This window comes from Micropruina sonneratiae, assembly GCF_025972045.1.
Classification (GTDB): Bacteria; Actinomycetota; Actinomycetes; order Propionibacteriales; family Propionibacteriaceae; genus Micropruina; species Micropruina sonneratiae.
Genome location: NZ_JAPDHX010000001.1, coordinates 939089 through 996759 on the forward strand (window position 1 = coordinate 939089; position 57671 = coordinate 996759).

55 protein-coding genes (1 of these 55 cut by a window edge) are annotated in these 57671 nt (G+C 70.7%); 41 read left to right on the forward strand and 14 right to left on the reverse strand.

The genetic code is table 11. From position 1 onward, the window contains the following. From OIE40_RS04695 to OIE40_RS04705, 3 genes are all read right to left on the reverse strand, one after another. Positions 1-275: the 5' portion of an ABC transporter substrate-binding protein gene (locus OIE40_RS04695; protein ID WP_264700482.1), read on the reverse strand. 769 nt of this gene lie to the left of the window's left edge; only the first 275 of its 1044 coding nucleotides appear in the window; it begins with the start codon at positions 273-275; the stop codon falls past the left edge of the window. A gap of 161 nt (positions 276-436) precedes the next feature. After that, complete coding sequence (locus tag OIE40_RS04700; protein ID WP_264700484.1) at positions 437-1138, reverse strand: response regulator transcription factor; 702 nt, start codon at positions 1136-1138, stop codon at positions 437-439. After that, on the reverse strand, positions 1135-1959 hold the full coding sequence (locus OIE40_RS04705) for a sensor histidine kinase (protein ID WP_264700485.1): 825 nt from the start codon (positions 1957-1959) through the stop codon (positions 1135-1137). The genes OIE40_RS04700 and OIE40_RS04705 overlap by 4 nt, the downstream gene beginning before the upstream one ends. Before the next feature lie 524 nt (positions 1960-2483). Between OIE40_RS04705 and rpsO the strand changes: the two genes are divergently transcribed. The 6 genes from rpsO (at position 2484) to sthA (ending at position 9370) form a co-directional block, all read left to right on the forward strand. Then, on the forward strand, positions 2484-2747 hold the full coding sequence (rpsO, locus tag OIE40_RS04710) for a 30S ribosomal protein S15 (protein WP_264700488.1): 264 nt from the start codon (positions 2484-2486) through the stop codon (positions 2745-2747). A 262-nt stretch (positions 2748-3009) separates the two neighbouring features. Next, the gene (locus OIE40_RS04715; RefSeq protein WP_264700490.1) at positions 3010-5205 is read left to right on the forward strand and encodes a polyribonucleotide nucleotidyltransferase; all 2196 of its coding nucleotides are present in this window, start codon (positions 3010-3012) and stop codon (positions 5203-5205) included. Between the two features lie 148 nt (positions 5206-5353). Continuing rightward, the gene (locus OIE40_RS04720; protein ID WP_264700492.1) at positions 5354-6304 is read left to right on the forward strand and encodes a ribose-phosphate diphosphokinase; all 951 of its coding nucleotides are present in this window, start codon (positions 5354-5356) and stop codon (positions 6302-6304) included. Positions 6305-6455: 151 nt separating this feature from the next. Further along, entirely contained in the window at positions 6456-7190 is a 735-nt protein-coding gene (gene dapB / locus OIE40_RS04725; RefSeq protein ID WP_264700494.1) for a 4-hydroxy-tetrahydrodipicolinate reductase, read from the forward strand. A 7-nt stretch (positions 7191-7197) separates the two neighbouring features. Then, positions 7198-7893, forward strand: coding sequence for a DUF2993 domain-containing protein (locus OIE40_RS04730; RefSeq protein WP_264700496.1), 696 nt, complete (start codon positions 7198-7200; stop codon positions 7891-7893). Between the two features lie 73 nt (positions 7894-7966). Further along, positions 7967-9370, forward strand: a complete 1404-nt coding sequence (gene sthA, locus OIE40_RS04735; RefSeq protein WP_264700497.1) for a Si-specific NAD(P)(+) transhydrogenase — start codon at positions 7967-7969, stop codon at positions 9368-9370. Positions 9371-9482: 112 nt separating this feature from the next. On the opposite strand, the gene OIE40_RS04740 is transcribed toward sthA, so the two are convergent. From OIE40_RS04740 to OIE40_RS04750, 3 genes are read right to left on the reverse strand one after another with little or no spacing between them, the layout of a single operon-like run. Continuing rightward, complete coding sequence (locus OIE40_RS04740) at positions 9483-10523, reverse strand: glutathione S-transferase family protein (RefSeq protein ID WP_264700499.1); 1041 nt, start codon at positions 10521-10523, stop codon at positions 9483-9485. Between the two features lie 49 nt (positions 10524-10572). After that, the gene (locus tag OIE40_RS04745; RefSeq protein ID WP_264700501.1) at positions 10573-11868 is read right to left on the reverse strand and encodes an acetyl-CoA hydrolase/transferase family protein; all 1296 of its coding nucleotides are present in this window, start codon (positions 11866-11868) and stop codon (positions 10573-10575) included. Between the two features lie 49 nt (positions 11869-11917). Continuing rightward, on the reverse strand, positions 11918-12454 hold the full coding sequence (locus OIE40_RS04750; RefSeq protein ID WP_264700502.1) for a GNAT family N-acetyltransferase: 537 nt from the start codon (positions 12452-12454) through the stop codon (positions 11918-11920). Positions 12455-12592: 138 nt separating this feature from the next. Here OIE40_RS04750 and OIE40_RS04755 point away from each other — a divergent pair, with 138 nt between their 5' ends. Then, complete coding sequence (locus OIE40_RS04755; RefSeq protein ID WP_264700503.1) at positions 12593-14275, forward strand: ribonuclease J; 1683 nt, start codon at positions 12593-12595, stop codon at positions 14273-14275. A 52-nt stretch (positions 14276-14327) separates the two neighbouring features. Here the strand turns inward: OIE40_RS04755 and OIE40_RS04760 are convergent, their stop codons facing one another. After that, the gene (locus OIE40_RS04760; RefSeq protein ID WP_264700504.1) at positions 14328-15053 is read right to left on the reverse strand and encodes a histidine phosphatase family protein; all 726 of its coding nucleotides are present in this window, start codon (positions 15051-15053) and stop codon (positions 14328-14330) included. 219 nt (positions 15054-15272) lie between these two features. On the opposite strand from OIE40_RS04760, the gene OIE40_RS04765 reads away from it, so the two are divergent. From OIE40_RS04765 to OIE40_RS04785, 5 genes are all read left to right on the forward strand, one after another. Next, positions 15273-16163 (forward strand): neutral zinc metallopeptidase, encoded by an 891-nt coding sequence (locus OIE40_RS04765; RefSeq protein ID WP_264700505.1) that lies wholly within the window; start codon positions 15273-15275, stop codon positions 16161-16163. 121 nt (positions 16164-16284) lie between these two features. Then, a complete protein-coding gene (gene rpmB / locus OIE40_RS04770; RefSeq protein ID WP_264700507.1) occupies positions 16285-16470 on the forward strand; it encodes a 50S ribosomal protein L28 in 186 nt (61 codons plus the stop codon). A gap of 134 nt (positions 16471-16604) precedes the next feature. Further along, positions 16605-16886: a hypothetical protein gene (locus OIE40_RS04775; RefSeq protein ID WP_264700509.1), complete on the forward strand. Its 282-nt coding sequence runs from the start codon at positions 16605-16607 to the stop codon at positions 16884-16886. A gap of 192 nt (positions 16887-17078) precedes the next feature. Continuing rightward, the gene (locus OIE40_RS04780) at positions 17079-19256 is read left to right on the forward strand and encodes an ATP-dependent DNA helicase RecG (protein WP_264700511.1); all 2178 of its coding nucleotides are present in this window, start codon (positions 17079-17081) and stop codon (positions 19254-19256) included. 28 nt (positions 19257-19284) lie between these two features. Beyond that, positions 19285-20172, forward strand: a complete 888-nt coding sequence (locus OIE40_RS04785) for a ribonuclease HI family protein (protein WP_264700513.1) — start codon at positions 19285-19287, stop codon at positions 20170-20172. A 50-nt stretch (positions 20173-20222) separates the two neighbouring features. On the opposite strand, the gene OIE40_RS04790 is transcribed toward OIE40_RS04785, so the two are convergent. Then, on the reverse strand, positions 20223-20657 hold the full coding sequence (locus tag OIE40_RS04790; RefSeq protein ID WP_264700515.1) for a pyridoxamine 5'-phosphate oxidase family protein: 435 nt from the start codon (positions 20655-20657) through the stop codon (positions 20223-20225). A 63-nt stretch (positions 20658-20720) separates the two neighbouring features. On the opposite strand from OIE40_RS04790, the gene OIE40_RS04795 reads away from it, so the two are divergent. The 6 genes from OIE40_RS04795 to rnc all read left to right on the forward strand — a co-directional run bounded on the left by OIE40_RS04795 (position 20721) and on the right by rnc (position 23840). Beyond that, on the forward strand, positions 20721-21299 hold the full coding sequence (locus tag OIE40_RS04795) for an RsmD family RNA methyltransferase (protein WP_264700517.1): 579 nt from the start codon (positions 20721-20723) through the stop codon (positions 21297-21299). After that, a complete protein-coding gene (gene coaD, locus OIE40_RS04800) occupies positions 21296-21781 on the forward strand; it encodes a pantetheine-phosphate adenylyltransferase (RefSeq protein WP_264700519.1) in 486 nt (161 codons plus the stop codon). Before OIE40_RS04795 ends, coaD begins: the two co-directional genes overlap by 4 nt. Continuing rightward, positions 21774-22250, forward strand: a complete 477-nt coding sequence (locus OIE40_RS04805; RefSeq protein ID WP_264700520.1) for an SPFH domain-containing protein — start codon at positions 21774-21776, stop codon at positions 22248-22250. The genes coaD and OIE40_RS04805 overlap by 8 nt, the downstream gene beginning before the upstream one ends. Before the next feature lie 115 nt (positions 22251-22365). Beyond that, entirely contained in the window at positions 22366-22956 is a 591-nt protein-coding gene (locus OIE40_RS04810) for a YceD family protein (RefSeq protein WP_264700524.1), read from the forward strand. Between the two features lie 3 nt (positions 22957-22959). After that, the gene (rpmF, locus tag OIE40_RS04815) at positions 22960-23151 is read left to right on the forward strand and encodes a 50S ribosomal protein L32 (RefSeq protein ID WP_264700526.1); all 192 of its coding nucleotides are present in this window, start codon (positions 22960-22962) and stop codon (positions 23149-23151) included. An 11-nt stretch (positions 23152-23162) separates the two neighbouring features. Further along, positions 23163-23840, forward strand: coding sequence for a ribonuclease III (gene rnc / locus OIE40_RS04820; protein WP_264700528.1), 678 nt, complete (start codon positions 23163-23165; stop codon positions 23838-23840). Positions 23841-23880: 40 nt separating this feature from the next. On the opposite strand, the gene OIE40_RS04825 is transcribed toward rnc, so the two are convergent. Continuing rightward, positions 23881-24864, reverse strand: a complete 984-nt coding sequence (locus OIE40_RS04825) for a TerC/Alx family metal homeostasis membrane protein (RefSeq protein ID WP_264700531.1) — start codon at positions 24862-24864, stop codon at positions 23881-23883. 154 nt (positions 24865-25018) lie between these two features. Next, positions 25019-25636 (reverse strand): TetR/AcrR family transcriptional regulator, encoded by a 618-nt coding sequence (locus tag OIE40_RS04830; RefSeq protein ID WP_264700533.1) that lies wholly within the window; start codon positions 25634-25636, stop codon positions 25019-25021. A gap of 68 nt (positions 25637-25704) precedes the next feature. Between OIE40_RS04830 and OIE40_RS04835 the strand changes: the two genes are divergently transcribed. The 8 genes from OIE40_RS04835 to OIE40_RS04870 all read left to right on the forward strand — a co-directional run bounded on the left by OIE40_RS04835 (position 25705) and on the right by OIE40_RS04870 (position 35541). Then, positions 25705-26982 carry an MFS transporter gene (locus OIE40_RS04835; RefSeq protein ID WP_264700535.1) on the forward strand — a complete coding sequence of 426 codons (1278 nt, stop codon included), beginning with the start codon at positions 25705-25707 and terminating at the stop codon, positions 26980-26982. Between the two features lie 54 nt (positions 26983-27036). Next, positions 27037-28200 (forward strand): NAD(P)/FAD-dependent oxidoreductase, encoded by a 1164-nt coding sequence (locus tag OIE40_RS04840; protein ID WP_264700537.1) that lies wholly within the window; start codon positions 27037-27039, stop codon positions 28198-28200. 32 nt (positions 28201-28232) lie between these two features. Further along, the gene (gene mutM / locus OIE40_RS04845; RefSeq protein ID WP_264700539.1) at positions 28233-29135 is read left to right on the forward strand and encodes a bifunctional DNA-formamidopyrimidine glycosylase/DNA-(apurinic or apyrimidinic site) lyase; all 903 of its coding nucleotides are present in this window, start codon (positions 28233-28235) and stop codon (positions 29133-29135) included. Then, on the forward strand, positions 29132-29692 hold the full coding sequence (locus tag OIE40_RS04850; protein WP_264700541.1) for a GtrA family protein: 561 nt from the start codon (positions 29132-29134) through the stop codon (positions 29690-29692). The genes mutM and OIE40_RS04850 overlap by 4 nt, the downstream gene beginning before the upstream one ends. A gap of 3 nt (positions 29693-29695) precedes the next feature. After that, complete coding sequence (gene smc / locus OIE40_RS04855) at positions 29696-33253, forward strand: chromosome segregation protein SMC (protein ID WP_264700542.1); 3558 nt, start codon at positions 29696-29698, stop codon at positions 33251-33253. Positions 33254-33380: 127 nt separating this feature from the next. Further along, on the forward strand, positions 33381-33620 hold the full coding sequence (locus OIE40_RS04860) for a hypothetical protein (protein WP_264700544.1): 240 nt from the start codon (positions 33381-33383) through the stop codon (positions 33618-33620). A gap of 95 nt (positions 33621-33715) precedes the next feature. Next, positions 33716-34849 (forward strand): signal recognition particle-docking protein FtsY, encoded by a 1134-nt coding sequence (ftsY, locus tag OIE40_RS04865; RefSeq protein WP_264700545.1) that lies wholly within the window; start codon positions 33716-33718, stop codon positions 34847-34849. Positions 34850-34992: 143 nt separating this feature from the next. Beyond that, positions 34993-35541 (forward strand): dihydrofolate reductase family protein, encoded by a 549-nt coding sequence (locus tag OIE40_RS04870; protein WP_264700547.1) that lies wholly within the window; start codon positions 34993-34995, stop codon positions 35539-35541. Between the two features lie 9 nt (positions 35542-35550). On the opposite strand, the gene OIE40_RS04875 is transcribed toward OIE40_RS04870, so the two are convergent. After that, positions 35551-36144, reverse strand: a complete 594-nt coding sequence (locus OIE40_RS04875; RefSeq protein WP_264700548.1) for a hypothetical protein — start codon at positions 36142-36144, stop codon at positions 35551-35553. Positions 36145-36243: 99 nt separating this feature from the next. On the opposite strand from OIE40_RS04875, the gene ffh reads away from it, so the two are divergent. After that, positions 36244-37839, forward strand: coding sequence for a signal recognition particle protein (gene ffh / locus OIE40_RS04880; RefSeq protein WP_264700550.1), 1596 nt, complete (start codon positions 36244-36246; stop codon positions 37837-37839). 119 nt (positions 37840-37958) lie between these two features. Here the strand turns inward: ffh and OIE40_RS04885 are convergent, their stop codons facing one another. After that, on the reverse strand, positions 37959-38654 hold the full coding sequence (locus tag OIE40_RS04885) for a GNAT family N-acetyltransferase (RefSeq protein WP_264700552.1): 696 nt from the start codon (positions 38652-38654) through the stop codon (positions 37959-37961). A 144-nt stretch (positions 38655-38798) separates the two neighbouring features. Between OIE40_RS04885 and OIE40_RS04890 the strand changes: the two genes are divergently transcribed. Together OIE40_RS04890 and OIE40_RS04895 are read left to right on the forward strand one after the other, a co-directional pair. Beyond that, complete coding sequence (locus tag OIE40_RS04890; protein ID WP_264700553.1) at positions 38799-40001, forward strand: amidohydrolase family protein; 1203 nt, start codon at positions 38799-38801, stop codon at positions 39999-40001. 41 nt (positions 40002-40042) lie between these two features. Continuing rightward, the gene (locus OIE40_RS04895; RefSeq protein WP_264700554.1) at positions 40043-41140 is read left to right on the forward strand and encodes a DNA glycosylase AlkZ-like family protein; all 1098 of its coding nucleotides are present in this window, start codon (positions 40043-40045) and stop codon (positions 41138-41140) included. Positions 41141-41433: 293 nt separating this feature from the next. Here OIE40_RS04895 and OIE40_RS04900 read toward each other — a convergent pair whose 3' ends face one another. After that, complete coding sequence (locus tag OIE40_RS04900; RefSeq protein ID WP_264700556.1) at positions 41434-44229, reverse strand: TIR domain-containing protein; 2796 nt, start codon at positions 44227-44229, stop codon at positions 41434-41436. A 425-nt stretch (positions 44230-44654) separates the two neighbouring features. Between OIE40_RS04900 and rpsP the strand changes: the two genes are divergently transcribed. From rpsP to trmD, 4 genes are all read left to right on the forward strand, one after another. Further along, entirely contained in the window at positions 44655-45083 is a 429-nt protein-coding gene (gene rpsP / locus OIE40_RS04905) for a 30S ribosomal protein S16 (RefSeq protein ID WP_264700557.1), read from the forward strand. Then, on the forward strand, positions 45083-45340 hold the full coding sequence (locus OIE40_RS04910; RefSeq protein ID WP_264700559.1) for an RNA-binding protein: 258 nt from the start codon (positions 45083-45085) through the stop codon (positions 45338-45340). Before rpsP ends, OIE40_RS04910 begins: the two co-directional genes overlap by 1 nt. 63 nt (positions 45341-45403) lie before the next feature. Beyond that, positions 45404-45919 carry a ribosome maturation factor RimM gene (gene rimM / locus OIE40_RS04915; RefSeq protein WP_264700561.1) on the forward strand — a complete coding sequence of 172 codons (516 nt, stop codon included), beginning with the start codon at positions 45404-45406 and terminating at the stop codon, positions 45917-45919. After that, positions 45916-46626 (forward strand): tRNA (guanosine(37)-N1)-methyltransferase TrmD, encoded by a 711-nt coding sequence (gene trmD / locus OIE40_RS04920; RefSeq protein WP_264700563.1) that lies wholly within the window; start codon positions 45916-45918, stop codon positions 46624-46626. Before rimM ends, trmD begins: the two co-directional genes overlap by 4 nt. A 146-nt stretch (positions 46627-46772) precedes the next feature. Here trmD and OIE40_RS04925 read toward each other — a convergent pair whose 3' ends face one another. Next, on the reverse strand, positions 46773-47240 hold the full coding sequence (locus OIE40_RS04925) for a helix-turn-helix transcriptional regulator (RefSeq protein WP_264700565.1): 468 nt from the start codon (positions 47238-47240) through the stop codon (positions 46773-46775). An 80-nt stretch (positions 47241-47320) separates the two neighbouring features. On the opposite strand from OIE40_RS04925, the gene OIE40_RS04930 reads away from it, so the two are divergent. From OIE40_RS04930 to OIE40_RS04965, 8 genes are all read left to right on the forward strand, one after another. Continuing rightward, positions 47321-47872 carry a hypothetical protein gene (locus OIE40_RS04930; RefSeq protein ID WP_264700566.1) on the forward strand — a complete coding sequence of 184 codons (552 nt, stop codon included), beginning with the start codon at positions 47321-47323 and terminating at the stop codon, positions 47870-47872. Positions 47873-48101: 229 nt separating this feature from the next. Then, positions 48102-49859 carry a siderophore-interacting protein gene (locus OIE40_RS04935; RefSeq protein WP_264700568.1) on the forward strand — a complete coding sequence of 586 codons (1758 nt, stop codon included), beginning with the start codon at positions 48102-48104 and terminating at the stop codon, positions 49857-49859. Between the two features lie 214 nt (positions 49860-50073). Next, a complete protein-coding gene (locus tag OIE40_RS04940) occupies positions 50074-52125 on the forward strand; it encodes an APC family permease (protein ID WP_413774464.1) in 2052 nt (683 codons plus the stop codon). Positions 52126-52242: 117 nt separating this feature from the next. Continuing rightward, positions 52243-53070, forward strand: a complete 828-nt coding sequence (locus OIE40_RS04945; protein WP_264700572.1) for a polysaccharide deacetylase family protein — start codon at positions 52243-52245, stop codon at positions 53068-53070. A gap of 120 nt (positions 53071-53190) precedes the next feature. Then, a complete protein-coding gene (locus tag OIE40_RS04950) occupies positions 53191-53856 on the forward strand; it encodes a succinate dehydrogenase cytochrome b subunit (protein WP_264700573.1) in 666 nt (221 codons plus the stop codon). Positions 53857-53948: 92 nt separating this feature from the next. After that, positions 53949-55970, forward strand: coding sequence for a fumarate reductase/succinate dehydrogenase flavoprotein subunit (locus OIE40_RS04955; protein WP_264700689.1), 2022 nt, complete (start codon positions 53949-53951; stop codon positions 55968-55970). Beyond that, positions 55967-56728, forward strand: a complete 762-nt coding sequence (locus tag OIE40_RS04960; protein WP_264700575.1) for a succinate dehydrogenase/fumarate reductase iron-sulfur subunit — start codon at positions 55967-55969, stop codon at positions 56726-56728. The genes OIE40_RS04955 and OIE40_RS04960 overlap by 4 nt, the downstream gene beginning before the upstream one ends. 152 nt (positions 56729-56880) lie before the next feature. Further along, a complete protein-coding gene (locus OIE40_RS04965) occupies positions 56881-57519 on the forward strand; it encodes a MarC family protein (protein WP_264700577.1) in 639 nt (212 codons plus the stop codon). Positions 57520-57671 lie beyond the last annotated feature (152 nt).

Sequence of the window (57671 nt, forward strand, 5' to 3'; positions counted from 1 at the left end):
GGGCCGCCGTGCCACACGTCGAACTCGGGCGACGCCTTGGCGGCGCCGAGGCGGGCCACGGTCTCACCGGAACTGAGCCGGACGAAGCTGGTCGGAATGCCTGTCTTGGCCTGGAACGCTTTGGTCCACGCGTCACAGACCTCCTCCATGGCGCCGCAGGCGACGGTCAGCTTGTCGCTGCCGCCCTGCTGGCCCTCCTCGACGGCGCAGCCGGCCAGGCCCAGGGAAAGGGCGGCCGCGGCTGCGGCGATCCTGATCGTGCGGGTTCGCTTCATGTGTGTCTCCTTCGTCACCCGGGGCAGCACTGCCCCTCCTCCGGCACCCTAGGGCGGGCCCCAGCCGTGGTCGGTCACGGTTCGGACGCAGATGGTCACCGTTGTGTGACGTTGTGACGAGCCGGGACGCCGTGGCCGGCGGACAGCACCGGCCCGTGACGTCAGCGGGGGACCAGCCGGTAGCCGCGGCCGTGGTCGCTGAGGATGTGCCGGGGGTTGTGCGGATCGTCGCCGAGCTTGCCGCGCAGCCGGTAGACGGCGGTCCGCACGGCGTGTCGCCCGCCGCGCTGGCCGGACGCCTGGCCGAGCGCCCCGCTCAGGTCGGCCCAGCCGACGGTGCGCCCGGGCTGCTCGGCGAGCGTCCACAACAGCTTGAACTCCGACGGCGACAGGTGCAGGTCGCGGCCGCCGCTGAGCGCGCGCGAACGGGCGGCGTCCAGGTGGAGCTCGCCCACGGTGCGTTCGGTGCCGGACGCAGTGGCCGGCCCCGCGGCGGCGCGGCGCAGCACCGCGCCGATCCGCAGCACCAGTTCGCGCGGGCTGAACGGCTTCACCACGTAGTCGTCGGCGCCCGCCTCCAGTCCCCGGACGCGGTCGCCGTCGGCGCCCAGCGCGGTGAGCAGGATGATCGGCAGGTCGGACGCCTCACGCACCCTGCGGCACAGTTCCACGCCCGACATCGGGCCGGGCAGCATCACGTCGAGCACCACCAGCGCCAGCGGTTCGGCGCCCACCAGCTGCCAGGCGCTCTCGGCGTCCGACGCGGTGCGCACCTCGTACCCGGCAGCCTCGAGCGCGAACGTCAGCAACTCGAGCATCCGCGGCTCGTCGTCGACGATCAGGATCCGCCGGCCCACGCTCATGGTGCCTCCACCCCTTCCCGGCCGGCACCGTCGCCGCCGCCGGCCCGTAGTGGCAGGAAGGTGAGAATAGCGGTGCCCTTGGAGCTGATCGTGTCGACCAGGCAGCGGCCGCCGTGCAGTTCGATGATCCGTTTGGTGATCAGCATGCCGAGACCGTGCCCGGTGGCGGACTTGCCCTCCAGCGTGCGCCTGAACAGGTCCCGCTTCTGCTCGCCGGTCATCCCGCCACCGTCGTCGCTGACCACGATCAGGACACCGTCCTCCATCGTGCGGACGCTGACCGTGACGTGCGCGTCGTCGCCAGCGTGCCGCAGCGCGTTGGTGACGAGGTTGATCAGGGCCTGGCGCAGCAGGCCGCTGTCGGCGTACACCCGCGGGGGAGCGCCCCGGGCCGACAGGGTGATCCGGCCCGGGTGCAGCCGTCGCAGGTCGCTCACCACGTCGAACGCCAGCCGGCGGACGTTGACGCTGCTCAGGTGCAGGGTGAACAGCTCGGCGTCGATGCGGGCATCGGCGAGCAGGTCCTCGGCCAGTTGCACCATCTCTCCACTCTTCACCCCGATCGTGTCCACCAGAGCCCGCTGCCGTTGGGTGAGCTCACCGGTGGCGCCGTCCTCGAGAAGTTCGCAGGCGCCGGCGATCAGCGCCAGCGGCGTCCTGACCTCGTGGCTGAGCACGCTCACCCGGTCGGCGCGCTGCTGGGCGAACTCGCGCCAGCGCTGGTTCTCGACGCTGAGCGCGGCGGCCCTGCGGTGCTGGCGCAGCGCGACGACGCAGGCGAGCACGACGGCGAGCGCGAGTGCCGCCGTCGCCCAAGCCATGGGGCCAGTCAACCTCACCGACGCCGGACGGCGGAACTTCCGTGCATGCAGGGCGGGCCCGCTTGAGCGCCGACGGCACGCTTCGGGAGCGACGCTGGTCGTGGCTGAGTTGTGGCGCCGCAGCAGTGCGCGTCACCGGGGAAGGCGTGCCGACCAGTTCCCGGACATCGCTGGCCAAGCCGGGATGACGGTTCCGTGGGGCGCCGCAGGATCCCCGTCATCCCGCCGAACGCCGGGATCTCCGGACCCGAACCGGGCCCAGCCATCGCCTGCGGTGCGTCGTCGATGCGGCGATCCGGCTGGCGCTTCCGGTGTTTGTCGTCCTCGAACTCGCCAGGCCCATCGCCGCTGACCGTGTCGTGACAGCACGGATTTCGGCATCCCCGATGCCTGCGGTAAACTCCGTTGTTGGCGTCAGGACGCCCGCGGACTCGAAAGAGCAGCCCAGCGATCTTCCCAGGAAATCGTGCCAACGGCAGGGTTGCGCCGCGCAACGGGAAACCGAGAGGAGAGCAGCAACCTTCATGGACGCTGATCTGAAGAAGAAGACCATCGAAGAATTCGCCACCAAGCCGGGTGACACGGGTTCGCCGGACGTGCAGATCGCACTGCTCACCCGCCGGATCGCCCACCTGACCGAGCATCTGAAGGTGCACAAGGGCGATCACCACAGCCGTCGTGGGCTGATGCTGCTGGTCGGCCAGCGCCGCCGGTTGCTCAACTACGTCGCCAAGCAGGACGTCGAGCACTACCGCGAACTGATCGCGCGTCTCGGCCTGCGTCGCTGAACTCAGCAGGGGAGTGGCTGGTGCCACTCCCCTGACAGCTTTCCCGGCCGGTTCGGGGTCTCGGAGAATCGAGCCCGGCCCAGCCGGCCGCCACAACTGAACAGATTTCCACCACCGTCCACCGCGCGAGGTCACGTGAATCGTCGGTCCTCGGTAGTGGCTCTCGGGTCGCAAGCCCCGCGGGCCTCGATCGAAGACCGGGTTCAAGCGCCGATGCCGGCCGTTTCGCCGCAGCGGTGGGACAACCCGAAAGGAGGTCCCCGTGGAGGGACCCGATCTGCAGTACACCGAAGCCGTCATCGACAACGGCTCGCACGGTAAGCGCGTCGTCCGTTTCGAGTCGGGCCTGCTGGCCCGCCAGGCGAACGGTTCGGCCAGCGTCTATCTGGACGGCGACACCATGCTGCTGTCCGCCACCACGGCGTCCAACAACCCCCGCGACGGCGTCGACTTCTTCCCGCTGACCGTCGACGTCGAGGAGCGGATGTACGCCGCGGGCCGCATCCCCGGCTCGTTCTTCCGTCGTGAGGGACGCCCCGGCGAGGCCGCCATCCTGGCCTGCCGGCTCACCGACCGTCCGCTGCGCCCCTGCTTCGTGAAGGGCCTGCGCAACGAGATCCAGGTCGTCATCACCGTGATGGCGCTCAACCCCGAGGTGCTCTACGACGTGCTGGCGATCAACGCCGGCTCGGCGTCGACCACGCTCGCCGGCCTGCCGTTCACCGGCCCGGTCGGCGGCGTCCGCGTCGCTCTGATCGGCAACGACTGGGTCGGCTTCCCGACCGTCACCCAGCTCGAGGACGCCACCTTCGACATGGTCGTGGCCGGCCGGGTGCTGCCCGACGGTGACGTGGCCATCATGATGGTCGAGGCCGAGTCGACCGAGCAGACCTGGGATCTGGTCCGCTCCGGCCGCACCGCCCCCACCGAGGAGGTCGTGGCCGCCGGTCTCGAGGCCGCCAAGCCGTTCATCAAGGCGCTGTGCGACGCGCAGTCCGAGCTGGCCGCCAAGCTGCCCAAGACCGTGGAGAGCCTGCCGCTGTTCCTCGACTACCAGACCGACGTCTTCGACGCAGTCGCCGCCGCCGGCACCGAGCGGCTCGGCCAGGTCATGTCGATCGTCGGCAAGCACGAGCGTGAGGTGTCCACCGAGAACCTGCTCGCCGACCTGCACGCCGAGCTCGACGGCCAGTTCGCCGGCCGCGAGAAGGAGATCACCGGCGCCTACCGGGCGCTGACCAAGAAGGTCGTGCGCCGCAAGACGCTGACCGAAGAGGTCCGCATCGACGGCCGCGGGCTGCGCGACATCCGGACACTGTCCGCCGAGGTCGGCGTCCTGCCGCGGGTGCACGGTTCGGCGCTGTTCATGCGCGGCGAGACCCAGATCCTGGGCGTCACCACGCTGAACATGCTCGACATGGAGCAGAAGATCGACTCGCTGGCGCCCGAGACCACCAAGCGCTACATGCACAACTACAACTTCCCGCCCTACTCCACCGGTGAGACCGGCCGGGTCGGGTCGCCGAAGCGGCGTGAGATCGGCCACGGAGCGCTCGCCGAGCGTGCCCTGGTGCCGGTGCTGCCCAAGCGCGAGGAGTTCCCCTACGCGATCCGTCAGGTGTCCGAGGCGCTCGGCTCCAACGGCTCGACGTCGATGGGTTCGGTGTGCGCGTCCACCCTGTCGCTGCTGAACGCGGGCGTCCCGCTGAAGGCGCCGGTCGCCGGCATCGCGATGGGCCTGATGAGCGAGGAGATCGACGGCCAGATGCGCTACGTCGCGCTGACCGACATCCTCGGCGCCGAGGACGCGCTGGGCGACATGGACTTCAAGGTCGCCGGCACCCGTGACTTCGTCACCGCCCTGCAGCTCGACACCAAGCTCGACGGCATCCCCGCCGACGTGCTCGGCTCCGCGCTGCTGCAGGCCCGCGAGGCCCGGCACACCCTGCTCGACGTGATGGGTGAGGCGATCGACGTCCCTGACGAGATGTCGCCGTTCGCGCCGCGGATCATCAGCATCAAGATCCCGGTCGACAAGATCGGTGAGGTCATCGGCCCCAAGGGCAAGATGATCAACCAGATCCAGGACGACACCGGCGCCAACATCTCCATCGAGGACGACGGCACCATCTACATCGGCGCCGACAACGGCGAGTCCGCCGACGCGGCCCGGTCGATGATCAACGCCATCGCCAACCCGACGATGCCCGAGCGGGGCGAGCGCTACCTCGGCACGGTCGTCAAGGTGATGAACTTCGGCGCCTTCGTGTCGTTGCTGCCCGGCAAGGACGGACTGCTGCACGTGACCAAGCTGCGCGCCCTCAACGGCGGCCAGCGGGTCGAGAACGTCGAGGACGTCGTCAGCGTCGGCCAGAAGATCCAGGTCGAGATCTCCGACATCGACGATCGCGGCAAGCTGTCGCTGATCCCGGTGGTCGAGGAGACCGTCGAGGCCTGATCCGCCCGATCACCACGAACCCCCGTCACCTGTGTGGTGGCGGGGGTTCGCTGCGTCCGGCGCCGCCCGGGTCTGTGCGGACGGCCGGGGCGACCAGCCTGCGGCGTCGGCACGGGTCGCGGCTGGGGCTGGGCTAGCATCGCCCAACGTGACCGACGACATCACGGTTTTCTCAGGTTCGGCCCATCGCGAGTTCGCGGACGAGGTGTGCGAGCTGCTCGGCATCGATCTCGCACCCTCGGTCACCACCAGGTTCAGCAACGACTGCCTGCAGGTGCACCTGGACGGCAACTGCCGCAAGCGGGACGTGTTCATCATCCAGCCGCTGGTCCCGCCGGTGCAGGAGAACCTGGTCGAGTTGTTGTTGATGCTGGACGCCGCGCGCGGGGCCTCCGCCGGCCACCTGACCGTTGTGATGCCGCACTACGCCTACGCCCGCAGCGACAAGAAGGACGCCCCGCGGATCTCGATCGGGGCCCGGCTGGTGGCCGACCTGCTGCACAAGGCCGGCGCCCAGCGGGTCGTCACGATGGCGCTGCATTCGCCGCAGGTGCACGGCATGTTCGAGATGCCGGTCGACCACCTGAGCGCCAACCACGTGCTCGCCGAGCACTTCCGCACCAACGGCGACCTGTCGAACGCGGTGGTGGTCTCGCCCGACTTCGGCAACGTCAAGGAGGCCAGCCACTTCGCCCGGCTGCTCGACCTGCCGGTGGCGGCCGGTGCGAAGCGGCGGCTCTCCGACGACCGGGTGGTGATCGACTCGATCGTCGGTGACGTGGCGGGCAAGGACGTCATCGTGCTCGACGACGAGATCGCGACCGCCGGTTCGCTGGTGGAGCTGTTCGACAAGCTGCGCGAGCAGCGGGTCAACTCGATCACCGCCGCCTGTGTGCACGGCCTGTTCACCGGCCCGGCGGTCGAGCGGCTGAACGCGCAGGGCGATCTCAAGGAGATCGTCTGCACCAACACGGTGCCGCCGCGGATGGCCGAGGGGCTGGAGAAGCTCACCGTGCTGTCGGTGGCCCCGCTGTTCGCCGAGGCCGTCCGACGCATCCACAGCGGCGAGTCGATCTCGTCGCTGTTCGATGCGCCCTGACGACCCGCCTCCACACCGACCTACCGCTCGCCCAACTACCGAGCGCTCGCAAAGCTTCGCGAGCGCTCGGTAGTTGGGCGAGCGGCCAAAGGGGGACGGCGGGTGGCGGCCGCTCAGTAGGGTGGGGGATCCAGGTACCCAGGAGGAGTCGATGAAGGTAGCCGTGTTCGGGGCCCGCGGACGGATGGGCGCCGAGGTGGTCAGGGCCGTCGAGGCCGCAGACGGGCTGGAACTCGTGGCGGCGGTGGACGCCGGCGACGACCGGTCGGCGGTCGAGGCCGCAGAGGTCGTGGTCGACTTCACCCACCCGGACGCCGTGATGGACAACATCGAGTGGTGTACGACTCGCGGAATCCACGTCGTGGTCGGCACGACCGGGTTCACCGACGAGCGGCTGGCGAAGGCCGAAGAACTGGCCGAGGCCGGCGGTGTCGGGGTGCTGGTCGCGTCCAACTTCTCCATCGGCGCGGTGCTGATGATGCACTTCAGCGCCCAGGCGGCGCGGTTCTTCGAATCGGTCGAGGTGATCGAGCTGCACCACCCGAACAAGGCCGACGCCCCCTCGGGTACGTCGTCGACCACCGCGGGCAGGATCGCCGCGGCCCGGGCGGAGGGCGGACTGGGCCCGGTGCCGGACGCCACCGCGCAGTCGCTGCCGGGCGCCCGCGGGGCGGACGTCAACGGCATCCACGTGCACAGCGTCCGGTTGCGCGGGCTGATCGCCCACCAGGAGGTGCTGTTCGGCGGCGAGGGCGAGACCCTGACGATCAGGCACGACTCGCTCGACCGGGTGTCCTTCATGCCGGGCGTGATCGCCGGGGTCCGGGCGGTGCCTGGGCTGGCGGGCCTCACGGTGGGCATCGAGTCCGTCCTCGGGCTGAGCTGAGCACACCATGAAGCGCTTCAGGTGGGTGTTCATCGTCGTGGCGGTGGTGGTGCTGGTTCTGGTGGCGGCCGAGTTCGGCGTCCGGGCGCTGGTGCAGTCCCAGGCCAGGCAGGCCGTCGCCGGCCTGGAGGACATCACCCTCGAGCAGCCCACGCTCGACCTCGGCGGGCCTTCTGTGTTGCTGGCGCTGGTGCAGGGCCGCTTCGTCGACGTGTCGGGGACGGCGTCCGCGGCCGAGGTGCCGTTCGAGGAGCACACGGTGCCGGTGCGGGCGATCAGCTACCGGGCGTCCGACATCCGGCTGGTCAGCACCAGCGAGGCCGTGATCGGCACGCTCGGGCTCACCGGAACGCTGCCCTGGAAGGGGTTGAGCGAGATCGCCGGGCTGCCGATGGCCGACGGCGGCGACGGCCGGGTGCTGGTGACCTACACCGTCGACCTGCTGGGTGAGAACGTGCTGCAGATCGGCATCTCCAGCGTCCCCGTCCTCGACGTCGGGGCGCAGCAGGTGGACCTCACCCAGTCCCGCATCGACGTGGCCGGCATCGAGCTCAGCGAAACGGTGTCGCAGCAGATCATCGACCGCGTGGTGAAACCCATCTCGCTGGCCGCCGACGAGCAGGTACAGGCGACCGGCATCGCCGTCGAGCCGGACGGCCTGGTCGTCGACCTGCTCGCCACCGAACTGCCGGTGCGCCGCTGAGGGAGGTCCGGCGCCATTGCCGTCACCCCTTGTCGGGGTGGATGATCGGCGCAGCCGCGCGGACGGAGGCGCCATGCAGTACGACTACGACCTGCTGGTGATCGGCAGCGGCCCGGGCGGACACCGGGCAGCCATCGCCGCGGCCAAGCTCGGACGGCGGGTCGCCATCGTCGACCGCCGGCAGATGCTCGGCGGGGTGTGCATCAACACCGGAACGATTCCGTCCAAGACGCTGCGCGAGGCTGTGCTGTACCTCACCGGCATGGCGCAGCGCGAGCTGTACGGGGCGTCCTACCGGGTCAAGGACGAGATCACCATCGCCGATCTCACCGCGCGGACCCAGCACGTGATCGGCCGCGAGACCCAGGTGATCCGCAATCAGCTGCTCCGCAACCACGTCGCCCTCTACACCGGTGACGCCTCGTTCATCGACCCGCACACCGTGCTGGTCGAGGGGACCGATCACCACACGGTGAGCGCCGGCAGGGTGGTCCTCGCCCCCGGCACCGAGCCGGCGCGTCCGGACAACATCGAGTTCGACGAGGTCAACGTCGTCGACTCCGACGGCATCCTCGATCTGCAGAAGGTGCCGGGCACCATGGTGGTCGTCGGCGCCGGGGTGATCGGCATCGAATACGCGTCGATGTTCGCCGCGCTGGGCACCCGGGTCACCGTCGTCGACTCCCGGCCCACGATGCTCGACTTCTGCGACGCCGAGATCGTCGAGTCGCTGCGCTTCCACCTGCGCGACCTGTCGGTCACCTTCCGGTTCGGCGAGACCGTGGAGAGGGTCGAGAAGAGCGAGCACGGCACCGTCACCACGCTCAAATCCGGCAAACGCATCCCCGCCGAGACCGTGATGTACTCGGCCGGACGCCAGGGCGCGACCCAGGCGCTCGGGCTCGAGAAGGCCGGACTCGAGGCGGACGCGCGGGGCCGGATCGCGGTCGACGAGCATTTCCGCACCACCCAGCACCACATTTATGCGGTCGGCGACGTGATCGGCTTTCCGGCGCTGGCCGCCACGTCGATGGAGCAGGGCCGGCTGGCGGCCATGCATGCGATGGGGGAGAAGCCCGGTCAGATCACCCCGCTGCAACCGATCGGCATCTACACGATCCCGGAGATCTCCTACGTGGGACGCAGTGAGGACGAGCTGACCGGCGAATCGGTGCCGTACGAGACCGGCCTGTCCCGCTACCGCGAACTGGCCCGCGGGCAGATCGTCGGCGACTCCTACGGCATGCTCAAGCTGCTCGTGCATTCCACCGAACGGACGCTGCTCGGCGTCCATGTCTTCGGCACCGGCGCCACCGACCTGGTGCACATCGGCCAGGCGGTGATGGGCTGCGGCGGCACCGTGGACTACCTGGTTGACACGGTGTTCAACTATCCGACCTTGTCGGAGGCGTACAAGGTGGCTGCCCTGGACGCCACCAACAAGCTGCGGGCGCTGCGCCGCTTCGACGTGGCGTAGTGGGTTCGCCGTCATCCCGGGCTTGCCCCGGGATCTCGGGAACAGAGGAGCGAGATCCCGGCGTTCGCCGGGATGACGAGGGCTGGTCGAGCCTATTGAGACCCCTGAGCCGTCAGCCGACCTCAAGCGGGTTGGGCACTTCCTCGCCGGGACGGACTGGGCCGGGCGGCGTTCCGTCGCCGAACGGACGCCCACCCAGCTCCTCGCGGCCGTGCGGGCTCAGCCACCCGGACAGGTCGGGCCCGTCGGGCACGATGCCCAGCGGGTTCAGGTCGGTGTGCACGATGTAGTAGTGCTGCTTGATCTGCACGAAGTCGACGGTGTCGCCGAACCCGGGCGTCTGGTAGAGGTCGCGGGCGTAGCCCCACAACGCAGGCAGCTCGGCCAGCTTCGACCGGTTGCATTTGAAGTGCCCGTGATAGACCGGATCGAACCGCGCCAGCGTGGTGAACAGCCGCACGTCCGCCTCGGTGATCGACTCACCCATCAGGTAGCGCTGCCCGGTGAGCCGTTCCTCGAGCCAGTCCAGCGCCGTCCACAGCCGCTGGTAGGCGCTGTCGTAGGCCTCCTGCGACCCCGCGAAGCCGCAGCGGTAGACGCCGTTGTTGACCTCGGTGTAGACCCGCTGCATCACCTCGCGCATCTCGTCGAGCCGGTCGGCCGGCCACAGGTCGGGGGCGCCGTCGCGGTGGAACGCGGTCCACTGGGTGGAGAAGTCCTCGGTGATCTGGGCGAAGTCGTTGGTGACCACCTTGCCGGACGCCACCTCGACGATCGCCGGCACCGTGATGCCGCGCGGGTAGTCGGGGAATCGCTTCAGGAAGGCGTCCTTGAGCTTGTGGATGCCCAGGACGGGGTCGACGCCGCCGGGGTCGAGGTCGAACGTCCACGAGTCGGCGTCGTGCGTGGGGCCGGGCATCCCGACCGACAGCGCGTCCTCCAGCCCCAGTAGCCGCCGCACGATCAGGGTCCGGTTCGCCCACGGGCAGGCCCGGGCCGCGATCAGCCGGTAGCGGCCCGCCTCGACCGGCCACTCGTCGTCCGCCGACGGCCGGGCGACGATCCGGTCGTTGATGTAGCGGGTGTCGCGGGTGAACTCCTGGCCCTTGGTCGAGTACACCCCACCCTTGCCGTGCTGGGAATCGTCGGTCATGCCTCCACCGTAGGCGGGCGGGCCACGTTGCGGCCACTGCGTGGGGGCTTCACCAGACCCGCAGCTCCTTCGCCTGCTCGGTGAGCTGGTCGCGGAAGGCCGGATGCGCGATGTCGATCAGGGCCCGAGCGCGCTCCCGCACCGACCGGCCCCGCAGCCTGGCTACACCGAACTCGGTCACCACGTGGTCGACGTCGTTCTTCCCCGTCGTGATCGGGGTGCCGGGCAGGTGTGTGGCGACGATCCTGCTGATCGTGTCGCCGCGCGCGGTGGCCGGCAGCACGATGATCGACTTGCCTCCCTTGGAGGCGTTCGCGGCCCGGACGAAGTCGACCTGCCCTCCCGGCCCGGAGAACGGACGCCGGCCCAGCGACTCCGAGGCGCACTGCCCGAAGAAGTCCACCGCCAGGGTGCCGTTGATCGAGTGCAGGTTGTCGTTGCGGCTGGCCACGAACGGGTTGTTGGTGTAGTCCACCGGGTGCATCTCCAGGTCGGCCCGGTGATCCATGAACTCGTACAGCCGCGCCGAGCCCAGCGCGAAGGTGGCGATCAGCTTGCCCGGATGGAAGTTCTTGCAGGCATTGGTGATCACCCCGGCCTCGACCAGCGCCAGGGTGCCGTCGCCGAGCATCTCGGTGTGCAGGCCCAGGTCGTTCTTGGTCATCAGCTGCTTCACCACGGCGTCCGGAATGCCGCCGATGCCGATCTGCAGCGTGGCGCCATCGGGGATCAGATCGGCGACGAAGCGGGCGATCCGCACCTGGGTGTCACCGATCGCCGAGGGCGGCAACTCCACCATCGGCGCGGTGCCGTCCACGACCGCGGCCACCTGGCTGAGATGGATGTGGCAGTTGCCCTCGGTGAACGGCAGCGCCTGGTTCACCTCGACGACCACGGCGCGGGCCCGTTCCACGGCCGCCAGCGTGTAGTCGGTGCTGACACCGAGCGCGAACCGTCCGTCCGGGCTCATCGGGGACACCTGGGCGAACACCACGTCGCACGGCATCAGCCCCTGCCGGATGAGGGTGGGCACCTCCGAGAAATGGGCCGGCACCCAGTCCACCCAGCCCTCCTCGGCTCCTGTCCGGGTGGCGGCACCCAGGAACGGCGAGGAGTGCCGCACGTGGCCGGCGTGGGCGGCAGCCAGATAGGCGTAGCGGCCCAGTCCGAGAAGCTGCGAGACGACCACGCCACGCAGCTGGTCGATCCGCTCCGACAGGGCGGTGAGCAGGGCGGGTGGTTCGCCCGCGGCGATCGGCACCACGATGGTGTCGCCGTCGCGGACGAGGTTGACGGCCTGGGCGGCGTCGGTGCGGAGCCGATCCAGGTCGGTTCGGAAAGACATCGTCGTCCTCCTTCGTAGGGGCCGTACCCCCGGCCCGGCGGGTCCCGGTTCAGCCCGAGATGTCAGTGTGCAGCCGCACCAGCTTGAGCCGGGTCGTGTCGTCGTCGCTGCCGACCTCCTGGTGGCCGCCGTCCGCGCCCCAGCCGGCCTCGGTGAGGAAGCGCCGCAGCACGTCGTCGGTGGACCGCACCCACCAGCTGGCCCGCACGAACCCGTCGGCGCGCAACGTGTCCACGCAGGCGTTCAACAACCGCGATCCGTGTCCCGAGCGCTGCGCCTGCGGGTCGACGGTGAACTCGGCGACCATGCCGTCGGCGCCGGGTTCGGCGTCGGGATCGTCGCTCGGACCGACCGCGGCGAAACCCACCACGCGCGAGTCGGCGACGGCCACCAGCACCCGGAACTGGGCCAGCGGCGGCCGCTGGATCGCACCCTGCCAGGACGCCGTCATCGACGCCAGGTCGACGGTGCCGAGCACCGAGTCGGCCACCTCGGACGGAAACTGCTGCGTCCAGCTGCGCCGCTGCACCGCCGCGATCTGCTCGGCTTCGACAGGCAGGGCGAGACGGACGGAGTCAGCGATCACCCGCTCATGCTAACCGTCGGCCATCACCGCCGGGCGGCTTCGGGCAGCGGCACCCATCCGGTCCGGGCGCCGGGCGGGCGGCGGCGTCCGGTCCCGGCAGGGGAGCCGCCCGGCGGGCCGTCCCGCTAGGGTTACGACGTGCGAGAGTCTCTACGAACCCCCCCGGCCCTGGCCAAGGACACGCTGCGGATCGTCCCGCTCGGCGGCCTGGGCGATGTGGGCCGCAACAGCACCAGCTTCGAACTCAACGGCCAGCTGCTGATGGTCGACTGCGGAGTGCTGTTCCCCTCCGACGACCACCCCGGCGTCGACCTGATCCTGCCCGGCCTGCACCTGCTCGAGGAGCGGTTCGACGACATCCAGGCGCTGGTGCTCACCCACGGCCACGAGGACCACATCGGTGCCGTGCCCTACCTGCTGCGCCGGCGTCCCGACATTCCGGTGATCGGTTCGCGCCTGACCCTGGCGCTGGTGCGCGAGAAGCTCAAGGAGCACCGGCTGCGCGACGTGCACCTCAAGGTGGTCAGCGAGGGTGCCCGCATCCGGGTCGGCGAGTTCGACTTGGAGTTCTTCGCCGTCAACCACTCCATCCCCGACGCCCTGGCGATCGCCATCCGTACCCCTGCGGGCCTGGTGCTGCACACCGGCGACTTCAAGATGGACCAGTTGCCGCTCGACAACCGGCTGACCGACCTGCGCGGCTTCGCCCGGCTCGGTGAAGAGGGCGTCGACCTGTTCATGGCCGACTCGACCAACGCCGAGTCGCCCGGCTTCACCACCCACGAGCGCGACATCGAGCCCGCCATGGAACGGGTGTTCTCCCAGGCCAAGCAGAAGTTGATCGTGGCCTGCTTCGCCTCGCACGTGCACCGCGTCCAGCAGGTGATGGACGCCGCGGTGCGGCACGGCCGCAAGGTCGTCTATATCGGCCGCTCGATGGTGCGCAACATGACCGTGGCCCAGGAACTCGGCTACCTGAAGGTGCCGAAGAACACGTTGATCGAGCTGCGCCAGCTGCAGGACTACCCAGACGACAAGGTCGTGATGATCTCCACCGGGTCGCAGGGCGAGCCGCTGTCGGCGCTGTCCCGGATCTCCAACCACGAGCATCCCGTGGTGCAGGCCGGTCCCGGCGACGTGGTGCTGCTGGCGTCCTCGCTGATCCCCGGCAACGAGAACTCGGTGTACCGGGTGATCAACGGGCTGGCCCGCAACGGCGTCACGGTCGTGCACAAGGCCAACGCGCTGGTGCACGTCTCTGGGCACGCCTCGGCGGGCGAGCTGCTGTACTGCTACAACCTGATCAAGCCGCGCAACGCGATGCCGGTGCACGGCGAGATCCGGCACCTGATCGCCAACGCCGACCTGGCGGTCAAGACCGGCGTACCGCGTAAGCGGGCGCTCGTCGTCGAGGACGGCGGCGTCGTCGACCTGGCCGACGGCAAGGCCGAGGTGGTCGGACGCCTCGACTGCGGCTACATCTTCGTCGACGGCTCGACGGTGGGCGAGATCGGCGACGCCGAGCTCAGTGATCGCAAGATCCTCGGCGCCGACGGCTTCATCAGCGTCGTGGTGGTGGTCAACCTGCACTCGATGAGCCTGGTGTCCGGCCCCGACATCCACGCCCGCGGCTTCACCGAGGACAACTCGATCTTCGACGAGGTCAAGGGTCAGGTCGCCCAGGCGATCACCGAGGCGATGGCCGACGGCTCCGAGGACGTCCGCAGCCTGCAGCAGGTGGTGCGCCGCACCGTCGGCCGCTGGGTCAACAACACCTACCGGCGGCGGCCGATGATCCTGCCGGTGGTCGTTTCTGCCTAGGCCGGCCGCCCACCCGCGCCGGCACCGTTCGCGCCCCGTCGGACCCCCGCGGTCAGAATCCTGCCGCCACGGACTCGACGAGCCGCCAGCCGGACTCCTGGGAACGAAGCACCACCAGGCCGGTGGGGGCGAGTTGCACCTCGGCCGCGTCCGGGACCCGCAGCGCGATCCAGCAGCGGATCGCCTCGCCGTGGCTCACCACCAGCGCGTTGCTGCCGGCTGCCACCACCGCGGCCAGGGCGGCGTCCATCCGGGCCAGGAACTCCGTCCCCGACTCGCCGCCGGGTATCCGTGCGTCCAGCTCACCCTGCAGCCAGCGCCCCTCGACGGCGAGGAAGTCCTCGGCCACAGCACTGACCGGGAGGCCTTCGAACTCGCCGGCGGTCACTTCGGCCAGGCCGTCCAACACGGTGACCGGCAGGCCGGTGGCGGTGGCGAACGCGTCCGCGGTCTCGCGCGCGCGGGCCAGCGGTGAGCTGACGATGAGGTCGAATCCGCGTCCCACCAGGCCGGACGCCGCCCGGCCGGCCTGGGCGTGACCGGCCTCGGTCAGTCCCTGGCCCGGTACGGCCGTGCTCAGGATTCCCGCGACGGATGCGATCGACTCGCCGTGCCGCAGCAGGCTGACCGTGGCGGTGTCGGTCGCCGACCGCGAGATGCCGGCCGAGGTCCGGGGGGCGTCCGGGCCGGCACAGCCGGTGACGAGGACGAGGCCGCCGAGCAGCACGGCGCGGCGTGACGGGCCAACGGCTCTCCGGCCCCGGTCGGGTGGTGTCACGGCGACAGGATAGGCAGGCGCCGACGTCGGCGGCACCGGTGTGGGCGGGTCGATGATTCCGCGGCGGGTGGCAGTTGTACCCATGCCTCGCCGGCGCTGTTGACGCGCCGGGGGCGGTGGTATTGGGTATCCGCTACGAGGGCGGGGTGTGGGGGCACCCCTGGCGGCAAAGAGGCTGCAAAATGCCCGGTCGCCACGCTCGAACGGGGGGAGGGTCCTGTGCGTCTCCATGTGTTCTTTGCCGCCGTAGTGGTGGTCATGGTCGCCGGCTGCAGCCAGCCGGCAGGCTCGACGGCGACGAGCCCGACAGGGCCCGCCGCGAGTGTCACGGCGTCCGCAACACCGCCGCTGGCGGAGGCGACCGGCCGCGCCGAGGTGATACTTCCGCAGGGGTCGGAGAGTCCGACGGCCTGCGATCCGGGGGAGTTCGCCGACAGCAGAGGGATCTGCCTGCCGTGCCAGGACTACGAGGGTTGCTTCACCAGCGCCACCGACATGTCCTACTTCTACAACGTCGGCATCGGGCTGATCGAGAACTACAGCCAGGACGCCTTCGGCAAGCGGCTCGACCCCGACAAGTGGTGGTACGTGCAGACCGGGGTGACCGGGCAGGAGCCCTGCACGAAGGCCGGAGGAGGCCTGGCGACGTACACCGACCGCTCCTACGAGTACTGTCCGGTCGATCGCGCGGTCTACGTCGGCGAACAGAGCATGTGGGCCTACTACTCCACACAAGGCGACGCAGCACCGATCGTCGGCCTGGCCCACGAGTGGGGGCATCATCTGCAGGAGCTGGCGGGCATCAGGACCAGGAGCGCGAGCCGGAGCGCCGACACCCTGGCGCAGGAGATCCAGGCGGATTGCGTGGCGGGTGCCTGGGCGGGCTGGGCCAGGACCAACCAGGTGCTGAACGAGTCCGACGACCTCGCCGACATCGCCGCACTGATGAAGGCGGTCGCCGACTACGGCCCCGAGCGCCAGCACGGTGACCTGACCGAACGCGTCCAGGCGTTCGACAACGGCCTGGCCAACGGCATCGTCGCGTGCAACGCCTACGTCGACTGGACGCCGCTGGTGACCGATGCGGGACCGGTGTCCGTGCTGCCCTGAGGGCGTCCGCTGCCGGCCCCGGCGCCCGCCCAAGGCGTCCGATTATGACTCCCAGTGGGCTCTCGGGTATTGTTGGACGGTCCCTGATGGGGCCGAAACCCAAGCAATCGAGGAGTTACCAGTGGCTGCCGTGTGTGACATCTGCGCCAAGGGCCCAGGCTTTGGCCACAACGTGCCCTGGTCGAAGAAGAAGACCAACCGTCGGTGGAACCCGAACATCCAGCGCGTCCGCGCCGTGGTCGGGGGAGCGCCGAAGCGGCTGAACGTCTGCACTTCGTGCCTGAAGTCCGGCAAGGTCACCCGCTGACCTGACCGGCACGCTGAGGACCCGCCACCGGCGGGTCCTTTTGCTGTGCCCCCAACACCGCAGCCGTCCGGGCCGGCGCCCGCGTCGTCCGCCCGCGTCCTGGGCCTCCCGCACCGCCCGGATGGCGGTTCTGGGTGGACGAGCCGGGCGTCGCCCACGTCGTCCGGGTGCGGAAGGTGGCGAACTTCCTGGTCGAGGACGCCCGGCTCGACCTGGACCCCGCCGCCGAGGCGGCGATCGGGCTGGCCGGGGGGACTGCTCCCGGCACCGAGCTCGTTCTGGAGCTGTTCCGTGCCCGGCACGGCGGGCTGTGGGTCGGCGGAACGTTCGTGGTGACCGACGCCACGGTGAAGTTCCACGCGAACGCACTCAATCGCCTGGTCCAATCGGGCAGCCTCGACGTCGTGCTGCGCTGAACGACATCGGTGCGGTCCACCACGTCCCCGCCTTCGGCACCGACATCGTCGTCCTCGACGTCGGCCACCAGCGGGCCAGGGCACGGATGTGGGGCGCCCAGCAGGTGGTGCGCATCCTCAACGGGATGCAGGACGCCGCGCGCTGAGTGGCCTGGCCCGCCCCTGTCGGTGGGCCCGGCTAGGGTTCCGACCATGGCGCAGTGGCAGACGCAGGCATTCCGCGAACTGCACACCCCGGTCGCCGACGTGTTGGGTGCGCGCACCGCGAAGGATCTCGAGAAGCTGCGCATCCGCACCGTGGGCGACCTGCTGCGGCACCTGCCGCGGCGCTACCTGTCCGGCACCGAGCTGACCGATCTGGCCACCATCGAGCAGGGCGAGCACGTGGCGGTGATGGCGAAGGTCAGCCGCACCCAGGTCGTGCACGGGGGCCGCAACCGGCCCAGCCGGCTCGAAGTCACCCTCACCGACGGCCAGGGCTACCTGGCGGTCACCTTCTTCGGCCGCGAACACCTGGTGGAGTACTGGCAACGCGAACTCGGCAAGGGCGTCCGCGGCATCTTCGTCGGCAAGGTGGGGCAGTTCCGCGACCAGCTCCAGCTGACCCACCCCGAGTTCGTCATGCTGGACGCCGCGGGCGCGATCGTCGGCTCGTCGGAGAAGAAGCAGCTGATCGCCACCATGAGCCGCACCGCCCTGGTCGGCATGTATCCGGCGACGGCGAAGCTGCCCACCTGGAAGGTCGCCGAATGCTGCCGGCTGGCGCTGGCCACCCTGAGCGGCGCCGACGACCCGTGGCCCGACTGGGTGCTGGACGCCGCCGACCTGATGCCGCTCGCCGACGCGTTCGCCGCCGTCCACCAGCCACGCTCACTCGCCGAGGCGGAGGCCGGCGCCCACCGGCTGCGTTTCGACGAGGCGTTCGCCACCCAGCTCACCATGGCCTACCGGCGCGCCGACGCCTCCACGCACACCGCGGTGCGGCGTCCGGTTCGTGCGGGCGGCCTGCTCGACGCGCTGGACGCCCGGCTGCCGTTCGCGCTCACCGACGGTCAGCGGGCGGTCGGCGACACCCTGTTCGCCGAACTCGACCGGCCGCGTCCGATGCAGCGGCTTTTGCAGGGTGAGGTCGGCTCGGGCAAGACGGTGGTGGCGCTGCGCGCCATGCTGGCGGTCGTGGACGCCGGGGGGCAGTGCGCCCTGCTGGCGCCCACCGAGGTGCTCGCCCAGCAGCACTACGCCACGATCCGGGCGCTGATGGGCGACCTGGCCGGCGGGGGACTGCTGGGCGCCCCGGAGGGCTCCACCGACGTGGTGCTGCTGACCGGGTCGATGCCGGCGGCGGCCAGGCGCGAGGCGTTGCTGCGGGCGGCCTCGGGCGAGGCGGGCATCGTGGTCGGCACCCACGCGCTGCTCAACGAGAAGGTGCAGTTCGCCGACCTCGGCTTCGTCGTGATCGACGAGCAGCACCGCTTCGGCGTCGAGCAGCGCGGCGTCCTGACCGACAAGGCGTCCGCCCGGCCGCACGTGCTGGTGCTCACCGCCACCCCGATCCCACGGTCGGTGGCGATGACCATCTTCGGCGACCTGGACATCTCCACGCTGGCCGAGTTGCCGGCCGGGCGGCAGGTGATCGGCACCGTCGTGGTCGATGCGGCGCGGCGTCCGGCCTGGGTCGAGCGGGCGTGGCAGCGGGTCGCCGAAGAGGTCGCCCAGCACCGGCAGGCGTTCGTGGTGGTGCCCCGGATCAACTCCAGCGACGAGGGCACCGGGGTGGTCGACCTGGCCGACCAGTTGCGGGCCGGTCCGCTGGCCGGGGTGCGCGTGGGCGTCCTGCACGGCCAGTTGGCCGCCGACGCCAAGGAGTCCACGATGGCCGCGTTCGCCGCCGGTGAGCTCGACGTGCTGGTCGCCACCACCGTCATCGAGGTGGGCGTCGACGTGCCGAACGCCACCATGATGGTGATCTGGGACGCCGAACGGTTCGGCATCTCGCAGCTGCACCAGCTGCGCGGCCGGATCGGTCGGGGCGAGCATCCCGGGGTGTGCCTGCTGGTCTCCTCGGCGGTCGAGAACGACACCATCCGTGAACGGTTGGACGCCGTGGCGGCCACCAACGACGGCTTCGAACTGGCCGAGCTCGACCTGATCCAGCGCCGTGAGGGCGATGTGCTCGGGGCCGAACAGTCGGGGGCCCGCTCGAGCCTGCGTCTGCTGAGCGTGCTCGAGCACGCCGACGTCATCGCCCAGGCCAAGACGATCGCCGGACGGGCGGTCGAGCGCGACCCCGGCCGCACGACGCCCGGCTTCGTCGACGCCGTGCTGGCCACCGAGCAGTTGATGAGCGGGGACTTCCTCGAGTTGAGCTGACACCGGGGAGCTCTGGCACGATGAACCGGTGACGCTGATCGCCGCCGCAGACGGATCCGCCCTCGGCAACCCCGGCCCGGCCGGGTGGGGCTGGTACATCGACGAGAACCGCTGGGCCAGCGGCGGGTGGCCGCGCGGCACCAACAACATGGGCGAGCTGACCGCCGTGCTCGACCTGCTGCAACAGACGGCGGGCGTCGAGGAGGAGCTGCTGATCTACTGCGACTCGGTGTACGCCATCAACTCGATCACCAAGTGGATGCCCGGCTGGAAGCGCAAGGGGTGGCGCAAGGGCGACGGCAAGCCGGTGCTCAACGTGGACATCATGAAGGCGCTGGACGCCGCGATGCAGGGCCGGCGGGTCCGGTTCGAATGGGTCAAGGGACACTCCGGCCACGACCTCAACACCGAGGCCGACCGGCTCGCGAACGCCGCCGCCGTCGCGTTCAAACAGGGCCGCACGCCTGATGCCGGCCCGGGGTTCGGCAACTCGCCCTCCAGCGCGGCCACCGGGCGCTCGACGGAGAGTCCCGGGTACGCCGACCAGCCGGACCTGTTCGGCACACCCCCCGACGAGGCGTCCGACCTCGACCGGGTGGTGGAACTGGAGCGGTCGCTGCTCACCGACGAGGTGCGCACCGACCCCGCGGCGCTGGCGGCGCTGCTGCACGAGGACTGGTGCGAGGTCGGGCGGTCCGGCCGGCTCTGGAACCGTGACGAGATGTTGGCCGAACTGGGTCCGCTGGCCGAACCCGTCGAGTTGGAGCCGCTGTCGGCATCCCGGCTGGACGACGCCTCGATCCTGCTGGTGTGGCGGTCGCGCAGCCCGCATGGCACTGCGCTGCGCAGTTCGCTGTGGATGCGTGAGGGTGGCGACTGGCGGCAGCGCTACCACCAGGGCACCGACGAGAGCTGACCCGCCCCGGATCGCCGGCCCCGAGCCTGGGACGGGCAGCGCCCGCCAGGTCAGGACGCCGTGTCGAACTCGTCCGCCGGCTCGTCGCCGAAGGTGAACCGGCGTCCGTTGATCTCGTCGACGTTGATCCTGATGTGGTGGGTCTTCACCGTCGGTACCCACGAACGCAGCGGCAGGCCCTCCAGCCGGTCCAGTTCGTCGGTCTCCTCGACCGCATGCGCACGGCCCTTGGCGACGACACTCCAGCCTTCGCCGTTGGCCCACCCGTCCGCCTCGAAGGCGACGGTCGCGTTGGCGGTCAGCTGCAGCAGCTTGGTGCCTGCCGCCGTCTTGAACACGATGCTGCGACCGTCGAGGGTGAAGTTCACCGGAAAGATATCCGGCTGCCGGTCGATCACCGTCGCCAGCCGGCCCACGGTTGTGCCGCCCAGGGCCTCCCAGGCGTCGTCCTCGCTCAGCTTGCGGATGGGGCTGTCAGAAGTCATGCCCTATTCTGTCACTCCGGCGCCGCCCCACCGAGGGCGGCCACATCGGCTAGCGTCGTGGCCATGTCGCGCGTCATCGCCGGTAGCCGCAGGGGGCATCGACTTCTCGCCCCGCCCGGCGACCTCACCCGGCCCACCTCCGACCGGGTCCGGGAGGCCGCCTTCGGCGTGCTGGCGTCCGAACTTGGCCGGGTCGGCGAGCCCGAGTCGATGCTGGCCGGGCTTGCCTTCTTCGACCTCTACGCGGGCTCGGGGGCGGTGGCGATCGAGGCGGCCAGCCGCGGTGCCGCTCCGGTGGTGGCGGTCGAACAGGACCGCCGCGCACTGCAGGCCATCCGCCGCAACGTGGGCGAGACCGGCCTCGCCGTGCGGGTGGTGGGCGGCAGCGTCGAGAAGTACCTGGCCGGGACGCCGTCGCCGGTCGACCTGGCCTGGCTCGACCCGCCCTACCGGGTGCCCGGCGAAACCGTCGCCGCGGTCGTCCAGCGACTCACCGAGGGCTGGCTGACCGACCGGGCCGTGGTGGTCGTCGAGCGCTCCAGCCGGCGCGGCGAGTTCGACTGGCCCGCCCGGCTGGGCGATCGTTGGGAACGTCGCTACGGTGAGACGACGCTGTACTTCGCGACGGAAGGTGACCGATGAGGGCCGTCTGCCCCGGTTCGTTCGACCCGATCACGCACGGTCACGTGGACATCATCACCCGCGCGGCGGAACTGTTCGACGAGGTGATCGTCGCCGTCGGCCGCAACTCCGCCAAGAACTACCTGTTCGACACCGACGAACGCGTCGAACTGGCCGCTGCGGCGGTCGCGGGCGTGGCCGGCGTCCGGGTCGAGGTGCTGTCCGGCCTGCTGGTGGACTTCTGCCGCGACCGCGGGGCCGGCGTGGTGGTGAAGGGGCTGCGGTTCGCCTCCGACTTCGACTTCGAGCTGCAGATGGCGCACATCAACGGCTCGCTGACAGGACTCGAGACCGTGCTGCTGCCGGCGTCGGCGAAGTGGGGCACCCTGTCGTCCACCATGATCCGCGAGGTGGCCTCGCTGGGCGGCGACGTGTCCGCCTTCGTCCCGGCCCTGGTCGCGCAAAGGATCGACGAGAAGAAGAGGGACAACTCCAATGGCTGAATCCAGCGCCGACCGGCTCGACGCCCTGCACACGATGGTCGAGCAGGCGAAGGCGGTGCCGATGTCGGCGTCCTGCATGATCAACCGCGCCGAGGCGCTGGCGCTGATCGAAGCCGCCCGCGACGCCGTTGCCGGCGACCTGGCCGAAGCCCGTGAACTGGCCGAGCGGACGCCGCCGGAGGTGCAGCAGGCGCGACAGGAGGCCGAGCGCGTCCTGGCCGAGGCCCGCGAGCGGGCCGACCAGCTGGTCGAGGAGTCCGCGGTGCTGGACGCCGCCCGCAGCCGTGCCGCTGAGCTCGAGCAGCAGGCGGGCGCCGACGCCGAGGGTCTGCGGCGCGAGGCCGACGTGTTCGTCGACGGCCGGATCGCGGCCTTCGAGGCCGGCCTACAGAAGACGCTCAGCCAGGTGCAGACGATGCGCGCCCGGCTCGCGGCCCGCTCAGGGCTGGACGCCGGCGACGCCCGCTGAGCGACACGGCCCGGCCAGCACCCCAGGGCGAGCCCCATGGCCCCACGCGCGCGGCCGGGCGAACCACCGCCGATTGGCGCCTTCGCGCAGCGGCCGGTAAAGTGTCCCTTCGGTCATGACTATGTTCAATCGCCACCCAGATCCCCGCTCCGGGCTCGTTATCGACACCCATGAGTTGGGCCGACGGGTCGGCGCCATGAAGGAGATCCAGCGGGTCGCCGAGGCGCCGGAGGGGATCGGCATGGACGTGATCGGGGTGCCACCCGGTTCCCCCGTCGACCTCGACCTTCGGCTCGAGTCGGTGGTGGAGGGGGTGCTGGTCACCGGAACCGCCGAGGTTTCCTTGCAGGGGCAGTGCGCACGCTGCCTGGAACGGATCGACTCCGCTGAGGAGGTCGATCTCCAGGAGCTGTATCTGTACCCGGACAAGGAACCCGACGACGACGAGGCCAGCCGGATCGAGGACGAGTTGATCGACCTCGAGCCCCTACTCAGGGACACGGTGGTGCTCGACCTGCCGTACACGCCAGTGTGCCGGCCGGACTGCGCAGGCCTGTGTCCCGAGTGCGGGGCCAACCTGAACGCGGATCCCGACCACGCGCACGACGACAGGGTCGACCCTCGCTGGGCCGGCCTGTCGGGCTGGGCGGCGGACCCTGACGACGACAATGAACAGGCCTCGCAGCAGGCCGAGAGCAAGGAGTGAGCCGTGGCCGTTCCCAAGCGGAAGATGTCCCGGAGCAATACCCGGCACCGCCGTTCCCAGTGGAAGGCCGCCGTGCCCACCCTGGTGACCTGCGCCAACGCGGCCTGCCGCGCCAAGCACCTCCCGCACACCGCGTGCCCCGCGTGCGGCCAGTACGGGCCCCGCGCCGCCCGGCGTCAGATTCTCGAACCCTGACGAGAGCGGCGATGAGCCGCATCCAGGACCTTCTCGACGAGCTGGGGATCACGATTGATCCCCAGCTCTTCGAGCTTGCCCTGGTGCATCGCAGCTACGCCTACGAACACGGCGCGATACCGCACAACGAGCGGCTCGAGTTCCTCGGCGACTCCGTGCTCGGCGTCGTCGTCACCGCGCACCTGTACCTGCGGTTCCCCGACCTGCCCGAGGGCCAGCTGGCGAAACTGCGCGCCGCCGTCGTCAACGCGCACGCCTTGGCCGACGTCGCCCGCGACCTGCAGCTGGGTCCGCTGCTGAAGCTGGGCAAGGGTGAACTCGCCACCGGGGGTGCCGACAAGTCCTCGATCCTGGCCGACGCGTTCGAGGCCGTCCTGGGGGCGTTGTACCTGTCCGCCGGCCGGGACGCCGCGGACGCCTTCGTGCACACCCTGTTCGACCCACTGATCGAGACCGCCAGCGGCCTGGGCGCCGGACTGGACTGGAAGACCAGCCTGCAGGAGCTGTGCGCCACGCTCGAGATCGGCGTCCCGACCTACGCGGTGACCGAGTCCGGCCCCGACCACGACAAGCGTTTCGAGGCAGTCGCCGTGATCGGCGAGCGGACGTTTCCGAGCGCGGGCGGTACGTCGAAGAAGCAGGCCGAGCAGGGTGCGGCCAAGGCCGCCTTCCATCAACTGAACGCCTGAGCCACCCGCCGTACGACCTCCCGGAACCGGCTGAACCGGCTCAGGCCACCGCGTCCGGCTCGCGGTCGCGCTCGCGCCGGTTCGCCCACAGGCTGGTGCAGATCACCACGGCGAGAATGCCGACGATCACGGCCAGCGAGGCCAGGGTCGGCACGACCGGCACCCACTCCCACAGCCCGTGCGCCCAGTGCAGCATCAGTTTCACCCCGATGAAGCCGAGAATGGCGGCCAGCCCGAAGCCCAGGTGCACCAGGGCCGACAGGGCGCCGGCCAGCACGAAGTACAGGGCCCGCAGGCCGAGCAGGGCGAATGCGTTGGTCGCGAAGACCAGGAACGGGTCGCCGGTGATGCCGTAGACGGCGGGCACCGAGTCGACGGCGAAGACGATGTCGGCGGCCAGGATGGCGATCACCACCAGCGCGAGCGGGGTGAGCGCGCGGCGTCCGTTCTCGACCACGGCCATGGCGGTGCCGCGGTAGTCCTCGGTCACCGGGACGAAGCGGCGGACCAGCCGCACCGACCGCAGTTCGGACACCTCCACGACGTGCTCGCCGCCCTTGATCGCGTCGGCCAGCATCTTGACGGCGGTGGCCAGCAGGACGAGCCCGAACAGCAGGAACGCCCAGGAGAAGCTGGAGATCAGCTGGGCGCCCAGCGCAATGAACACCGCCCGCAGCACCAGGGCGCCTGCGACGCCGAACAGCAGCACCCGTTGCTGCAGCTTCTTCGGCACGGCGAAGGCCGCCAGCAGCAGCATGAAGACGAACAAGTTGTCCACCGACAGCGTCTTCTCGACCAGGTAGCCGGTGTAGTACTCCAGCCCGCGCTGGTCGCCGTGTGCTGTCCACACCCAGACGCCGAACGCCAGCGGTAGCGCGATGTAGAACGCCGACCAGCCGATCGCCTCGCGCATGCTCACCTCGTGCGGGCGACGGGTGATGACGAAGTCCAGAACCAGCAGCAGCAGAACTGCGCCGATGGTGAGTCCCCAGGCCAGGGGGGTGCCGATAGAGGTGAGTTCCATGCGTGGGGTGTCCTCAGCGTGTAGTCGTTGAGGTCTCCTTGGCCGTGGCCTCCCACCCGAGGCGCCGGTGGCGCCGTACTGACCGGATGAGACGAGAAGTACTCCCCTCAGACACGAACTGTACCGGACGCTGACACGACACCAAAAGGCTCCCTCAGCCGGCCAGGTGGGAGGAGTACTCCTGCCAGCCGCCGTCGAGCAGGCCGAACGCCGCCTCGAGGGTCTCCAGCGGTGTCTCGCTCGCGCCGGCCAGCAGCTGGACCTGCAGGACGAAGCGGGCGTAGGTCCGGATCTGTTCGGTCGGCTCGGTCAGCCCGAGCTCGGACGCGATGGCGCCGGCGAGGGCGTCCTCGTGACGCAGCCACATCTTGGCCGCATAGTCGCCCAGCGCGGGGGTGGCGTCGATGAAGGCCATGAACTCGCGGCGCCGGACGCCGTCCGGATCCTCCGGTGGCAGCACGTCGGCCCGGTAGGCGTCGAGCAGGGCCTGCGAGATGGACACCCCGGGCGCCCTGTCGCGGACGATGCGGACGAGATGTTCGCGCTGCTCGTCGTCCTCGTCGAAGACCAGCGCCTCCTTCTGGGGGAAGTGGGCGAACACGGTGGTGGGGGAGACGTCGGCGGCGTCGGCCACCTCGCGAATGCTCACGTTGTCGAAGCCGCGCTCCATGAACAGCCTGGTGGCCGCGTGTGAGATCGCGGCCCGGGTCGCCGCCTTCTTGCGCTCCCGGCGGCCCAACGGTTCGGCGGGGGAGGTCGTCGTCGAGGTCACGCACTCACTATAGCGAAATCGCTACGAGTTCGTATTGATTTTAAAACTGGTACGAATACAGTTATGGCGTGACTTCACCTATTTCGTCCTCGGCGCGTCCGCGTGGTTCGCGGCGCGCCTGGGTCATGCTGATCGCAATCACCATGCTCAACGTCGTCGGCATGACCGTGGTGCTCCCTGTGCTGCCCTTCGTGGTGGCCCGCTACGTCGGTGATCAGTCGCAGCTCGCGATGTGGGTCGGCGCCCTCGAGACCGTCAATGCACTGTGCGCCTTCCTGGTCGCGCCGTTGTTCGGCGGCCTGTCGGATCGCTACGGACGCCGTCCCGTCATCGTGCTGGCCGCGTTCGGTGCGGCCGTCGGGTTCGCCACCTTCGGCGTCGGCGGATCCATCTGGGTGCTGCTGGCGGGCCGGGTCATCCAGGGAGTGACGGCCGGCGACATGCCGGCCCTGTTCGCCTACGCCGCCGACATCACTCGCCCCGAAGACCGGGCGAAGCGGTTCGGCCTGCTCGGCGCGCTGTCGGGGATCGGCTTCATGGTGGGCCCCGCCCTGGGCGGCCTGCTCTCCGTGGTCGACCTCGACCTGCCCGTCTTCGTCACCGCCGGCATCGCCACGATCGTGGCAGTGCTGAGCCTGTTCCTGCTGCCCGAGAGCCTCAGGCCCGAGAACCGGACCGCCTCCCTCGAACTGCACACGCTGCATCCGGTCCGGGTGTTCCGCACCGCCTTCTCCCGCCCCGACCTGCGGGGCCTGCTGCTGGCCGTCGTGCTGGTCGGCCTGCCGTTCGGCATGTTCGTGAACAACGTCAGCGTGCTGGCCCTCGACCAGGTGCACTGGAGCGCGACCGAGGTGGGGCTGCTGACCGCGGGGGTGGGCGTCCTGGACATCGTGTTGCAGGGCGGTCTGATGCAGATCCTGCTGCCGCGCATCGGTGAGCGTGGGGTGATCATCGCGGGCGTCGTCGCCCAGGCGGTGGGCATGTTGGCACTGGCCCTGGTGGCGTCCGTGGTGGCGCAGCCCTGGCTGCTGATCGTCGGCACCCTCGCGCTGGGCGGCGGGCAGGGCCCGGCCACGGCGGCCTTGGACGGCGTGGTGTCCCTGCAGGCCGGCGACGACGAGCAGGGTTGGGTGGCCGGCGTCCTGCAGTCGCTCAACACCGGTCTCAATGTCGTCGCGCCCCTGCTGGCCGGCGTGCTGTACACCACGCTGACCCGCTCGACGCCCTACTGGCTGGGCTTCGCCATGGTCGCCGCCGCGGTGCTGCTGCTGACCCGGCTCCGGTTCCCGAGCCCGGCCGGGCAGCCACTCTCCGACACGGTGGCGACCGACGCCCTCCCCGGCTGACTCTCACCGTTTACGGCCCTGTTGTGCCGCCCGGAGGCGGTACAGGATGGGGTGATGGACAGCATCGTCATCCTGGGCGGCGGACTGACCGCCGCCAACGCCGTCGAGACCCTGCGTGAGGAGGGTTTCGACGGGCCGGTCACCGTGGTGGCGGCAGAGCCGCTGCTGCCCTACGAACGGCCGCCGCTCTCCAAGGACGTGCTGCAGGGCGCAGCCGAGTTCGAGGTACTGCACGACGCCCATTGGTACGCCGAACGCGAGGTGCGGGTGCTCACCGGCATCGAGGCGTCCGGGCTCGACCTGGAGGGGCGGGTGGTCGGCCTGGTCGGCGGCGACGAGCTGCACTACGACCGGCTGTTGATCGCCACCGGCGCCGAACCGCGGCTGCCGGACCTGCCAGGGATCGACCGGGTCCGGGTGCTGCGCACCCGCGCCGACGAGCAACTGCTGCGTTCCGGCCTCACCGAGGGAACCCGGCTGGCGATCATCGGCGGCGGTTGGATCGGCCTCGAGGTGGCGGCCTCCGCACGCCAGGCCGGGGTGGACGTCACCGTGCTGGTCCGCGGCGAGGCGCCGCTGGCCGGCGTGCTGGGGCCGCGCCTGGCCGGTCACCTTGCCGACCTGCACCGCGGGCACGGTGTCGAGGTGCGCACCGGCGTCCAGACCCTGGCCGTGACCGGCACCGGGGTGGCCACCTCACAGGGCGAGATCGGTGCCGACGTGGTGCTGGCCGCGACCGGGGTGCGGCCGAACACCGCGCTCGCGGAGACATCCGGGCTGGCGGTGGACGACGGCATCGTCACCGACGCGGCGCTGCGCACCTCCGACCCCCACGTGTGGGCGGCCGGGGACGTCGCCCTGGCGCTGAACACGGCGCTGGGACCGCTGCGAATCGAGCACTGGGACAACGCCATCCGGCAGGGCAAGCTGGCCGCCCGGTCGATGCTCGGCCAGGACGTCGGCTACGACTGGCAGCCGTACTTCTTCACCGACCAGTTCGAGTTCTCGATGGAGTACGTCGGCCACTCCTCGCCGGCCGACACCGTGGAGCTGCGCGGCGACGTCGAGGGCAACGAGTTCATCGCGTACTGGCTGGGCGGCGCCGACGGGCGCACCGTGACGGCCGGCATGAACGTCGGCATCTGGGACGTCAACGACACCCTGCGGGACCTGATCGGCAGCAGCGTCAACCCGGCCGAGCTGACCGACCTGCGCTGAGCGCCCGCTTCGGGTGGTGACAGAATCACCGGGTGCCCGAGCTGCCCGAAGTCGAGACCGTCCGCGCCGGTCTGGCCGCCATCGTGACCGGACGCCGGATCGAGCAGGTCACCGTGCTGCACGCCAGGCCGGTGCGCCGGCACGTCGGTGGGCCGGGCGACTTCGCCGCCGCCCTGGCCGGGCGCACCTTCGACGATCCGCGCCGGCGCGGTAAGTACCTGTGGCTGCCCTTCACCGACGGCGACGCCCTGCTCGCCCACCTCGGCATGAGCGGCCAGTTCCGGCTGGACGCCGCCGACGCCCCGTTGCTGCCCAACACTCGCGTGCTGTTCGACCTGGCGCCGCCACCGGTTGGCCCTCTCGACACCACGGTGGCGCCGTCACTCAACCAGCTCCGCTTCGTCGACCAACGGATGTTCGGCGGGCTGTCGCTCAGTCCGGGGGGCGCCGACCTGCCCGCCGAACTGGCCCACATCGGCCGCGACCTGTTCGACCCGGACTTCGACACCGCCTCGGTGGTGGCGAGGATCCGTCGCAAGCGCTCCGGCATCAAACGGGTGCTGCTCGACCAGACGGTTACCTCCGGCATCGGGAACATCTATGCCGACGAGGCGCTGTGGCGGGTGAAACTGCACTACGACACCGCCGCGGACTCGCTGCGCCCCGCCCGCATCCGTGAACTCCTGGACGCCGCCCGCACCGTCATGGCCGAGGCGCTGGCCCAGGGCGGCACCTCGTTCGACTCCCTCTACGTCAACGTCAACGGATCGTCGGGCTACTTCGGCCGGGCGCTCGCCGTCTACGGCCGGGAGGGCCTGCCCTGCCTGCGGTGCGGGCGTGCAATCGTGCGGGAGGCGTTCATGAACCGTTCGTCGTTCCGCTGCCCGTCGTGCCAGCGGCGTCCGCGCGCCGCGACCTATAGGGTGCCTGGGTGACCACCGCCGGCCCCTTCTACCGCCGCTACGCCCACGTCGGCCGGCAGTTCCTCAAGTTCGGCCTGGTGGGTGGCGCCGGTGTCGTGGTCAACATGGTGGTCGCCATCATCATGAACAAGGCCAACGGCGGCACCGTCAACGCCCAGAACATCCTGTTCAGCATTCCCGGCACCCCCTACAACGTCCGGTTCACGGTGTTGGTGTGGGTCGTCGGCTTCCTGGTCGCCAACCTGTTCAACTTCGAGTTGAACCGGCGCTGGACGTTCAAGGCGGGAAACGCGGCACCGTGGTTGAAGGAGTTCCTGCCCTTCCTCGCCGTCGGCAGCGCCGCGGCCCTGGTCGGAATCTTCATCAAGGTCGGCTTCACCAATCCCACCTCGCCGATCTACCTGCCGTACCCGTGGTTCCACGAGGACACCGGCCTGCAGTCACGCGAGTACTGGGCGCAGTTGCTCACCATCGTCATCACCACGCCGATCAACTTCCTGGTCAACAAGCTGTGGACGTTCCGTTTCGTCCGTAACCGTCACGCGGACTCTGTCGACACCATCGGGTAGCCCATGCATCTGAAGTCCCTCACCCTGCGCGGTTTCAAGTCGTTCGCCTCCACCACCAGCCTCGCCTTCGAGCCCGGCATCACCTGCGTCGTCGGCCCCAACGGCTCCGGCAAGTCGAACGTGGTGGACGCCCTGAGCTGGGTGATGGGCGAGCAGGGGGCCAAGTCGCTGCGCGGCGGGAAGATGGAGGACGTCATCTTCGCCGGCACGTCCGGACGCGCACCGCTGGGCCGGGCCGAAGTGACCCTGACCATCGACAACACCGACGGCGCCCTGCCGATCGACTACACCGAGGTCACGATCAGCCGCACCATGTTCCGCTCCGGCGGCTCGGAGTACGCGATCAACGGCCACACCGCCCGCTTGCTCGACGTGCAGGATCTGCTGTCCGATTCCGGCATCGGACGCGAGATGCACGTCATCGTCGGACAGGGCCAGCTCGACTCGATCCTGCAGGCCACCCCCGAGATCCGCCGCGGCTTCATCGAGGAGGCGGCCGGCGTCCTGAAGCACCGCAAGCGCAAGGAGAAGGCGCTGCGCAAGCTGGAGGCGACCGCCACCAACCTCAACCGGCTGGGCGACCTGCTGGCCGAGATCCGTCGCCAGCTCAAGCCGCTCGGACGCCAGGCCGAGGTGGCCCGCAAGGCGGCGGTCATTCAGGCCGAGGTCCGCGACTCGCGGGCCAGGCTGATCGCCGACGACTACCTGCAGGCCAGCCTCGCCCTGGAATCCGACCTCGCGGCCGAGGCCGAGGTGAAATCGCGCCGGCGCTCGCTCGAGGCCGACCTGGACGCCGCCCGCGCCGCCGAGGCTCGGGCCGAGGCCGCCAGCCGCGAATCGCTACCGCGGCTGAACGCCGCCCAGGAGACCTGGTACGGCCTGGCGGCATTGCGGGAGCGGCTGGCGTCGACGGTGACGATCGCCGGCGAGCGGGTCCGCAACGCCGAGGCCGCCGGCGACGGCGACCGCCCCGGCCGCGATCCGGAGCTGATCGAACGCGAGGCCGCCGAGATGCGCGCCGCCGAGGAGAAGCTCAACGTCGAGGTCGGCCGGGCGGCCGAGGCGCTGGCCGAGGCGACCGCGGCCATGCAGTCCGCCGAGGCCGCCCACGACCGGGCCGAGAAGACGTTCGCCGCGCAGCAACGCGCGATCGCCGACCGCCGCGAGGGTCTGGCCCGGCTCACCGGCGAGGTGAACACGCTGCGCAGCCGCACCGAGGCGGCCGGCGCCGAGATCGAGCGACTCGTCGCCGCCCGCGACGACGCCCTGGGCCGCTCCGCGGAGGCCACCCACCGGTTCGCCAGCCTGGAGACCCGCCTGGCCGGGGTCAGCGAGGGCGAGTCCGGCCTGGACGACGCGTACGAGGCCGCCGCCCAACAGGTCGAGCAGCTCGAGGAGGCGATCGCGCAGGTGCGGGCAGTCGAGGCTGCGGCGCAGACCGAACGGGCCTCATTGGCGGCCCGACTGGACGCCCTGTCGCTGGGTCTCGAACGCAAGGACGCCTCCGCGGCGCTGCTCGCCGCGGGCGAGGCCGTCGGTGGACTGCTGGGGTCGGTGGCGACCCTGATCGGCGTCCGGCCCGGCTACGAAACCGCGATCTCGGCCGCGCTGGGCTCGGCCGCCGACGCGGTCGCGGTCACCGGCCTGGACGCGGCGATGACCGCCTTCGGGCACCTCAAGGCCGAGGACCTGGGCCGGGCCGGACTGCTGCTGGGTGGTTCGGCCGAACCGAACGAGTCGCCCTGGCCGCCCTTGCCCGACTCGGCGAACTGGGCCGTCGACGTGGTCGACTGCGACGAGGGCGTCCGGCCGGCGATGGTGCGGCTGCTGCGCAAGGTCGCCGTCGTGGACGACCTGCCCGGGGCGCGGAGCCTGGTCGCCCAACTGCCCGACGTGACGGCGGTGACCCGCGAGGGAGACGTGCTGAGTCAGTGGTTCGCGTCGGGTGGTTCGGGCGCCAAGCCGTCGCTGATCGAGGTACAGGCCGCGGTCGACGAGACGAAGGCGCGGCTGGGCACGGCCCAGGCCGACCTCGAGCGGGCCAGGTTCGCGCTCGCCCAGCGCGAGGGCGAACTGGTCGAGGTCCGCGAACAGGCGGACGCCGCCCTGGCCAGGCTGCACGAGTCGGACGCCCAGCACGCCGCGCTCGCCGAGGAACTGGCCGCACTCAGCCAGACCGCCCGCGCGGCGCAGGCCGAGGCGCAGCGGTTGGAGGCGTCCACCGAAGCTGCGCAGGCGACGCGTGAACAGAACCGGGTCGCGCTGGCCGAGTTGGAGGCCCGGCTGGAGCTGGCGTCGGTGCAGACCGAGGTCACCGAGGCCGACCCGGCCGAGCGCGATCGTCTCGGCGACCTGGCCCGGCTGGCCCGCGGAGCCGAGATGGAGGCGCGGCTGGCGCTGCGCACCACCGAGGAGCGGGCCCGCGCGGTTGCCGGACGGGCGGAGTCGCTGACCAGGGCCGCGGCCGCCGAGCGGCAGGCGCGGCAGCGGGCGGCGGCCCGTCGCGAGCAGCTGCGCCGCGAGGCCGCCGACGCCCGCGCGGTTGGGGCAGCGGCGACGTGGCTGTTGGGCCGCGTCGAGGCGTCCCAGGAACTGGCGCAGGCGGAACGATCCGCCGCCGAAGCGGCCAGGCTGGCCGCCGAGGGCGCCCTGACCGACGCCCGGCGCCTGGGAAGGGAGCTGGCCAAGCAGTTCGAGGAGCTGGTCGATCACGCCCACCGCGACGAGCTGGCCCGCGCCGAGCAGCGGTTGCGGCTGGAGGCGCTGGCCGAGCGGGCGATGGTCGAACTGGGACTCGACGTCGAGGTACTGGTGGCCGAGTACGGACCGGACCAGCTCATCCCGGTGCTCACCGCCGAGGACGGTTCGGCGCTCGGCCCCGACGACGAACAGCCGGCACCGGTGCCGTTCGTGCGCGCCGAGCAGGAGAAGCGGCTGCGGGCCGCCGAGCGCAACCTCGGCGTCCTGGGCAAGGTGAACCCCCTCGCGCTGGAGGAGTTCGACGCGATGCAGGAGCGGCACGCCTTCCTCGCCGAGCAACTCGACGACCTGCGCAAGACCCGTGACGACCTGGCCGGCATCATCGACGACGTGGACGCCCGGGTGCAGGAGGTGTTCGCGGCCGCCTACGCCGACGTCGAGCAGGCGTTCGAGCAGTCCTTCTCGCGGCTGTTCCCCGGCGGTGAGGGTCGCCTGGTGCTGACCGAACCGGGGCAGTGGCTGACCACGGGGGTCGACGTCGAGGCACGCCCGGCGGGCAAGAAGGTGAAGCGGCTGTCGCTGCTGTCGGGCGGCGAGCGGTCGCTGGTCGCCGTGGCCTTCCTGGTGGCGCTCTTCAAGGCGAGGCCGAGCCCGTTCTACATCCTCGACGAGGTGGAAGCGGCGCTCGACGACACCAACCTGGGCCGGCTGCTGGAGATCTACGAGGAGCTGCGGGAGAACTCGCAGCTGCTGGTGATCACCCACCAGAAGCGCACCATGGAGATCGCCGACGCCCTCTACGGGGTGACCATGCGCGCCGACGGGGTGTCGGCGGTCATCTCCCAGCGGCTCCGGGACTGACCCCCGTCATCCCGGCGAACGCCGGGACCTCGTGCCGGCGCGGGCGGACGCGGTGGCTCACCCTGCGTCGTGGCGTCCGGCGCCCCGAAGCGGGTGAGGCATACTGGAGTGGCTCTAGGAGGTACCCGTGGCAGTCGCCCTACTCGTGATGGTGGTCATTCTCGCCATCGCCATCGGCATCGTCGCGATCGTGGCGATGGGCATGCAGGGCGCCGGCCGTGACAGGGTGCCCGAGTTGGCCAATGTGATGGCCGAGACCGCGCGGCATCTCAACGGCGACGCCGAGCCGCCGCAGGGCCTTGTGGAGTTCTTCGAGGAGCTGCCCGACCCGCGTCGCAGCGCGTCCTCGGCCAAGTCCGCGGAGTAACGCCGAGCGAGGCCGGTGGCCGCCGAGCGGCTCGGCCACGGATCACCGGAGCGGCCCGCGAAAACGCCCGGTCGGATCGCCCCTAGCATGAGGGCGTGGATCTGCTTCAGCTTCTGATCATCGGTGTACTGGGCTTCGCGATCGTCGTCGCGGGCACCATCTTCCTGGCCAGGCGGCGCATGCTGCCCCCCTCGGAGCCGCGCCGGCAGTTGCCCGAGGAGCCGGCGCCGTCGGAGCCGGCCGGCGAACCGGCGGCCGACCAGCCCGCGGCGTCCGCACCGGCGACGCCCACGCTGGAGCGTCCCGAGGCACCGACCACCCGGATGGCTCGGCTGCGTCGTCGGCTGGCCGGCAGCAACAACCCGCTGGCGCGTGGGCTGTTGTCGATCCTTTCGTCGGACCGGCTGGACGCCGAGGTCTGGGACGACTTCGAGGCCACCCTGATCACCTCCGACCTGGGCGTCGGTCCCACCCAGGAGCTCGTGGACGCGCTGCGCAGCGAACTGGCGATCGAAGGGGTGGGGGACGCGGGCCGCGCCCGTGACGTGCTGCGCCGGGAACTGCTGCAGCTGGTCAACCCCGACTTCGACCGCACCCTTGCCGTCGACGGCGCCGACGGCAAGCCGGGGGTCGTGCTGGTGGTGGGTGTGAACGGCACCGGCAAGACCACCACCATCGGCAAGCTGGCCCGGGTTCTGGTCGCCGAGGGAAAGTCCGTCGTGCTGGGTGCCGCCGACACGTTCCGTGCCGCCGCGGCCGACCAGCTGCAGACGTGGGGCGACCGGGTCGGCGTGCCCACCGTCCGCGGCCCCGAGGGCGGAGACCCAGCCGCCGTGGCGTACCAGGCCGTGCAACGCGGCCTCGACGAGGGCGCCGACGTCGTGGTCGTCGACACCGCCGGACGCCTGCACACCAAGACCGGGCTGATGGACGAGCTCGGCAAGATCAAGCGGGTCATCGAGAAGCTGGCCCCGGTCACCGAGGTGCTGCTGCTGATCGACGCCACCACCGGCCAGAACGGGCTGATCCAGGCCCGCGTGTTCGCCGAGGTGGTGCAGATCACCGGCATCGTGCTGTCCAAGCTGGACGGCTCGGCCAAGGGCGGCATCGTCGTCCAGGTGCAGCGCGAGCTCGGCGTCCCGGTGAAACTGATCGGCCTCGGTGAGGGTGTCGACGACCTGGTGCCGTTCGACGCCGCCGAGTTCGTGGACGCGCTGCTCACCGACTGAGCCCGCTCCATCCCCGTCCGTCGGCGCTCGGGCCGACGGTTCGCTGCGGTCGACCTGGTGTACCGGCGTGGTCTGGGCCGCCGGGGTGTGCCGAAGCGCCGCGCCGCGCGCCACGATCGGCACCAAGCGACGAAGGACGCCCCATGAGACTGGTCATCACCCAGAACATGACCGCCGACGGTGCGGTCGAGATGCTCGACGGCTGGTTCGACCCGAGCGTCTCCGACGAGGAGCTGGCTGCGGAGCAGCGCAGGCAGGACGAGACCTGCGATGCCGTCCTGCTGGGCAGGCAGACGTTCGAGGATTTCCGGGGCTACTGGCCCGATCAGGTGGGCAGCGACACCACCGGCGTCGCGGAGCAGCTGAACCGGGTGGCGAAGTTCGTGGTCTCCAGCACCCTGGCCGATCCGCAGTGGCGCAACAGCACCGTGCTCGCCGGCGACCCCGTCGAGGAGGTCGGCCGGGTGAAACAGTTGTCCGGCAACGACGTGGTGCTCACGGGCAGCATCTCCCTGGCGCACCTGGTGATCGCCCAGGGGCTGGTCGACGAGTTCCGGATGTTCGTGTACCCGGCCGTGCAGGGTCGTGGCCGGCGCTTCTTCCCGGAGGGCTATGCGGCGTCGCTGGAACTGATTGACTGCCGCCGGTTCAGCTGCGGGGTGACCTACGTGGCGTATCGGCCCGTCGGCTGACCGGGCCGCTCACCTGCGTCGCAGCAGCAGCCACGCGATGAAGGCCGGGACCAGGACCATCAGCAGTTGGCCGACGACGTAGCCGAACAGGTAGGCCGCGTCCGCGCGTGAGGGACCGTTTCCGTTGGCGGTGGCGGCGAGTGCCGCGAGGGCCATGATCCCTGCGATGGCGGCGAAGATGGTGCCCAGCACGATCTTCCAGACGGGCCGGCCCGGTGGCGTCCGGGGTGCGCCGTAGGGGGCGACCGGGCCGTACGGTGACGGGGGCTGCTGACCGTAGTGGACGCCGTCCCCGGTCGGCCCGGCGAGGCCGGCGGGTTCAGGCCGGCCGTACGGGTCGTGAACTGCGTTCGGGGTCTGGCCGTAGCCGTCCTGCCCGTAGGGCGCCTGGCCGGACGGTGCCTGGCCATAGACGTTCTGCCCGTACGGGCCCTGGCCGGACGGTGCCTGCCCATACGGTGCCTGCCCGTACGGTGCCTGGTAGGTGGCCGGCGGCTGGGCCCCGGCGTCCGGTTGGCCCGGGTCGCCCGGAGCGTCCCAGGCTCCCCGGCCGGAGCCGTCGTGCGGCGGCTGGCCCGGGGCCGGCGGGTACTGCTGCGACATGTTTCCTCCTGCTCGGTCAGGCGCCAGTGTAGGCAGTCCGACGTCCCCGATCACGGCCGGTAGGATGTCCCGGGTACCCCGAGTGCGTGAGGAATTTCGTTGTTCGACACCCTGCAAGACCGCCTCTCCGAGGTCTTCAAGAACCTGCGTGGCAAGAGCAGGCTCTCCGAGGCCGACATCGACGCGACCGCACGTGAGATCCGGTTGGCGCTGCTCGAGGCCGACGTCAACCTCGGCGTGGTCAAGGAGTTCATCGCCAACCTGAAGGCGCGCGCCCTGGGCGCCGACATTCACAAGGCGCTCAACCCCAGCCAGCAGATCGTCAAGATCGTCAACGAGGAACTGATCGAGATCCTCGGCGGCGAGGCGAGGACGCTGCGCTTCGCCAAGCGCCCCCCGACGGTGATCATGCTGGCCGGCCTGCAGGGTTCCGGCAAGACGACGCTGGCCGGCAAGCTCGGCCTGTGGCTCAAGGGCCAGGGCCACTCGCCGTTGCTGGTGGCCGCCGACCTGCAGCGTCCCAACGCGGTGAACCAGTTGCAGGTCGTGGGGGAGCGCGCCGGCGTCCACGTCTACGCGCCCGAGCCGGGCAACGGTGTCGGTGACCCGGTGCAGGTGGCCCGGACCTCGATCCTGCACGCCATGAGCAAGCTGTACGACGTGGTGATCGTCGACACCGCCGGCCGGCTGGGCATCGACTCCGAACTGATGCAGCAGGCCGCCGACATCCGCGGGGCGGTCAACCCCAACGAGGTGCTGTTCGTGGTCGACGCCATGATCGGCCAGGACGCCGTCAACACGGCCCAGGCGTTCGCCGACGGCGTCGGCTTCGACGGCGTGGTGCTGACCAAGCTCGACGGCGACGCCCGCGGCGGTGCCGCGCTGTCCATCGCCAAGGTGATCGGCAAGCCGATCATGTTCGCCTCCAACGGCGAGGGCCTGAAGGACTTCGACGCCTTCCACCCCGACCGGATGGCTTCCCGCATCCTCGGCATGGGCGATGTGCTGACCCTGATCGAGCAGGCCGAGAAGACCTTCGACGCCGAGCAGACCGCCAAGGCGGCCGAGAAGCTGCTCGGGGGTCGCGGCGAGTTCGGCCTGGACGACTTCCTGCAGCAGATGCAGGCGGTACGCCGGATGGGCCCGCTGTCCAAGATCCTCGGCATGATGCCCGGGATGGGCGGCATGAAGGACCAGATCAACAACATCGACGAACGCGAGATCGATCGGCTCGAGGCGATCATCAAGTCGATGACGCCGGCCGAACGGGCCAACCCCAAGATCCTGGACGGCTCCCGCCGCAGCCGCATCGCCAAGGGATCGGGCACCACCGTCACCGACGTGAACTCCCTGGTCAACCGCTTCTTCGAGGCGCGCAAGATGATGCAGCAGCTGGGCGGGCAGATGGGTGGCGGCATGCCGGGCATGCCCGGCCTGCCCGGCCCGCGCCGGCAACCCGCCCGCCCCGCGAAGGCCAAGGGACGCGGCAAGGGCGTCTCGGGCAACCCGGCCAAGCGGGCCGCCGGCCCGGCCGCGGCGCCCGCCGCCCAGCAGCAGGAGTGGAACCCGGCGGACGCCTTCGGTGTCGGTGCGGGCAAGCAGTCCGATGCCGATCTGGCCAAGGCGCTCGGCGACTTCCAGCTTCCGCCCGACCTACAGAAGATGTTCGACCAGAAGAACCAGGGTCCGCGCTGAGAAGGTGGACCGCAAGAACCGTCCCCTCGGCCCTGCGGACCGGGGGGACGGTTCTTTTCGGTCCGCTTCCGGACCGGCGGGACGGTTCTCGCCGTCCCTGGACAGCGCCTCGACCGCTCTCAGTCGGTTGCGAAGACGCGGACCGCAACCTGGACGCCCGCGCGGGTGAAGCCGAGCCGGCGGGCCAGTCTCGCCGACGCTGCGTTGCCGGCGCGGGAGCGCCACTGCGCGAGCCTGCCGGACGCGATCGCCTCGGCCACCGCCCGCGCGGCCGCGGCGTCGGCGAACCCCCGTCCCCGCGACGCCGGCGCGGCCAGGACGCCGAGGTGGGCCAGGTCTCCCCATTCGGCGTACCCCGCAGCGGCCGCCGCCCGGCCGTCGTCGTCCACCGCGACCCATAGCTCGGGCATCGACTCCAACCCGCTCTCGGTCCAGTCGTCCTCGGAGCAGGCTGCCCGGAGCTCGTCGAGCTCGGCCGCGGTGGCCGGGTGGGTCGGCTGCTGCAGCGTGGGCGCGGTCGCCGTCTGGTTCCACGAGCCGTTGAACCACAGGTCGGCGGTGCCGATCGGCTCGCAGCCGACCTCTGCCAGAGCCGAGGCCAATGCGTCGGCGTCGACCGGCACCGCAGGTTCCAGCACCCGCAACTCCTGAGCAAGCCCGGGCGGGCAGACCGCCACCCACGCCTCGCCGAGGGCGACGACCACCACACTGTCCAGGCCTTCGCGCTCGCGCACCGTGACCGCGTCGCCGGCGAAGTCCTCCGCCGGCACCCGCAAACGCTGCGCCCACGCGGCGGCGACGCGTGCCCGATCCATGCCCTCACCCTACGGACCGGCCGCCGCCCGAAACACGCTTGGTCGGGCACCGTCTTCTTCACCCGAGGCGGCCCAGGTGTCGCAGGCGGGACGGATCGCCCGGCACCGCCCGGATGGACCGTTGGCGAGTGCCATGATCGACTCATGACCCACAGCCACAGCCACGACATGCCCCCCGGCCTCGGGCCGCTGACGTCGCTGACCCACACCCACGACGGGCACACCCACACCCACGTGCGGGCCGAAGTGCCGGCCGGGCCGCCGCAGCGGCTGCACCTCGCCGGCGTGATCCTGCCCGAGGGTGAGCACCGCGACCTGTGGCTGCACGACGGGGTGATCAGCTTCGAGCCGGTCGCCGACGCGATCACCATCGCCACCGACGGCTGGATCATGCCGGGGCTGGTGGACGCCCACTGTCACGTGGGCCTCGAATCGCACGGGGCGGTGAGCGAAGAGCGTGCCGAGCAGCATGCGATCACCGACCGCGAGGTTGGCACCCTGCTCATCCGCGACGCCGGTTCCCCACTCGATACCCGCTTCCTGCAGGATCGTGAGGACCTGCCCACGATCATCCGGGCCGGACGCCACATCGCCCGCCCCAAGCGCTACTCGCGGAACTTCGCCGAGGAGGTGGAGCCCGACGAGCTGGTGGACGAGGTGGTCACCCAGGCCGAACGTGGGGACGGCTGGGTCAAGATCGTGGGCGACTGGATCGACCGGGACGCCGGCGACCTGACTCCGCTGTGGCCGGTCGACGTGGCGAAGGCGGCCATCGAGGCGGCCCACGAGCACGGCGCCCGGGTCACCGCGCACTGCTTCGACGAGCGCTCGGTGAGTGAACTGGTGGAGGCCGGCATCGACGGCATCGAGCACGGCACGGGGCTCGACGACGAGACCATCGCGGCCATGGCCGAGAACGGCACCTCGCTGGTGCCGACCATGGTCAACCTGGAGAACTTCCCGACGTTCGCGGCCGCCGGTGAGGCCAAGTTCCCGCGCTACGCCGCCCACATCATGGCGCTGTACGAGCGACGGTTCGAGACGATGGGCAAGGCGGTGGACGCAGGCGTCCCGGTCTTCGCCGGCACCGACGCGGGCGGCGTCCACGGGCACGGGCTGATCGCCGGCGAGATCGAACTGCTCGCCAAGGTGGGGGGCAACGACTTCGCCCTGGGCGCTGCGTCCTGGAACGCGCGTCGCTGGCTGGGTCACCCGGGCATCGAGGAGGGCGCGCCGGCCGACATCGTGGTCTTCGCCGACGACCCCCGCACGAACATCTCGGTGGTCCGCGAACCGGTGCTGATCATCCTCAACGGTCGCGTCGTGGGCGGTTCGGCGGCGTCCTGACCCGGGTGGCCTGCAATGGAACCGTCCCCTAGCGTCGACGCATGGAACCGCACCGGTTGAGCCGGACCGACGCGCGCCGGATCGCCGTCCGCGCGCAGTTGCTGGACGCCGAACGCCCGGCCCTGGTGGCCGAGGTCGTCGACGAACTCACCGTGCTCAACATCGACCCCACCAACGCCATCGCCCCCAGCGAGGACCACATCCTGTACAGCCGGCTGGGGGCAGGCTACGAACCGGCACACCTGGTCGAGGCGTTCGAGGACGTCCGGAGCGTCTTCGAATACGACGGCATGTACCGCTCGGCCGCAGACCTGTCGCTGTACCGGGCGATCATGCGGCGTCCACTGAAGTACCAGCAGACGCGCGACTGGATGGCCGCCAACGAGCGGTTCCACCACGACGTGATCGCCCTGATCGCCGAGCGCGGCCCGGTGCCGACCGGTGAGATCCCCGACACCGCGCAGCAGGCCTGGGGTTCGACCGGCTGGACCAACAACCGCAACGTCACGCAGATGCTCGAGATCCTGGTGCGGCTGGGTGAGGTCGCGATCGCCGGCCGCCGGGGCCGCGAACGACTGTGGGAGCTCGCCGAGCGCTGGTACCCGGCCACCGAACAGGTCCCGGACGCCGAGGTGGACGCCCGCCGCAGCGAACGACGGCTGGGAGCGCTCGGGCTCGCCCGCAGCAAACAGACCGAGGTGCCGCTGGAGCGGATGGACGTCGGCGCCGCCGGCGAACCTGCGGTGGTGGAGGGCGTGGACGGCGTCTGGCGGGTCGACCCGGTGGGATTGGCCGAGCTCGGCCGCCCGTTCGAGGGCCGCACCGTGCTGCTGTCGCCGTTCGACCGGCTGGTCTTCGACCGCGCCCGCGCCGAGGCCATCTTCGGCTTCGAGTACGTGCTCGAGATGTACAAGCCGGCAGCCAAGCGACGCTGGGGGTATTTCGCCCTGCCGATCCTGCGCGGCGACGAACTCATCGGGAAGCTGGACGCCAAGGCCGACCGCAAGAAGGGCGTGCTGAACGTGAACGCCGTGCACCGCGACACCGACTGGTCCCGCGCGGCCGAGCACGACGTCCGGGCCGAGATCGTGGCGCTCGCCGACTGGCTGGGGCTTGAGCTCGTCGAACCAGGCGAGTGAGGGCGGCCTGCGTCATCCGGGTCTCGACAGGCCCTACCCGCAACACTCCTCCCCGGCCTGCCCCGAATCTGCGCCGGGTCCCAGGGGCTGGCCTGACGCCACACCACCCCGAGTCCCGGCAGGTCGTTCTCAGCAACGCCCACTGGTTTCGAGAAGGGCGACTGCTTTCATGTCACAACACGAAAGTAGCTTCGGTTCCTGCCAGTAGTCGGCGTTGCAGAGAACGACCGCCTCCTGTTCGCAAGGGCATGATCGGCAGGATCGACCGACGCCAGGCTCGGCCGGCGATCGGGTCAGCGGCAGGACAAGTCCTCCGGCACCGCACCGCCGACCAGGGTGCGCCAGTCGTCGGCGCTGAGGTTCCCGCCCGAGGTGCGGCAGGCGGTGGCGACCAGCGACTCCGGGTCAAGCCGGGTCGACACGGCGCGGCCGGACGCGCTGTCGTCGCCCTTCGCCTCGAACACCATGACCAGCGCGGACGCGTCCGGGCTCAGCGTCACCCCGTGCCGGACGGCCTCCCAACCCGCGGGTAGCGCCACCGTCCCCAGCAGCGTCTCGGCCGCTGCGTCGTACAGTGCGATGCCGAGATCGGTGGGGATGGCCACCAGACCGTCCGCCTCGGACATCGCACCCGTGGTCTGCACGGTGAAGCGGCCCGGCAGCTGCCGCTGCAGAGCCCCGGTGAGTGGGTCGCGGCGTTCGATGGTTCCCGAGTTCTGTCGGACCCACAGCGAACCCCGGGCGAACAGCGTCCGGCTGACGTCCTGACCGGGCTCGGCCAGCGTGAACCGGTCCGCTCCCGTGGCCGCGTCGACCACCCGCACCCCGGTCAGGCCGTCCTGCGGGGTGAACGCGACGCTCGCCAGGTCCTCGCTGATCGCCGCGTCGAACCAGTTCGCCTCTCCCGGCGGAACCGTCACCTCGGCCAGCAGTGCGCCGGTCCGGAGCTCGTAACGCCCGATGTGGCCGTCCGCTCCGACGACCAGCACGGTGTTCTGGTCGCCGGAGACCCGCAGGTTCACGATCCGGTCATCCGGACGCCCGATCGCCCAGCCGACCACGCCGTCGGGCAGACCGGGCAGGACACCGCGCAGGGTGCCCTCGGACGCGCCCGGGGTGACCAGCAGGACCGTCCCGTCCGGCAGCCACACCGGCGGGGCGAACTCCCCGACCAACTCACTCGGGTGGTACTCGGCCAGGAGGAAGCCTGAGCGCCCCGGCACGCCGCCGATGCTGAGCCTGCTCCGCTCGCCGTCGCGCACCGCCATCGTCGTGCCGTCCGGCGACACCGCCACCGTCGGCGACCCGCAGGCCGTGCAGGAGCCGGCCAGGTCGAGCGGCGCCATCGCCGACGACCGGCCGATCGCGTCCGGGTCCCACAGGCTCAGGTCCGAACCGGACGCGGCAACGAGACGAGCGTACCGGCCGAGGAACAGCAGGCCCCCTGCATTGACCTCGGTGGTGCCGACGAAGACCCGGGGCGGGTCGGCCGAGTGGCCGTAACCCGCGGGATCGCTGGTGGCGCGGACCTTGGCCAGGTGGATGCCGGACGCATCGGCGACCGCCAGCAGGGTGCCGTCGTGGTTCAGCGCGGATGCGGTCTCATTGGCCATCGGCACGACCGCGTAGCGCTCCGGTTCATCCTGGTCGGTATGCACGCGCCACACTCGCACCTCACTGGACCCGTTCGTGGCGGTGGCGAAGCGGCCGTCTGCGGAGATCCGGCCGGCAATCGGGCGGGCGCCGTAGAAGATGACGCCCTCGGCCAGCAGGTCGAAGGCTGGAAAGCTCCGGGTCTCGGAGTGGGGACCGGCGAGCAGCACCTGATCGTTCCCGATGAACTGCAGCGTCAGCGTGCTGTTGTTGTCCGCCTCGGCCGGGTCGGGCACGGTGCGTTGGCTGCGGGCCGCCAGGTCGACCAGCGTCACCATCGACGACTCACCGGTACTGGCCACGATGATCCCGGAGCCGGCCGGGTTGACGGCGACCAACTGCGGTTGCTGGCCCTCGGGTAGGGCGACACTGCCGAGCTGGTCGCCGGTCGCGACGTAGACGCCGGTGCCGTCGACGGCGGCCACGATCGTGCCGTCGTCACTGATCCCGACCTGGCGGATTCTCTGCGGCATCGTGAACCGGGCGATCGGTGCGGCGGCGGCGACGTCCCAGCTGAACACCTGTCCGTCGGCAAGCCCGACCGCGACGAACCGCCCGCTGCCGGATGACTCGACGCTGGTGATCGCGGCCGGGAAGGTCAGGAACCGGCGCAGCGCCGGGCTCGCCAGGCCGGCCCTGAGCAGCGCGGCCCTGGTCTCCGCCGTCGGGTCGGTGCGGTAGGCCTGAGCGGCCAGCAGCTGGGCGCGGCGCAGGTCCCGGCTGAGCAGCGAATCCGACGTGGCGCCCAGTTGTCTCGCCAGCAACGCGTTCGCCTGTCGCAGCACTTCGTTGCGTTGGGCGATGGCCAGGACGCTCGCCACGATCGCGGCGATCAGCAGCAGCGACAGGGTCCCGATGGCCGCCCGGGCCAGCCGCCAGCTGCGCTTGTGCTGGGCGACGTCCTCACCCAGCAGCTCGTCGCGGGGGATGCCGCGGATCGCCGAGGCCAGGTCGGCGACCTTTTCCTTGAACCGCGGGTCGGACGGCCCCGACGACCCCGGCGCGTCGAACCAGCTCAGGTCCGTCCACCGCGGCTCCTCCCGGAACGCGCCGCGCAGCGGAGCGGGCACGCAGTCGGTGGCCGCGGAGAAGTCGTTGCGGACGCGGTCCCAGCCCAGCGTCCCCTCGTCGTGCACCAGCAGGATGCCGGCGGCGTCCTTGTGCCGCAGCCACCATCCGATCTCGTTGGCGACGTACTCGGAGCGCGCCGCGGCGGGGGAGAGCAGCACCACCAGCCAGCGCGCCTCACGCAGGCCCTCTTCGATCGTGGACCACAGCCCGGGGTTGGCCGACATCGACGAGTCGTCGCGGAACACCCGTACGGTCCGCAGCCGGTACCACGGCTTGGCGAAGGTCTGGATCGCGGTTTGCAGCTTCTGCGCCTCCAGGGTGGACGCCGAACGCGCGTAGGAGATGAAGGCGTCCCACTGCGCCATCGCCGACCTCCCCCCGATGGGCTGGCGGCAGGATAGCCGAGGGGTTGCGGCCGCGGGTATGGCGTGGACGGCTGGTGGCCGACCGTGCCCGCCCCCCGCCCTCCCAACCACCGAGCGCTCGCGAAGGTTGGCGAGCGCTCAGTAGTTGGGCGAGCGCGGAGGACCGGCGCCGCCCCAGGTGACGAGATAGCGTCGGTGGGCGGGCGTCGGAGACTGCTCCGCGCAGTGCGCCCAGCCGCCCGGTTCGCGGATTGCGGGCCCGTTCTGGCACAATGTCAGGCGCGTCGTCCGCGTCCGGTGCCCTCTCAACGCCGGTCCGTGCGATTCACCCGAGGCCCGTGCCCATTCCCCACAGTGGGGGCTGGCTTCACCCGTCCAGCCTGGCAGTCGTTGCCCAGGCTTTCCCACAGGAGAACTCCACACACGTGGCTACCAAGATTCGTCTGAAGCGGCTCGGCAAGATCCGCTCCCCGCACTACCGCATCGTCGTCATGGACTCGCGCACCAAGCGCGACGGCCGGGCGATCGAGGAGATCGGCCTCTACCAGCCGAAGAGCGACCCGTCGGTCATCCAGATCAACTCCGAGCGGGCCCAGTACTGGCTCGGTGTCGGCGCCCAGCCCACCGAGGCCGTCGTCGCCATCCTGAAGCGCTCCGGCGACTGGCAGAAGTTCACCGGCGACGCCTCGCCGGAGGGCATCGACCCGCAGCCCGAGAAGGCCGACAAGGTCGCCCGGTTCAACGCCGCGCTGGCCGAGGCCGACGATCAGCCCTCGACGGCCGCGATCAGCACCGGCAAGAAGAAGGCCGCCGAGGCTGACGAGGCCGAGGCCGAGACCACCGACGAGGCCTGATGATCGCCGACGCGTTGGAGCACCTGGTCCGCGGACTGGTGTCCAACCCCGACGACGTCCGGGTCTCCGACTCCGACCGGCGCCGGCCGCGGACCCTCGAGGTCCGCGTCCACCCCGAGGACATCGGCAAGGTGATCGGTCGCCAGGGCCGCACGGCCAGCGCTCTGCGCACCGTCGTCGGCGCCCTCGCCGGGCGTGAGACGATCCGCGTCGATTTCGTCGACGTCGACCGGCGCCAGCGTTCCCGCCGCCGCTGAACCATCGATCGATCGGACGCCCCTGAGCTCGCTCGGGGGCGTCCGGCATTCCAGGAGGACGTCATGAGCGACAGCGTCGAGGTGCTGGTCGGCACCATCGGTCGCCCCCACGGCCTGCGCGGCGACCTGACGGTCCGGTTGTCCAGTGACTACCCCGACGAGCGCTTCGCGCCCGGCGCGACCCTGAACACGGGCGAAGCGGGCGGCGCGAGCCTCGAGGTGGTCGCGAGTCACTGGCAGGGAGACGTCCTGCTGGTCAGTTTTCGTGGCTACACCGACCGGTCCCGGGCCGAGACGCTGCGCGGCACCGAGTTGTGGGCGAGCGTCGAGCCCGGCGAGGACGCCGAGGGCGACTTCCACGACGCCGCGCTGGTCGGGTTGGCGGTGCGGGTCGGCGGCGCCGACGTTGGCCGGATAGCCTCGATCGTGCACAACCCGGCGCAGGACCTGCTCACCGTGCGGACGCCGTCCGGCGACTTCCTGGTGCCGTTCGTGTCGGCCCTGGTGCCGGTGGTCGATCTGGCCGGCGGCTTCGTCGAGGTGGTCGACCTGCCCGGACTGTTCGAGGAGACCCCATGAAGCTCGACGTCGTCACCATCTTTCCCGAGTACTTCGCGCCACTGCAGCTGTCGCTGGTCGGCAAGGCGATCAACAAGGGCCTGCTCGACATCGCGGTGCACGACCTGCGGCGCTGGACGCACGACCGGCACCGCACCGTCGACGACACCCCCTACGGTGGGGGCCCCGGCATGGTGATGAAGCCCGAGCCGTGGGGTGAGGCCCTGGATGAACTGCTCGCCCAGCCCGAGGTCGAGCACGACCAGCCGGTGCTGATCGTGCCCACGCCGTCCGGGACGCCGTTCAACCAGGCCATCGCCGCCGAGTGGGCCGCCGAGCGTCGGCTGATCTTCGCCTGCGGACGCTACGAGGGCATCGACGCCCGCGTCGTCGAGCATGCGGCGTCGCGGATGCGCACCGCCGAGGTCAGCCTCGGTGACTACGTGCTCAACGGCGGCGAGGTGGCTGCCCTGGCGATCATCGAGGCTGTGGTGAGGCTGCTGCCCGGCGTCATCGGCAACCCCGAGTCGCTGATCGAGGAGTCGCACGCGCCCGGCCAGGACAACTTGCTGGAGTACCCGGTCTACACCAAGCCGGAGACCTGGCGCGGGCTGGACGTCCCCGACGTACTGCTGTCCGGGCATCACGCGCAGGTGGCGACCTGGCGCCGGGAGCGCGCCGTCGAGCGGACCCGCGAGCGGCGTCCCGACCTGCTGCCGGACGCCTGACGATCACGGCGGACCGTGGGAAAGGTTCCGGCGGTCCAGAGGTGGACTGTGGGGACGGTTCCCTCGGTCCGGGCGCGGACCGGGAGAACCGTCCCCTCGGTCCGGATGACGCTCAGGCGGCCAGCCCGAGGCGTACACCTTCGGGGTCACCCCGAATAGCGACGGAACGCCAGGATGAACCCGTTCGCGCTGGTGAAACCGACCTGTTGGGCGACCACCGACACCTTGCCGTCACGAGCCAGCAGCTCCACCGAGGCGTTGATCCGGGCCCGCGTCCGCCACTCCGAGAAGGTCAGCCCGGTCTCGGCCAGGAAGGCGCGGCGCAGGCTGGTCGGGCTCGTGTAGAACGTCTCCGCCCACTGGGTGACGGTGCGCGGGTCGTCCGGCGACGCCAGCAGCACCCCGGCCACGGCGTGCGGCACGGTACTGGTCGGGATCGGCAGCGGGACCTGTCCGGCGTCGCCGACCAGCTCGTCGAACAGCTCCCGGCCGGCCTCGGCGTCGTCCAGCCGCTCCCGGAGGTGCGCGAGCAGCATCCGTCGCCGTCGCTCGGTGATCACCACCTCGGTGCACTGGGTTTCGGGCAGCGAGAACCGGGACGCCTCGAACAGCACCGGCGCCAGTAGGCGGTCGGCGTCGAAGGCGCGACGCTGGCGCTCAGGTGGTGCGCACGTCCCTCGGCCCAGACCACCGCATGACCCAGCGGCGCGTACACGAGCAGGCGCTCGGCGTGCACGTGCGGCTCGGGCCCCCACGCCCCGAACTCGGCGTCGAGGTCGGTGCTGCGCTGTTCGTGACCGCGGCCCTGGTGTACCTGATCGGCACCCGCTCCGGCGTCGCCGGTGGTGCTGGCCATCGTGCTGTTCGACCTGACCCGACGCTCGGCCTGGTGCTGGCGGGCGCGGCGGTGGCCGCCTGCCTGGCCTCGGTGACGACGCTGCTGGTGACCGGCCGCTCGTCGGTGCTGGCCGAGGTGTTGCCCTTCCTGCTGGTCGGCCTGCTCGCCGCGTTGCCGCTCGCCCGCAGCGTGAACATCGTCGGGCTCGGTGAGGACGCCGCCGCCGGGCTCGGCCTGCGGGTCGGCCGCACCCAGTTGGCCGCCAGGGCGGCGCCGTCGCCGTCGCCGTCGGCCATGGCCTGCACGGCGCGACCCAGGATCCACGGCACGGACAGGAAGGCGAGCTGGCGCACGAACGCCGACCCGATCGAGGCCAGCAGATCGGCGCGGGCACCGCTCAGGCAGTAGCGCAGCAGGGCGGGACCGGTGGCCGGTGGGGGAGAGCTCACCGCGGCAACGCTAGGTGCGTGCCGATGGCGCCGGTCCAAGCCGGACGCCGAGGCGTCGAAGCCAGCGCCCGCTCGGCGTCCGGTCGGTCCCGCCGCATGCCGGAGGGTCTCAGCGTCGAGGCGGTGACTGAAACCGGCTGGTCGATGGGTTGGACTGTCCGCGCGGCGTCCGCTCTAGGGTCGAGGTCGTGCCGAGAACCCGACGACAGCTGCTCACCTTCCCGATCAACGTCCGTGCCCTGACGGTGTCGAACGTGGTCGACGTCACCCCGGGTCTGCGCCGGATCACCCTGACCGGCGACCAACTGGGGGCCTTCACCACTGCCGACGGGATCGCCGTCCCCGCGCTGCGCAACGAGGGCTTCGACGACCACGTGAAGATCATCGTGCCCGACCTGGGCGAGTCCGAGATCAGGCCGCCGCGGCAGGTGGAAGGGCACCTGGACTGGTCGGGCAGTTCGGCGGGCAAGGACTACACCCCGCGCCGCTGGGACCCCGACGCCGGCGAGCTCGACCTGGAGTTCGTCCGGCACGGCACCGGTCCGGCCGCCACCTGGGTCGAGCGGGTGCGGCCCGGCGATTCGGCCTGGATCGCCGGGCCGAAGGCGTCCGCGCTGCTGCCCGACGACGTCGACTGGCTACTCATCGGCGGCGACGAAACGGCCCTGCCGGCCATCGGCCGACTGATCGACGACCTGCCCCCCGACGCTCGAGCGCAGGTGTTCGTCGAGGTCGCCGACGCCGCGCACGAGGTGCCCATGCCCGGCCTGGCCTGCCATCCCGGCGTGCAGCTCACCTGGGTGCACCGCGGCGCCGCCGAACCCGGCACCAGCGACGTGCTCGAACAGGCGATCCGGGCCGCGCAGTGGTGGCAGGGTCGGCCGTACTGCTGGGTCGCCGGCGAGGCTCTCACCCTGAAGCCCATCCGCGCGCACCTCAAGTACGACCGCGAGGTACCCCCGGACTGCCTGGAGGTGGTGGGTTACTGGCGGCGCCGGCCGGTGCTGGTCGACGAGACGACGGGCACCGAGACCGTGGCTCCCGACGACACCCGTGCCCGGTTGCACGCCCTGCTCGAAACCACGGCCCCGGCCGCGGTGCGTGCGGCGGTCACCCTCGGCGTGATCCAGCGGCTGGACGCCGGTTCCGCCACCGCCGCCGCCCTCGCCGCCGACCTCGGCCTGCAGCCGGCGGCGACCACCGCGCTGCTGCGGTACCTGGCGGCGATCGAGGTGCTGCGGCTCGACGGGGACGACTACGCGCTGGCCGAGCTGGGACTCGAACTGGCCGACGACGACGATCTCGAACGCAAACTGGGCCTCGGCGGGCCAGGCGCACTGGTCGAACTGACCGCGCCCGCCCTGGTCGAGCATCTGCGCACCGGCGCCGTCACCGGCGCCGGCGATGCCCTGGCCGCGCTGCCCGCGCTGGCCCAGGGACTGCGCGATCTGCGCGGCGACGAGGCGACCTGGTATGCGCCGTCGATCGTGCAGCACTGGAACTGGGCGGGCCACGCGGCCGTCACCGTCACCGGGGCCGGGGCGCCCGAGACCGCCGGCTCGCTCCTGGACGTCCACCCCGGGTTGTCCGTTACGGTCTCGATCGCCCCGCCCGAGCAGCTGACCAGCTCGGCGTTGCTCGCCGTCCAGGCCCTCGACCAGCTGCCCGACGATGCCGCGGCCGAACGGCTGGCCGGACTCGCGGCCCGGGCTGCGGACGCCGGCGCCGAGCTGGTACTGGTCGAACGGACGCTGTACGTCGACGAACTGCACGACCACGACGCCGAACTCGACCTCAAGCTGCGGGTCGCGTTCGGATCGGGCGTCCGCACCGTCGGCGAGTGGCGGGCGCTCTTCGAGGCGGCCGGGGTCCGGCCCGGGGCCGAGGTCGACCTGGGCTGGGATCTGCGGCTGTGGCCGCTGAGCGGTTCGGCGCAGACCAGCTGACGCGTCCTCGACGGCTGGTGCATCCGTAGCGCGAGGGGCTTACCGCGGGGGGTCGCGAGGTCTAGTGTCGAGCCTCGTGAGCCGCGCTCGCGCACCCCGCGACACCCACTTCCGCCGCTGGTTCCTGCAGCAGGACTCCGAGGAGGCGGAGGGATACTACGAGGACGCCCGTGAGGCGGCCGAACGTCACCACGTGCAGCCCTGGTGGCGGGTGATGTGCCTGACCGGCGTCGACTACTTCTCGACCCTGGGCTACCAGCCGGGCATCGCGGCGCTGGCCGCGGGCGCGCTGTCACCGATCGCGACGTTGGTGCTGGTGGGGGTGACCCTGGTCGGTGCGCTGCCGATGTACCGACGGGTGGCCGAGGAGTCGCCGCACGGCGACGGGTCGCTGTCGATGCTGGAGCGGCTGCTCACCTACTGGCCCAGCAAGCTGCTGGTGCTGTGCCTGCTCGGCTTCGTGGCGACCGGTTTCGTGATCACCATGACGCTGTCCGGCGCGGACGCCGCGGCGCACCTGGTCGAGAACCCGCTGCTGGCCGAAGCCCTGCACGGCCAGAACGTGGCCATCACCCTGGGGCTGATCGCCCTGCTGGCAGTGGTGTTCCTGATCGGCTTCTCGGAAGCGATCGGGGTGGCGGTGGTCCTGGTCGTGGCTTATCTCGGGCTCAGCGCCGTGGTGATCGGCAACGGACTCACGGACGTCTTCGGGCACCCGGAGCGGCTCGCCAACTGGTGGGCCGGGCTGCAGAACTCGTTCGGTTCCCCGGTGCTGATGCTGGCCGCGGCCATGCTCGTCTTCCCGGCGTTGGCGCTGGGGCTGTCCGGCTTCGAGACCGGGGTGGTGGTGATGCCGCTGGTCAAGGGCGACCCCGGCGACACCCCCGCCGCGCCGAGAGGACGGATCCGCAACGCCAAGAAGCTGCTGACGTGCGCGGCGGCGATCATGAGCGTGATGCTGCTCGGGTCGGCCACCGTCACCACCCTGCTCATTCCCGCGGCCGAGTTCTGGCCGAGCACGAGCATCACCCGGACCGTGAACACCGCCGACCTCGACGCCGGGCTGGTCACCATGGACATGCCGATGGACGCCCAGGAGCGGCCCGGCATCGTGCTCACCGTGCCGGTGCCGGGCGGCCGCAGCGGCAGCTACACGATCGGCGTGGACGCCGGCGGCGAGACGGTGCAGATGTCGGTGGTCGAGGTGGACGCCGGCAGCGCCACCACGATCATCATGGGCAAGCCCGCCGGCGGCGCGAACGGCAGGGCGTTGGCGTTCCTGGCGCACGAACGGCTCGGTGAGGGCTTCGGCACCGTCTACGACGTGGCGACGATCGGCATCCTGTGGTTCGCCGGCGCGTCGGCGATGGCGGGACTGCTCAACATCGTCCCGCGCTACCTGCCCCGCTACGGGATGGCGCCGGAGTGGGCGCGTTCGACCCGGCCGCTGGTCGTGCTGTTCACCCTGGTGGCGGCGGTGGTCACGATCGTGTTTCAGGCCAGCGTCGACCGGCAGGCGGGGGCGTACGCCACCGGCGTGCTGGCCCTGATGTCGTCGGCGGCGTTCGCGGTCTTCCTGACCGAGGCGCGGCGCCGGCACCGGGGGGCGGCCGTCGGCTTCCTGGTGGTGACGCTGATCTTCGTCTACACCAGCGTGGTCACGATCAGCGAACGGCCCGAGGGGTTGTGGATCGCGGCCATCTTCATCGGCACCATCATCTTCTTCTCGGTATTGTCGCGGATCAGCCGCAGCACCGAGCTGAGAGTCAAACGGGTCATCCTCGAACCGCAGGCAGAGGCGATCTTCGCTCGCTGGGCGGCGGCCCATCCGGGGCCGCTGCGCTTCATCGCCAACAAGCTGGACGCCGGCGACCGGGCCGAGTACGACGAGAAGGACTACGACGTCCGGGCCGCGACGCACCTGGGCGCCAACGACCCGGCCATCTTCCTCGAGGTGGCGGTCGCGGACGCCAGCGAGTTCTCCGGCGACGTGGTGGTCGGTGGCGAGCTCGTCGGCCGGCACGCCGTGCTGCGCGCCAGGGGAGTGGCGGTGCCGAACACGCTGGCGGCGATCATGCTCGAGGTCGCCCGCCAGACTGCGGTACCGCCGCACATCTATTTCGCCTGGTCGGAGCGTGGTCCGGCGGAGAACGCGATGCTGTTCCTGATCGGCGGGGGCGGCGACATCCCCCCGTTGACCCATGAGATCCTCCGGGTCGCCGAACCGGATCCCGCCCGGCGTCCCCTGGTGCACGTCGGCGGTTGAGCCCTCCGGGCCGCCACGTTCGCTCTCCCCGGCCCGGGCCGGCCGATCGGTGGGCGTCCACGTCCCAGCTTCGCGTGTCCGTTCGGCATCCGCCCGAAGGTGGCGTTCACTGGTCCGGTGGCACCCACCCCTTTCCGGCTGTTCCCGGCCCTGCTCGCCTGCACCCTCGCCCTGCTGATCGGGGGCTGCGCCGCCCAGCAACAAAGCGCCGACGGTTCGCCGACGCCCGCACGCACGTCGGTCCCGACCGGCGGCTCGCCCGGCGCCGGTCCGACGTCCACCCGGGCCACCACCACGTCCACGTCCAGCGCCACCGCGCCGGCCCAGGTGGACTGCCGCAAGAAGAAGTGCGTGGCCCTCACCTTCGACGACGGCCCGGGCCCGCTCACCGAGGGCCTGCTGGACACCCTGGTCAAGGAGAACGTGCCGGCAACCTTCTTCCTGGTAGGCAACATGATCAAGCAGCATCCGGGCGTCGCGCGGCGGATCGCCAGTACCCCCGGCATGACGATCGCCGACCACACCGTCAGCCACCCGATGCTGACCAAGCTCGGCGCCGCGGCCGTCAAGCGGGAGATTGTTGGGAACACCAGGTTGATCCGGAACGTCACCGGCGTCAGCCCACGCTTCCTGCGTCCGCCTTACGGCCTGCACCACGCCCGGGTGGACGATGTCGCCCGACGGCAGGGTCAGGCGGTGGTGCTATGGAGCGCGGCGGCCCTCGACTGGCAGTACGACAAGCCGGCCAAGATCGTCTCGGTGACGATGCCGCAGCTCGCCCCCGGGGCGATCGTGCTGGCCCACGACATCCATCCCTGGACGGTGAAGGCGGTGCCCACCCTGATCACGAAGATCCGGGCCAAGGGCTACACGCTGGTCAGCCTCGACGACATCCTGGGCGGCCATCCGAAGGCTGGCCTCACCTATGCCCGAGGGGAGCACTGAGCCCGCGCGAGACCGCGCGTCTCAGTCTGCGTCACTTTCGCAATGCGCCCGACAAGCAGACTCATCGGGAATAGTGTGGTGCCCGTGGCGACGACGACTCTTTCCCCACATGCGCGGGCCGTGCGCTCATCAGTGATCCTCAAGGTCATGATGGCGATCACCGGTCTGATCATGGTCGGGTTCCTGCTGATGCACATGTACGGCAACCTCAAGGTCTTCCTGGGTGCCGAAGCCTTCGATCACTACGCCCATTGGCTCAAGGGCGACATCCTCTATCCGCTGATCCCGTCGGGCTGGTTCATCTGGATCTTCCGCTTCGTGATGCTCGCGGCGATCGTGCTGCACATCTACTCGGCGGCGGTTCTGACCGGCCGCGCGCACCGGGCCCGCGGCACCAAGTACGTGACCTCCAAGCCCCTGCAGCAGACCTACGCCGCGCGCACCATGCGCTGGGGCGGCGTCATCCTGGCCGGCTTCCTGGTCTTCCACCTGCTGCAGTTCACCGCCCAGGTGATCAAGACCGGCTGGAACAGCGGCGCCGGCCCCTACGAGATGTTCGTGGTCTCGTTCGAGCAGTGGTGGCTGGTGCTCGCCTACGCGCTGTGGATGGTGACCGTCTGCATGCACGTCCGGCACGGCTTCTGGAGCGCCTTCGCGACGCTCGGCGCCAACACCTCCGCCACCACCCGCAAGTGGTGGAACATCATCGCCTGGGCGGTCGCCGTCATCCTGTACGTCGGCTTCATGATCGCGCCGGTCGCGGTGCTGATCGGAGGGGTGCGCTGATGGCGACCCCGATCCTGGAACGGCTGGGCCTGCGCGGCCGCAGCGCCCGCGGCCAGGAGCACAAGCACACGACCGTTGAGAAGGATGGAGCGATGGCGACGCAGACGATCGAAGAGGCCCCGGCCAGCAGCGCGGGCGAGGGCCGGCTGTGGATCGATGGGTCCGAGTTGCGTGACACCAAGGCGCCGGCCGGCCCGATCGAGGGCAAGTGGGCCAAGCGGCAGTTCGAGGCCAAGCTCGTCAACCCGGCCAACCGGCGCAAGCTGACGGTGATCATCGTCGGCACCGGCCTGGCCGGCGGCGCCGCGGCGGCGTCACTGGGTGAGGCCGGCTACAACGTGCTGAACTTCTGCTACCAGGACAGCCCGCGCCGGGCCCACTCGATCGCCGCCCAGGGCGGCATCAACGCGGCCAAGAACTACCGAAACGACAACGACTCCACCTATCGGCTGTTCTACGACACGGTCAAGGGCGGCGACTACCGGGCCCGGGAGACCAATGTGTACCGGCTCGCCGAGGTGAGCGCGTCGATCATCGACCAGTGCGTCGCGCAGGGCGTCCCTTTCGCGCGCGAGTACGGCGGCCTGCTCGACAACCGCTCGTTCGGCGGCGTCCAGGTGCAGCGCACCTTCTACGCGCGTGGCCAGACCGGTCAGCAGCTGCTGATCGGCGCCTACCAGTCCCTGGAGCGTCAGGTCGCGGCCGGCACCGTGAAGATGTACGCGCGGCACGAGATGCTCGAGCTGATCGTCGTAGACGGCCGGGCCCGCGGCATCGTCGCCCGTGACATGGTGACCGGCGAGATCGAATCGCACCTGGCCGACGCCGTGGTGCTGGCCACCGGCGGCTACGGCAACGTGTTCTTCCTGTCCACCAACGCGATGGGCTGCAACGTCACCGCAGGCTGGCGGGCGCACCGCAAGGGCGCCTACTTCGGCAATCCCTGCTACACGCAGATCCACCCGACCTGCATCCCGGTGCACGGCGAGACGCAGTCGAAGCTGACCCTGATGAGCGAGTCGCTGCGCAACGACGGCCGGATCTGGGTGCCGAAGCGGGCCGAGGACTGCGACAAGGATCCCCGGCAGATCCCCGAGGAGGACCGCGACTACTACCTGGAGCGGATCTACCCGGCGTTCGGCAACCTGGTGCCGCGCGACATCGCGTCGCGGCAGGCCAAGAACATGTGCGACGAGGGCCGCGGCGTCGGGCCGGCGGTCGCCGAACCGCAGCCGGACGGCACCGTCAAGCAGGTGCGCCGCGGCGTCTACCTCGACTTCGCCGACGTGATCAAGCGGATCGGCAAGGACGCGGTCTCGGCCAAGTACGGCAACCTGTTCGACATGTACGCCCAGATCACCGCCGAGGACCCCTACGAGGTGCCGATGCGGATCTACCCGGCGGTGCACTACACGATGGGCGGGGTGTGGGTCGACTACGACCTGATGACCACCGTCACCGGCCTGTACGCCACGGGCGAGTGCAACTTCTCCGATCACGGCGCGAACCGGCTCGGGGCGTCCGCCCTGATGCAGGGGCTGGCCGACGGCTACTTCGTGCTGCCGAACACGATCAACGACTACCTGGCCGACGGGCCGTTCCCGAAGTTGACGCCCGAACATCCGGAGGTGGTGGCGGCGGTGAACTCCACCAAGGAGCGGATCAACAAGCTGCTGTCGGTCAACGGCTCCCGCACCGTCGACTCCTTCCACAAGGAGCTCGGTCACATCATGTGGGAGTACTGCGGCATGGAGCGCACCGAGGCGGGGCTCACCAAGGCGCTCGGCCTGATCCGTGAGCTGCGCGACGAGTTCTGGCGCGACGTGAAGGTCACCGGCGAGAACGAGGAGTTCAACCAGACCCTCGAGCGGGCCGGCCGGGTCGCCGACTTCTTCGAGTTGGGCGAGTTGATGTGCATCGATGCGCTGCACCGTCGCGAATCCTGCGGCGGTCACTTCCGGGCCGAGTCGCAGACCCCCGACGGTGAGGCCTTGCGGCACGACGACGAATTCCTCTACGTGGCCGCGTGGGAGTACAACGGTGCGAACCCGGTGCTGCACAAGGAACCGCTGGAATACGAGTACATCGAGCTGAAGCAACGGAGTTACAAGTGAACATCACCTTGCGGGTGTGGCGGCAGGCGAATGCGAACGCCCAGGGCGCCATGCAGACCTACCAGCTGGCCGACGTCAGCCCGGACATGTCGTTTCTGGAGATGCTCGACCTGCTCAACGAGAAGCTGACCGTCGAGGGCATCGAGCCGGTCGCCTTCGACCACGACTGTCGTGAGGGCATCTGCGGCATGTGCGGCGTGGTGATCAACGGTTCGGCACACGGACGCGGATCGTCGCCCGTGCCGACCACCACCTGCCAGCTGCACATGCGGTCGTTCGCCGACGGTGCCACCATCGACATCGAGCCCTGGCGGGCCGGTGGCTTCCCGGTGATCAAGGACCTGGTGGTCGACCGCACCGCGTTCGATCGGATCATCCAGGCCGGCGGTTACATCTCGGTCAACACCGGGGCCGCTCAGGACGCCAACGCGACCCCGGTGCCGAAGGTCGACGCCGACCGCGCTTTCGACGCCGCGACCTGCATCGGCTGCGGCGCCTGCGTGGCGGCCTGCCCCAACGGTTCGGCCATGCTGTTCACCTCGGCCAAGATCACCCACCTGGCGATGCTCCCGCAGGGCCAGCCCGAGCGCTGGTCGCGGGTGAAGTCGATGGTGGCCCAGCACGACGCCGAGGGCTTTGGCGGCTGCACGAACATCGGCGAGTGTGCCGCGGTCTGCCCCAAGGGGATCCCGCTCGACACGATCAGCCAGCTGAACCGCGACCTGATGCACGCGCTGTTCAAGCCCGACGGCAAGTAACCCCAGACGGTGGGTGACACCGGCCCGTCCGGACCGGCTCACCACCCCGGCCGGTCGACCCAAGGGTCGGCCGGCCGTGTCATTTCCTCCGCCGTGCCGTCCCACGGTGATCCCGAGGCGTGCCGCCACGCGACTGCGGCAGGATGGACGCCGTGGACGTCGCACTGTTCCTGAAAGCCCTCGGCGCGCTGTTCGCGGTGATGAACCCGCTGGCCGCGCTGCCGATGTTCCTGAGCCTGACCGACGGCTACGACCAGGCCCGGCGGCGTCGCACCGCGATCCGGGTGGTGCTGTACAGCCTGGTGATGGCCGCCGTGGTGCTGGTCGGCGGGCGGGCCGTGCTGGGCTTCTTCGGCGTCGGTGTGAACGACTTCCGGGTCGCCGGCGGCATCGTGCTGATGACCATCGCCCTGGGCCTGCTGAACGGCGCCAGCGCGGTGCACAGCGGCAATGCCCACGAGCAGCGCCACCAGGCCACCCAGGCCCAGGTCGGCGACGTCTCCTTCTACCCGATCACCTTTCCGTTGTTGATGGGTCCGGGCACGATCACCTCCCTGATCGTGCTCACCGGAGCAGGTGGCCTCGGGGGTCAGGTGGCCGTGGGCTCCGCGGTGGTGGTCGTCCTCGCCCTGCTGCTGGTGGTGTTGTGGTTCGCCGGCACCATCGGCGCCCACCTGTCGGACACGCTCCGCACCGTCATGACGAGGCTGATGGGCATGATCCTGGCGGCCATCGCCGTCGAGATGGTCGCCGCCGGCCTGCTGGCGCTGTTCCCGGGGCTGGGTCGCTGAGGCGCGTCCCGGCAGGTCCGACAGGCGGACGCCCGGCGTACGCCCCGAGGTGCCGGTCCGGCCCGATTTCGGCCCGGGGGAGTGCCTGTGGCAGACTTGATCCTCGGTGCCGTACGCCCCTGCCACAGGGGGAAGGCGACGGCCCTTCCACG

Excerpts from the sequence above, each read along its gene's own strand:
- OIE40_RS04700 (WP_264700484.1), bottom strand. The coding sequence starts at position 1,138 with ATGAGCGTGGGCCGGCGGATCCTGATCGTCGACGACGAGCCGCGGATG.
- OIE40_RS04705 (WP_264700485.1), bottom strand. The coding sequence starts at position 1,959 with ATGGCTTGGGCGACGGCGGCACTCGCGCTCGCCGTCGTGCTCGCCTGC.
- rpsO (WP_264700488.1), top strand. The coding sequence starts at position 2,484 with ATGGACGCTGATCTGAAGAAGAAGACCATCGAAGAATTCGCCACCAAG.
- dapB (WP_264700494.1), top strand. The coding sequence starts at position 6,456 with ATGAAGGTAGCCGTGTTCGGGGCCCGCGGACGGATGGGCGCCGAGGTG.
- OIE40_RS04730 (WP_264700496.1), top strand. The coding sequence starts at position 7,198 with ATGAAGCGCTTCAGGTGGGTGTTCATCGTCGTGGCGGTGGTGGTGCTG.
- sthA (WP_264700497.1), top strand. The coding sequence starts at position 7,967 with ATGCAGTACGACTACGACCTGCTGGTGATCGGCAGCGGCCCGGGCGGA.
- OIE40_RS04740 (WP_264700499.1), bottom strand. The coding sequence starts at position 10,523 with ATGACCGACGATTCCCAGCACGGCAAGGGTGGGGTGTACTCGACCAAG.
- OIE40_RS04745 (WP_264700501.1), bottom strand. The coding sequence starts at position 11,868 with ATGTCTTTCCGAACCGACCTGGATCGGCTCCGCACCGACGCCGCCCAG.
- OIE40_RS04780 (WP_264700511.1), top strand. The coding sequence starts at position 17,079 with ATGGCGCAGTGGCAGACGCAGGCATTCCGCGAACTGCACACCCCGGTC.
- OIE40_RS04790 (WP_264700515.1), bottom strand. The coding sequence starts at position 20,657 with ATGACTTCTGACAGCCCCATCCGCAAGCTGAGCGAGGACGACGCCTGG.
- OIE40_RS04795 (WP_264700517.1), top strand. The coding sequence starts at position 20,721 with ATGTCGCGCGTCATCGCCGGTAGCCGCAGGGGGCATCGACTTCTCGCC.
- coaD (WP_264700519.1), top strand. The coding sequence starts at position 21,296 with ATGAGGGCCGTCTGCCCCGGTTCGTTCGACCCGATCACGCACGGTCAC.
- OIE40_RS04805 (WP_264700520.1), top strand. The coding sequence starts at position 21,774 with ATGGCTGAATCCAGCGCCGACCGGCTCGACGCCCTGCACACGATGGTC.
- OIE40_RS04810 (WP_264700524.1), top strand. The coding sequence starts at position 22,366 with ATGACTATGTTCAATCGCCACCCAGATCCCCGCTCCGGGCTCGTTATC.
- rnc (WP_264700528.1), top strand. The coding sequence starts at position 23,163 with ATGAGCCGCATCCAGGACCTTCTCGACGAGCTGGGGATCACGATTGAT.
- OIE40_RS04825 (WP_264700531.1), bottom strand. The coding sequence starts at position 24,864 with ATGGAACTCACCTCTATCGGCACCCCCCTGGCCTGGGGACTCACCATC.
- OIE40_RS04840 (WP_264700537.1), top strand. The coding sequence starts at position 27,037 with ATGGACAGCATCGTCATCCTGGGCGGCGGACTGACCGCCGCCAACGCC.
- smc (WP_264700542.1), top strand. The coding sequence starts at position 29,696 with ATGCATCTGAAGTCCCTCACCCTGCGCGGTTTCAAGTCGTTCGCCTCC.
- OIE40_RS04870 (WP_264700547.1), top strand. The coding sequence starts at position 34,993 with ATGAGACTGGTCATCACCCAGAACATGACCGCCGACGGTGCGGTCGAG.
- OIE40_RS04875 (WP_264700548.1), bottom strand. The coding sequence starts at position 36,144 with ATGTCGCAGCAGTACCCGCCGGCCCCGGGCCAGCCGCCGCACGACGGC.
- OIE40_RS04885 (WP_264700552.1), bottom strand. The coding sequence starts at position 38,654 with ATGGATCGGGCACGCGTCGCCGCCGCGTGGGCGCAGCGTTTGCGGGTG.
- OIE40_RS04890 (WP_264700553.1), top strand. The coding sequence starts at position 38,799 with ATGACCCACAGCCACAGCCACGACATGCCCCCCGGCCTCGGGCCGCTG.
- OIE40_RS04895 (WP_264700554.1), top strand. The coding sequence starts at position 40,043 with ATGGAACCGCACCGGTTGAGCCGGACCGACGCGCGCCGGATCGCCGTC.
- OIE40_RS04900 (WP_264700556.1), bottom strand. The coding sequence starts at position 44,229 with ATGGCGCAGTGGGACGCCTTCATCTCCTACGCGCGTTCGGCGTCCACC.
- OIE40_RS04910 (WP_264700559.1), top strand. The coding sequence starts at position 45,083 with ATGATCGCCGACGCGTTGGAGCACCTGGTCCGCGGACTGGTGTCCAAC.
- rimM (WP_264700561.1), top strand. The coding sequence starts at position 45,404 with ATGAGCGACAGCGTCGAGGTGCTGGTCGGCACCATCGGTCGCCCCCAC.
- trmD (WP_264700563.1), top strand. The coding sequence starts at position 45,916 with ATGAAGCTCGACGTCGTCACCATCTTTCCCGAGTACTTCGCGCCACTG.
- OIE40_RS04930 (WP_264700566.1), top strand. The coding sequence starts at position 47,321 with ATGACCCAGCGGCGCGTACACGAGCAGGCGCTCGGCGTGCACGTGCGG.
- OIE40_RS04940 (WP_413774464.1), top strand. The coding sequence starts at position 50,074 with ATGTGCCTGACCGGCGTCGACTACTTCTCGACCCTGGGCTACCAGCCG.
- OIE40_RS04955 (WP_264700689.1), top strand. The coding sequence starts at position 53,949 with ATGGCGACGCAGACGATCGAAGAGGCCCCGGCCAGCAGCGCGGGCGAG.